Genomic DNA, 56972 nt, shown 5'->3' on the forward strand with positions numbered 1-56972 from the left:
GCCATTCCGGTCAACTCACGGCGTTGATGTCGTCCCGCCACGGGCCGGGGCGGCCCCGTGCTTTTTGGCGGTGATCGTGTCCAGCGTTAGGCTCGGCCGTGATGATCGTTTGACGCCGCCGAGTGGCTGTCCGGTTTCAAGTCGATGCGATCGCGCCAGCACCGTCTCAATCAAGTGTTCGGACGGCCAGCCTTCGGTGATCTCGGCGGGCAGGTCCTCGATGCCTGAGCGGACGTGCGTTGCGAGTTCGTCGAGCGCCTGCTCGGCTGCGCGAGCGGGGAGGCCCATGGCCTTCGCCTCGTCGAGAAGCGCCTGTCGATCCACCTTGGCAAGCGACTGCTGCGCACCGATCTTGGTGCCCATGGTTCCCGACAGCTCGGGGTATTCCAGCGTGGACAGCGAATCGTAAAGGGGCGCCGCTTTAACCACTCCGTCGTGGAGCATCAGTGAGTAGTTCTTGCCGTGGCCGTCCTCGTCGCCGACGATCGTGCGAAACGCGACCTGCTTGTAGATGTCCGCTATTTCCCGCTGCGGGGAGTCGGCGAATTCTCGAAGCACGCGGGCCATGCGCTCGGAGGGTCGACCGATCAGGTACTTGTCCTTCGGGCGAAGCCCGACGGCCTGGCACATGTCCTCCTGGTGTAAGCGGTGGATTGTTCCGTCGCTTGCGACGTTGCGGTCATAGCGCTCGGCGACGAGCGCGGTCGCATCGCCGATCCGCTCGATCCACACGGCGTTATCCGACAGGCCGCATTTCTGGGACAGGGCAAGCACCAGTGCCTCGTTCTCGGCGCTGTGGGGCCAGACGGTGGTGGGCTTGATGATATGCGTCGAGGGAAACCCATCGACCGGCATGCACCACCGCCCGTTCACGCGGGTCAGCAGCAGTTTGTCTTGAGCGCCCGCCAGTGACATCCGGATTCCCCTGGTGGGGTCGGCACCCAGAGGTCTCGCCGGCAGATTCTGAATGAGGTCGACAAGTTCCTGCTCGCTCAAGGGAGACGACAAACGCCCCTCGGTTGGCAACCCTTCGCCGGCAGGCACTACGACAACTGCCCCAGCGCATTCCCGCCCGTATTCGGCAAGGAGTGCCATGGCATCTGAAGGGGCTGCAGGAGCGCCGGCTAGATCGAGTTCCACGCCTCGCAGCCGTGCGGCGGCGTGTTGCAAAGCGCGACCTTCCGGAAGCAGGCCTTCCAGGAAGGAGCGTGAAACTGAGGGTGCGTTCGGTCCGGGAGCCGAGGGCAGGGAGCAGGACAGGATTGGTGCGCCACCGCCGTAGCCGAGGCGCCCCTCGTCGGTGTACTCCATCACGACTTTGCGTCCCCCGGATTTCGGGGTGGCTCGCGCGGTGAGTACTCCGTGCAGCCAAATATCCAGGCTCATCGGGCTTTCCAGCCTTGGCGAGGGCGGACCACCAGTTCGAGGTCAAGCGCGGCGAGCGTGTCGAACAGCTTCTCGATGGCCTTGGTGGCGTCGCCGGTTTCCAGTTGGGCGATGGAGAATCGGTTGGTTCGGGACCGCTCGGCAAGCTCGCTCTGGGTCAGTCCCCGGGCCTGGCGCGCAGCGCGTAGCGCACGCCCGAGCGCAGACGCTGAGCGCGCCACCATCTCGTGACCGCCAGATGTTGCCATTTGCTCACATTAGCCTGCCCGGAATTTTGATGACAAGAAATCATCACATTGCAGCCATCTGAGGTCGATGTTGATTTTTTCCAACATTATGTCGTCGTGCGATCTCATGTCACATCCAGTGCCGCCGCAACCGGCCCGGCGACGGCGAGCGCCGGTACGGCGCGCGAGTAGAGGAGCCGGGCAATTCCGCCCAAGTCGGCAGATCCCGAAGAGGTGGTGTATCCGGCGAGCGCGACCGAATCTGTCGTGGCGATCATTCGCCATGTCGAGGAACTGGTCGGCGACGTGGGAATGGCAGCGCTGGTGCGCGATCGCGAAGCCATCAGCACGTCGGGACAACCAGTCGATTTTGGGCAGCCGTGACCCAGCACTGGCGGGAGTTGTAGTCATTCGACTACACTATTGTAGTCGAATGACTACAATAGATCGTCGAAATGGAGGCAAAAACGGTGCTGAATAACAAGCTCCTCGAGGCGACCCCCAGGCCCCCTTCTATCGCCATCGAGGCCGCCCACCGCGCATACGTTCTGCCCAGCGATGACACGACGGACTTCGACAATGCCGATCGGGGATTCATCGCGGCATTGTCCCCGTGCGTCGTCAAGGCCGCGGATGGTCGCGTGGTTTGGGACAACGATGTGTATTCATTCCTCGGCGGACCCGCGCCGACATCGGTGCATCCGAGCCTGTGGCGGCAATCAATGCTGGCCGCCAAACAAGGCTTGTACGAGGTGGTGCCCGGCATCTACCAGGTCCGGGGACTAGACATCTCCAATATCAGCTTCATCGAGGGCGACACCGGCATCATTGTCATCGATCCGTTGGTCTGCACCGAGGTCGCCGCTGCGGCACTGGACCTGTATCGCGCCCACCGGGGTGGTGACCGTCGGGTCGTCGCGGTGATCTATACCCACAGTCACGTCGATCATTTCGGCGGCGTCCTGGGTGTCACCTCGCAGGCGGATGTCGATGCCGGCAAGGTCGCGGTGCTGGCACCGGAAGGCTTCACCGCGCATGCCGTGCAGGAGAACATCTACGCCGGCTCGGCAATGATGCGTCGCGCGGGCTACATGTATGGCTCGTACCTACCTCGTGGCCCGCAAAGTCAAGTGGGTTGCGGTCTTGGCCAAACCCTTTCGACCGGGAATGTCTCGATCATCGTACCGACGGTCGACATCAAGGAAACCGGCGAGAAGCACACGATCGACGGTGTGGAGATCGAATTCCAAATGGCCCCGGGCAGCGAAGCTCCCGCCGAGATGCACTTCTACTTCCCGCGCTTCCGCGCGCTGTGCATGGCCGAGAACGCCACGCACAACATGCACAACCTGCTGACCTTGCGCGGCGCGCTGGTACGCGACCCGCGCGCCTGGGCGAGCTATCTCACCGAGGCGATCGACACCTTCGCCGACCGCGCCGACGTCGTGTTCGCTTCACACCACTGGCCGACCTGGGAACGCGACAACATCGTCGAATACTTGTCGCAACAACGTGACATGTATTCCTACCTGCACGACCAGACGCTGCGGTTGCTGAACCGCGGGTACACGGGCGTGGAGATCGCCGAAATGTTCCAAATGCCACCCGCATTGGAGAAGGCTTGGCATACCCACGGCTACTACGGGTCGGTCAGCCACAACGTCAAAGCCATCTACCAGCGCTACATGGGCTGGTTCGACGGCAACCCTGGCCGGCTATGGCCCCACCCGCCCGAGGCGATCGCTCCGCGCTACGTTGAGGCAATGGGCGGGATTGACCGGGTCGTGGAGCTGGCTGGCAAAGCCTTTGCTGACGGTGATTTCCGTTGGACCGCAACACTTCTTGACCATGCAGTGTTCGCCGACGGCGAGCATGCCGCGGCCCGTCAACTCTATGCCGACACCCTGGAGCAACTCGCCTACGGCGCGGAGTGCGCGACCTGGCGCAACTACTTTCTGTCGGGTGCGGCCGAGTTGCGTGCCGGGAGCATTGGCACGTCGGGACAGAACCCGGCGCCAACGTTTTTCGATCAGCTGACCCTGGACCAGATTTTCAGCGCCCTCGCGATTAGCATCAACGGTCCGCGCGCGTGGGATCTGAACCTCGCCCTGGACTTCACCTTCACCGAGGTCGACGAAAACTATCGGCTCACGCTGCACAACGGCGTGCTGCTACATCGCAAGGTTCCCGCCGATTCCGTGACGGCGGACGCGACGGTGCGGGTGGGCAACAAGGTTCGGCTGGTTGCCGCGGCGCTGGGCGACATCAGTACGCCGGGTTTCGAGGTATCCGGCGACGAGACGGCGCTAGAGGCCTTCCTCGGTGTCCTCGATGGTCTTGACCCGACCTTCAACATTGTGACGCCATAGCGGCGATCGATCCGGATGCCCAACAGTCGTTCGTAGCGCGGCGGGCGAGTATTGACACACGGCGTAGGGGAGGATGGCACGCGGGTGTGACCTTGGGCTCGGATGTTTGGCACGTAGCCGGTATCCAAGCCCAAGGCCACACCTCACACAGCGGCGACAACGGTGACACGACGATCAATCCCGAGGTCACAGGCCACGTGCGGTCATCTTCGGCGAGCACAAATCACAGGTGCGTACCGGCCGAGCACAACCGCTGATGGCCACCTTCGGCAACCAGGCGATCAGCCAGCCTACGGATCGGCGGGGTGAAGACCACGTTGCCGCCGGCCTCCGCCTCCACGCCAGCCACCCAGATCACGCCCTCGCGCCGGTGCTGAACTCAGGAAACGCGACTAGTCCGCGACGCTGTCGTTTGATCGCTGCTCAGTGTAGGAGTCGATGAGGTCCTGGTTGACCTCATACTGGTCCGGCACCTGAAGGTCGGGTGCACTTTGCGCAGCCATTATTTCGGCCATGGTCTGGTCATCCATAGGCGACGGACTCGCACCTAAAGGCGGCGGACTCTCAATGTCTTCAATGCCCTCAATCCATTCCTCGCGGGGAATGTCCATTGCCGCGTCCGACAAAACTAGATCCAGGTCATCAAAATCTGGAGTTGACGGCCGCTCCGGCTCCTCCAGCGCCAACAGCTCCTGCAATTCCCGCTCATGTTCTGACAGAACCACCTGCTGCTGAAATTCATCCAGCCATTCATTGTCCGGGATGAAAATCTCTGTTTCAGGGTTCGGATCGGGCGTGATAGAAGCGGAAGCGATTGGAGCAAAAGCGACGAACGGCAGTGCGATCAGTGACCCGGCTACGGAGGCCCAGATGAAATTGTTTGGCCGGGCAGTTTTGGAGCGAAACACAACATTCCCTTTCTGTTGAACGGCGAGCCGCAACTAGTAACTCGCGCGAAAAATCGGCGACTCAGACAGGCCGGTCTGGTTCCGAAAACTATTGCTAAATAACAACGTTCAGAGCGGACATCCGCCCTGCAGCGAACTCAATAGTGATTGCAGAGATCGATGCGCTTAGCGCCGATAACACGACATGAATGGACCTAGGGGGCCCGTGTCCAATGCTGTCCGGTACACCACTGAGTGGTTCGGTTACTTTAGGGTGCTACCGCCTTGTGTCGGGAGTCTGAAATCGACTACCGAGTAAGGTAGGTGACTGCGCGTCAACGTTGACAGGTAGCACAAAATTCCTTCCACCGAAGCTCGCGGTGAACTTCTGATTACGGTGAACCGACGAGCACAGATATTAGACGCTTGTCCAATACACCTTCAAGCTCGGGGCGCCGCGAGTGATCAACCGCACAGGTGCCGTGTCGGGACGGCGGTTCGTAGGCGTGTGGATGTTAGGAAAGTGCCTTGCTTGCCGAACCGATCTGCACCGCAGCCAGGCACGGACCAGCCGCAAGCTCGTCGAGGGCCACAACCTCGAAATGGCGGTCGACTTGCGTGCTTCGCGGCGGGACGCAGATGAAACGGTTCGATCGAGCCAGGGCTGGCATCAACTCTTGCTGCGTTCCCAACCAGCGTTGCCGGCGCGATGCCTTACCGCATCCTCGCCGGTGTTCACGCGTCGCCACCGTGTTCCTGGGGTCAATCCAGTTGTGGCATTACTTCGGATGCGACGAGTTCGATGTGATCGAGGTCGTCGATGTCACGGATCATCAGGTAGGTGCGGCTGACCCCGGCTTCCGCGTAGCGGCTGATGCTGTCGACCAATTCGGACGGCGAGCCCGCGCCACCTCGTTCGCGAAGGTCCTCGACGCTGCGCTCGATCGCCGCGGCACGCGCGCCGACCTCGGCGTCGGTGCGCCCACAACACAAGGTCATGGTGTGCGAAAACCGCAGCTCGCTGGGTTCGCGGTTGATGGCCCGGCACGCTTGGCGGACTCGCTCGAATTGCGCGGCAGCCGCCTCAACGCCAGTCGGTGGGTTGGTGGTGAACGGATCGTCTATGTCTGTCCTGCCGGGTTGATGATTGAAGATGTCCGCGTAGCGGGCACTGAGGGCAGGCGTGCGCTTGGTCCCGGCGCCGCCGATGATGATCGGTGGACCTCCCGGTTGGCTGGGCTTGGGCAGCCCCGGGCAATCTTCAAGCCGATAGTGGGTGCCGTGGTAGCTGAACCGATCACCGATCGGAGTGCGCCATAGACCGGTGATCACCGCCAACGATTCCTCGAGCCGCTCAAAGCGTTGCTTCCACGGCGGGAAGGGAATGCCGTAGGCGCGGTGCTCGGGCTCATACCAGCCCGCGCCCAGCCCAAATTCAACTCGCCCCCCGCTCATCTGGTCGACCTGGGCAACCTGGATGGCCAGCGGACCCGGGTGGCGAAACGTCGCCGCAGTCACTAATACCCCGAGACGGATGGTGGAAGTCTCACGGGCAAGCCCCGCCAAGGTTATCCAGGCATCGGTAGAACCCGGCGGGACCTCGGCCCAATAGTGGTCACCTCGGACAAATCCGGCATAGCCGCACCTCTCGGCGGCCTGCGCCAGCCGCAGATGCTGAGGGTAGACGGACGACCCCGAGTGCGGCGCGGCGAAAACCATCAAATCCATGCAGCCAGCATGCCAGTGATAGCCCTGGATCGTTCCAGCTCCGTCGGCCGGACCTCGCAAGTTGCACACGGCCTGTGTGGTGCGCAAGGATCGCACATCCGAACGGAAGCCAACGAGGCCACGTCTTCGCCATTCGAGAGGGAACCCACTTGGAGCGATGTGAACGACCAGGAGGCCCCTTCCGTGGCCACAGCGCCTGATCTTCCCGGCGTGCGGCAGGGCAGACCGGCGCCCGACCTCCTCGGCGAAGACGTCGGATATCACAAGGGGCTCAAGCCTCGCCATCTTCAGATGATCGGCATTGGTGGGGCGATTGGAACCGGGCTTTTCCTCGGTGCTGGCGGCCGGCTCGCCAAGGCCGGGCCCGGGCTGTTCCTGATGTATGCCGTCGCCGGGCTGTTCGTCTTCTTGATCCTACGGGCGCTGGGTGAGTTGGTGCTGCACCGGCCATCGGCGGGTTCGTTTGTCTCGTATGCGCGTGAGTTCTTCGGTGAGAAGGCCGCCTATGTGGTGGGCTGGATGTACTTCCTGCACTGGGCGATGACGTCGATCGTCGATACCACCGCCGTCGCCACCTACTTGCACCGCTGGACTGTCTTTGGCGCCATACCGCAGTGGGTTTTGGCGTTCTTCGCCTTGGCGGTGGTTTTGGCGATGAACGTGATTTCTGTGGAGTGGTTCGGCGAACTGGAATTCTGGGCCGCGCTGATCAAAGTTGTTGCGTTGGTGGCATTTCTGGTTGTCGGAACCATTTTTCTGGCCCGGCGTTATGAGGTCGACGGCCAAAGCACCGGACTGAGCCTATGGACTAACCACGGTGGGTTGTTCCCGACCGGCCTGTTGCCGCTGTTGATGGTCAGCTCGGGAGTGGTGTTCGCCTACGCTTCAATCGAGTTGGTGGGTACCGCGGCGGGGGAGACGGCCGAGCCAGAGAAGATCATGCCGCGCGCGATCAACGCGGTGATCGCGCGCATAGCGATCTTCTACATTGGTTCGGTCGTGCTGCTGGCGCTGTTGCTGCCCTACACCGCATTCAGGCCCGGCGAGAGCCCGTTTGTTACGTTCTTCTCCAAAGTCGGTTTTCACGGTGCGGGCGACTTGATGAACGTGGTGGTTCTCACCGCCGCGCTTTCCAGCATGAATGCGGGGCTGTACTCCACCGGTCGCATCATGCACTCGATCGCGATGAGCGGCAGTGCCCCCGCGTTCACCGCGAGAATGTCGAAAAACGGTGTGCCGTACGGCGGAATCCTCTTGACCGGTGTCGTCGTTCTGTTCGGTGTCGCATTGAATGCGTTTAACCCCGGCGAGGCGTTCGAGATTGTGCTCAACATGTCTGCGTTGGGCATCATCGGCGGCTGGGCAACGATCGTGCTGTGTCAGCTTCGGTTTTTTCGACTTGCCAAAGCCAGGGTCGTGAATCGCCCAGCGTTCCGTATGCCCTTCAGCCCGTATAGCGGGTACCTCACCTTGCTATTTTTGGTCGCCGTGCTGGTGTTAATGGCGTTCGATGCACCGATCGGCACGTGGACCCTCGCAACGCTCGTGGTTGTTACCCCGGCGCTGGTTGCGGGCTGGTATGTGGTCCGTAAACGCGTGCGGGCGGTCGCCAACGAGCGACTCGGGTTTACCGGACCGTTTCCGGTGGTCGCCAACGTGCCCATGCGATCGCGAAGCCAATTCCCGTCGGAAGAAAGGTAAGGTCCCTCATCGGCAACCGCTATGCCAGCAAGCCACCACTGTATGGAATGGCACTGGTCTTGTTGGCGATCGCCGTCGTCGCTTTCACCGCGTACTTGCATGCGGGCTGGTGGTCGATCCTCGGCTACGCCGCGGCCGCCGTCATCGGAGTGGCCGGGTTCGCCCTCGCCTTTCGTGACCTTTCGTGACGCCCATGTCCGTCGGGACGGATTGTCCTCGAGGGCCCCTGACACGGGCTAGGTTGGCCCGGATAGGCGATTAAGACTTTGCGGCATTGACCCTCAAGCGACTCACCGAGGTCAGGCGTAGACTTCCCAGTTCATGGCCATCCGGCGCGCCTTTCTTCTCATCGCCGACATCGGCGGTTACACGCGCTACATGAATTGGAACCGACTGCACCTGGCCCACGCGCAACGGACGGTGGCCGAGCTGCTGGAGTCGGTCATCGACGCGGGCAAAGGACTGAAGCTGGCGAAGCTGGAGGGCGATGCGGCGTTTTTCTGGGCACCGGACGGCAACGCCAAAGTGGTGGTGTGTGAACGGCTATCGCAGATGCGGCAGGCGTTCTTCGCGCGGCGCGAGCGGATGAAAACGGACCATCCCTGCGAATGCGAGAGCTGCGCGCAGCGGGACGGCCTGACGCTCAAGTTCGTCGCTCACCAGGGGGAGGTGGCGGAGCAGAAGGTGAAGCGCCGCGTCGAGCTCGCTGGTGTCGACGTCATCCTGGTGCATCGCATGCTGAAAAACTCGGTTCCGGTGCCGGAATACGTGCTGATGACCGACCCGGTGGCACAGTGCCTCGACGTGTCGATGCGTCAACTTTCGATGCCGCTGACGCACGACTTCGAGGGCCTCGGACAAACGCCTACGTACTACATCGACCTCGCGAACTCCGAGTTGCCGCCGGCGGCACCGCAGCGCGGCTTCTTCGGCCGGCTGGCGGCGAAGCAGAAGTTCGAGATGAAGGCGCTACCGTTCGTGCTGGGTGTCAAGAAACCGGGTGCCGGTTTTCGAAGCCTGGGCCAGGACACCGTGGCCGAGCCGGGCCAAGGAACCACGCTTTAGGATCGCCGAGTGTCCATTGCGCTACTTCGAGAAATGTTCGAGCAGATGGTCGTTGCCAAGAATGCCGACCTGATCGAGCACTATTACGATCCCGACTTCCTGATGTTCTCCGACGGGCTGAGCCAGAGCTTCACCGAATTCCGCGACAGCCATCGCAAGCTGTATGCCACGACCATCAGCTATGCGGTCGAGTTCGACAACGACGCGTGGGTGCAGGCACCAGACAAGGTCGCCGGCCGGGTGTGGATCACCACGTCTCGACCTGGAGAAAAGCCGACCCGAATTGAGGTGGTTCTCATTGCCGCCTACCGCAACGACCGGATCCACCGGATCTGGGAGACCACGTGGCCGAGTTGGCGCAACGTGGCCGCGCTGGACGACTACTGATCAGCCGACCGCACAAATCGTGGTGTACAACGAACCGGGCGTGATCGCCGAGCAGTTCATCAGAGCGTTCTCGATGGCAGACCTCGGCGCGATGCGCCGGCTACTCGCCGCGGACCTAAGGGCCTACGTCACCAACGCCGACGGTGGAACTGACGAGGTTAGCGGGCGCGATGAATACCTGCGCCGGATCGAGGCGATGGATCTAGCGGCGGCGGACTTTTGTCTCAAGTTGACCCAATCACCGGTACCCGTCGACACCGATCAGGCGTTGGTCATGGTTGAGGTTCGCGCCCACCGGGGCGGCAAAGACCTACACAACTATGCGGCACATCTCATCCGGGTGGCTGACGGACAGATCACCGAATGGCGGATGGTCGATGCGAAACCCGCTGAGAGTGCGCGGTTCTGGGCTTAGGGGCGACGTCACCCCAATTGTTGCATCAGTTCTGTGGCTGCGTGTCGCCCGCTCAGCAGGGCTCCGTGCACCGTGGCGGGGTTGTCCACACCGACCGCCTCGCCCGCCAGGTAGAGCCGCTCGCTGATCGGTTCCTGTAGCCGGCGCCGGTCATCGAGACCGGAGCCGGGCGCGTGGAATGAATACGAGCCGAGCGCATAAGGGTCCACGGTCCAGCTCGACGACCGGACCTCAACGGGTGCGATGTCGTTGCCGAACAGTTGCCGGGCCACGGGCAGCGCACCGCCCATCAAATCGCCAGCCGATGCGGACTCCACGTACCGGGCGCGGTGACCGACGTTGAACGCCAGCACAATCGGCCCCGCAGCGACCGGCAAGGTAAACCATTGTGACCACACTCCCGGGTCGGGACCCAGGAATTGATAGAACGCGCTTTGCCCGCTCCACGTCCGTTGGTTGAAGCGAAAGTAGCTTTTGGACATCGCGCCGAATCCCAAGGCACGCAAGGCTTGTGAGTGTCCGTCGGGAAGAGGGGGGTCGAAGGTGACGGCGCCGGACTTCAGCACGCCGAGCGGAACGGTGACGATCGCGGCGGGTCCGTTGAACGATCGGTTGCCGGCCCGGACGGTGACCGAGCTGCTCCGGTGCAGCACGGCGGTGACCGCCGCATTGAAGACGATCTGCAGCCCATCGGCGAGCAGCCGCGGCAGGGCGTCGTAGCCGTTCGTGACTACGACCTGGTCGCCGGTTGTGTAGTTGCCCTGGTCGAACGTGGTAGCGGAGAGCTGGTCCGCGTCGGCCGCGTACTCCTCTTCGATCTCGGTGTTGACGTAGAAGGCCAACTCGGCGCGCTCCGCGGTGGACAGCTCCTCGCGTGTCGCCTCGGTGTTGACGGCGGCGGCGAGACTACCGCCATCGACCTGATCGCGAGCCTCCGCGACAAAACGGCGCCAGGCGTTTTGGTCGTAGTTGATCGACCGTAGCCGGGGATCGACCGCCAACTTCGCCGCCTCGTCATACTGAGTCGAAACGAGCTGCAAGCGCGCTTTCTCAGCCAGTTCCATCAGTGGGTTGTCCGTGGTGCCATGGATCCAGGACGCTCCCATTTCCAGCGGTACGCCCCACTCGCGGTCGGTGGATACTCGGCCGCCGATCCGATTGCGGGCTTCGATCAACCGCACCGGCCATCCCGCGTCGGACAGGCAGCGCGCGGCCGCCAAGCCGGCCATCCCGGCGCCGACGACCAGGACCGATTTGGTGTCCGGTGGTGCCGGACGATCCGATTCGCAGCCGGCCGTCAGCCCGGTGCCGACGGTGCCGATGAGGCATGCTGTTGACGTCAAGAACTCCCGACGCGATATCGGCGACACGGTGCCAGCGTCTCACATTCCATAGCGTCCTCATCTGCACTTTCTCCGAAGGGGAAGCGGATGGCCGGACGTTATTATTCTGTGACCCTTTGCTTTAGTGATTCCCAGCTACCCATCAGTAACACCGAGCTAGAGTGGGCAACATCCGGAAGGCGGCAACGGAGCCGCGTCGAAGGGGGAGCGGCGATGGGTGCTCGGAAGTCAACTCGAGGCAGCGGAACAACCCAGTTTCCTGATGCACTCCCGCCCAGCCGTACTTTGACCGTCCGTGCTGCGGACGGCACCCAGCTACACACCCAGGTATTCGGGCCGCCCGACGGTTATCCGATCGTGCTTACGCACGGCTTCGTCTGTGCCATCCGGGCCTGGGCGTACCAAATCGCTGACCTTGCCGGCGACTACCGGGTGATCGCCTTCGACCATCGCGGTCACGGACGCAGCGGTGTCCCACGGCGTGGCGCCTACAGCCTCAAGCACCTTGCGGCGGACCTCGATTCGGTGCTGGACGCGACGTTGGCCCCGCACGAGCGTGCGGTAATCGCCGGCCACTCGATGGGCGGCATTACCATCGCCGCCTGGTCGGAGCGCTACCGCCACAAAGTCCAACGACGTGCGGACGCCGTCGCGCTGATCAACACCACCACCGGAGACCTGCTGCGCAAGGTGAAACTGCTGCGGGTGCCGCGTGAGTTGTCCCCAGCTCGGGTCCTGGCCGGCCGGAGGTTGGTCAACACATTTGGCGGGTTTCCGCTCCCCGGTGCGGCCAGGATTCCAACCCGGTACTTGATCTCGATGCTGGCGGTTGCCACGGACGCCGACCCGAGTGCGGCGAGACTGGTCCACGAGCTGTTCACCCAGACCTCGGCAGTGGGGCGGGGCGGCTGCGCGAAGATGCTTGTCGAGGAGGTGGGGTCTGCCCACCTCAACCTCGATGGTCTGACGGTGCCAACCCTGGTCATCGGCAGCGAGCGGGATCGACTGACGCCGATCGGCCAGTCTCGCAAGATCGCGCGCACCGCACCCAAGGTTGTCGGCCTCGTCGAACTGCCCGGCGGCCACTGCTCGATGCTGGAACGCCACCAGGAGGTGAACCGCCACCTGCGTGCCCTCGCCGAATCGGTGACCCGGCACGCCCGGGACCGGCGCATCAGCTCATAGCAGCGCAGCGATCTCGGCGGCGGCGCGCTGACCGGATCTGACGGCCCCGTCGAAATATCCGGTCCATTCGTCTGCGGTCTCAGTGCCGGCCCAGTGAATCGGACCTACCGGCTCGCGCAACCATTGCCCGAATTTCGTCCACGACCCAGGCGGTACCGCCGCGGTCGGACCGCCCGGCGCGAATTCCTCTGTACCCCAACGATGATCAACATAGTCGAGCGGGTTGAGCGCTTCGTCGCCGAACAGCGACGCGAAGCAGCGCAACGCATCACGGCGGCGCTGCTCGATGGGTAGCGAGTCGAACGCGCGGGCATCGACGAACCCCATCAGAATGCCTGGCCCGTCGGCATTCGGACTGACATCAAAGGTAATGAACACCGGCGCTTCGTCGGACAGCGCCTGGCCGGAGAACCCGTTGGCGCGCCAGAACGGCGCCGAATAGGCCGCATAGGCCTTGCTCAGCCGGCCCTGCGGCCAGTGCTGGGCGAGCTGCCCGTACTCGGGCGGCAGCGGGGGATTGAACTCGATGACCGCGCGATGGGCGGGTGGAATCGCCACGATAACAAACCCGGCCTCGGCCCGACCCTGATCGGAAGTGACCGTCACACCCGCTCCGTGCCGGTCGATGCGACGCACCGCGGCGTTGAGCATGACACGCGCGCCGAGTTCGGCCGCGACCGCCTCGGCGATCTGCTGTGTCCCCCCCGGAACACGGTCCTGCTGGGCACCATTTTCGACGTCGAGCAGCCGGTCCAGGCCGCCGGCCGCACGTACGTAGCGGGCTGCGTGCAGCATCGAGACATCGTCGGGCTCACAACCCCACGTCACACGGGCCATGATGGTCATCAGGTCCCGTGAGGACGCCGTAGCGCGTACCAAGCGCAACCACGCCCCGAGCGACACGTCGTCGAGCTCGCGCGCGCGTTGCGCATTCCAGGGGGCGACCACCGGAACGCCGCGGGCAACTCGTTCGAATTGCCAACGCAACCGGCCAATGTCGATTAGCCCGGTCAGCGACAGCTTGGGAATGGTGCCACGATAGCTGCGCGCCGAGCCTCGCCACTGGATAACGTTCTTGCCGCCGTGGTGGGTCGGGGTTGTCGGGATCCCGAGTTCGGCCGCCAACGCCAGGACGGCATCCTGGGTCGGGCCGACGAACGAGCCGCCCATATCCGCGGGCACCCCTGCGACGCTGCCGGTGAACGAGCGGCCGCCCACCCGATCGCGGCCTTCGAATACCACCACGTCGTGACCCTGTCGCGTCAGCTCACGCGCTGCGGCCAGCCCGGCGAAGCCAGCGCCCACCACGACAACGTCGGCAGTCCGCGGTGGGTTTGTCACGGCTCTAGTCAACCGCATTTCGGCGGTTCCGTAGGCTCTTTCCGACTGCCGTTGTTTCCGGGCCGTTTCCCGGCCCGTAATCGTCGTCACGCGGCGGCCAGGTCTAGGCGACACGCGCCTTCTCTTGCCGTTGCGCCGAAGTTGTCCAACCCAACGGGTGGCCATGTCACCGCACCGACCAGTCGAGGGGGTCGTCATGATCGAGAGATTCGATCGTCGGATGATCGAACAGTTCCTACGCGAAAAGGACATTCGGTACCTCACCGACGAAGAAGGTGACTTCATCGTCGACTTCTACGGCGACGACATGCCCGATTACCGGCTCGAGTTGAGCGCTCTGGGCGGGGCCGAGGTCCTATCCATCCGCATCTTTCCGGTACCCACCTACCCCGAGGAGATGCGCGACCGCATCGAGGGATTCGTGGCCGGCTGGAACCGCCGGACGCGTTGGCCCAAGGCCTACATCACCGACGACCCCCGCGGCCGAGGAATCGACGTGTACGGCGAGTCGGCGTTTCCCCTGGGGCCCGGCGTCCATCAGGCGCTGTTGGAACACTTCATCGGGACCACCTGGTCGGCGGGCTACGACATGCTCACCGAACTCGCGCGCGCAGTGGACGCGCCGGGCGGTGGCACACCCGAAACCTGGGTTCCCGAAAGGGGATAGCGTCGCGAACCAGAGGTTGCTAGGGCGCCACCGTCAACCAGTCGGCGAACCCCGATGGGTCGTGGCGGCCCAACGCCCCGTGCTCAAACAGACCCCAGCCCTCCACCGGATCCCCGTCGCCGTCGCGGCACACCGCGCGACCCACGTGGTCGATGACGCCGAAGCCGGACCGCGCGATGATCGCCGGATCGGTCATGTCATAGGTCAGCCGTTCGACGAACTTCTCGCCCTTCCACATGCCGTGCGACCAGTCCGAATCACCGCCGTAGCCGCCACCGACATGGGTCGGTACCGCCAGCTTGGACTCCACATCGAAGTGGACCGGCGTGCCGTCGGCGGTGGTCGCCTCAATCGTCGCCCCGGTCGGGATTCGCGTGCCGGAACGGTAGTGGATGCGCACTCGCGGCCAGCCCAGCTGTTCGACGCGGCCATCGCGCCAGACCCGGGTGCAGTCGTTGAGCGAGCGGAACCCGCTGGACTCTTCCTGGATGATCAGCACGATGGCGAATTCGTCGAACGCCATCGGCAGGTATAGCCACCACATGCCCTCGAACGGCGGGTCGGCGGGCCGGCCCGCGGGTTCCGGCTCGCCCACCGGCCGGATGCCCCAGGACCGGTCCCGGCTGCCGAGCCAGGCTGCGGGGTTGACGGCGATCTCTTCGCCGTCGATGACGATGCGGCCGCTCCAGGTGCCGAGTTGGGCAAAGCGCTGCGCATCCAGTGTTACCCGGTTTCCGGAGCGCAGGATGTGTGGTTGTTCCTGGACGACGTCGAACAGGCCCTCCCAGGTGAGATCGGCGGCGATGCCCTCGGTCTCGTCCAGGGTGATCTGCAGTTTATGCAGCGGCTCGATGACCTCGACCCGGTAGCCGTTGACGTGCTGGTGCAGCCGGTCGGAGTCGATTGTGTCCGAAAGGTGCACCGCGGTCTGCGTGTCCGCGCGCCTGATGAGCACGAAGGCGTCCTTCACGCCCAGGTTGGGGTAGTAGCCGATACCGGTGATCAGGAAGATGTTCCCGGTGCGGTCGTGGGCGTTGAAGTAGGACCGGTCGTAGAAGTTGCGGTCGGAGGAACCCGGCCAGGCGATCGGCTGGGGAAGCTGATGTACCGGATACTCGTCGAGCGGGCCTAGGATTTGCGGCATTACTGATCCTCTCCGATAAGCCGTTTCATCAATCCTGCGTGGTAGAACAGCGATTCCACATCGTCGGGCTTCTCGACCTCGCCGAAGTGCACTCGTCGCGCACCGGTGCGCATGAACACGCATGCCCACATGACACTGGAATAGACGTAGAACCAGTGCAGGTCACCGAGTTCCACGCCGGTGAGCCGCTGATAGGTGGCGCGCACATCGTCCTCGCGCAACACCTCCGGCAGGCCCGGCAGCGTCGCCATGCCGGCAAGTTCTTGAAATACCATGTGCGCGAATATCATCCACGCGACGTCGAGTTCACGTGGACCCAGCGTCACCATCTCCCAGTCCAGCACCGCTACCGGCTGAAAGTCCCGGTACAGGACATTTCCCAGCCTCGCGTCGCCCCAGAGCAACACCGGCTCGCCCGAGGCGACCTCATCCGGCCAGTGGGTTTGGAGCCAGTCGAAGGTTCGTTCCAGCAGTGGCGATTGACCGATGTCTGGCACTGCGAAGTCATACCAGGACCGTACCCAGCCGAAATGCCGGTGCAGCGCGGTGGCGCCCGACCGACCCTCGGATAGGAAGCCAAAAGTATTCTGGGCGTTCGGGATTGAGTGCAGTTTCGCCAATACCCCGACGGTGGCTTCCTGCAATCCGCGCTGACGGTGTGCGGGCGCGTCGGCGAACCAGTTGTTGCCGAATGTGTACGGCATGACGTCTGGCGGCACCCCGCCTTCGACGTAATCCATCAGAAAGAATGGCTTTCCCAGGACGTCGCCGGTGGTCTCGATCCAGCGCACCCGGGGGACGGGGACGTCGGTCAGCTCACCGACGAGTTGTATCACTTGGAACTGGTGATCAAGCCGATAGGTGGGGAACACCGGTACATCGTCGGCGGACGGCGCCACCCGAGCCACCAGCCTCTGCGCCACCGTCCGCCCGTCCTGTTGCCACCGCGCGGTCAAGATGAGGGTTTCCGACGACATGCCCGTCGAGTCCACGCCGCTCTCCACGGTCACCTCGGGTGCGCTCCCGCCGGGCAAGACGCTTGCCAGCCAGCGCGACATCACCGTCGGCAGGCTGGTGACGTCGCGACTCGAGCGCTGGAGTCGGTCGACGTCTCCGATCGCCGGTTCATTGGCCACGAGCGCTCCCCTGGTGAGGCAATTACGATACGTTAGGTAGCGTTATGAAAGCAGACCTGTCCTCCCTTGACAAGGCTTCAGGCGCCGGACGACCGCGGGATCCGCGCATTGACTCAGCGATTCTGTCGGCGACGGCGGAACTGCTTGTGCAGATCGGCTATTCGAACCTCAGTCTGGCCGCTGTCGCCGAACGCGCCGGTACCACAAAATCGGCGTTGTACCGGCGGTGGTCGAGCAAGGCCGAACTGGTGCACGAGGCCGCATTTCCGGTGGCGCCCACCGCGCTTCAGGCTCCGGCCGGCGATATCGCCGCCGACATCCGGATGATGATCGGAGCCACCCGCGATGTGTTCACCACCCCGGTGGTGCGGGCTGCGTTGCCCGGCCTGGTGGCCGACATGACCGCAGATGCCGAGCTCAACGCCCGGGTGCTGGCGCGTTTCGCCGACCTGTTCACCGCGGTGCGCATGCGGTTGCGCGAGGCCGTCGACCGGGGCGAGGCGCATCGCGACGTCGACCCGGACCGGATGATCGAGCTGATCGGGGGAGCCACGATGCTGCGAATGCTGCTGTACCCGGACGAAATGCTTGACGACGCATGGGTGGACCAGACCACCGCCATCGTCGTACACGGGGTGACCCGGTAATGCCTGTCAGCCTGGCAGGTACCGACTGGACCGGGGCGGGTCAACGCCGCTAGCCTTCGGCTATGGGGCGCACCACTGCCTCGGTGCGGCGTCGGCGCGACTGGAAGCCACCGGCGCGCTGCGCGCGATTCTCGCGCACGACACCCGGGCGAGCCGGGGACAGGTCAACGTCGCGATGGTCCTCCGCTGATGTCTGACAATCCAACGCGGCGCGTTGTCATCGTGATCGTGCTCGTGATGCTTGCCGCGGCTGGCCTGCGCGGCTATCTTCCCGCTGACGATGGTGCACCGCTCGCGGAGGCGGGGGGCAGTCGGGCAGTGCTGATGTTCATTGTCGCCGCACTTTCCGCGACGCTCGCACTGGTCGCGGTCGCGATCATCACGCGGCTGCGGGATCCGCGGACGGTGGCGCCCAGCGCGGGTGATCTGTCGCCAATGCTTGGCGGTGAAAGAGGGCGACCGAACTGGCGCGTCGTGTTGATCGGCCTCGGAGTGATCCTGGCCTGGTTGCTTATCGCGACACTGTTAGCCCGATTGTTCGTGCCGCACGATGTCAATCCTGCTGTCCTCACACCGGATTCGAGTGCACCGTCAGATGCAGACGCCACCGCCGAGCCGCGCCCGCAACCCCCGCAAAGTGACACCGGAGACGTGTTCGGAATTCTTTTTGCGAGCACCATTCTGTTCCTGGCGATCGTCGTGGGAGCGATGATAGTGTCGCGAATGCGGCGCAGGTCTGCGCCGGCTGCATTCAGTGACGATCTCATCGAATCCGTTTCTCCCCCTGCAGGTTCGGAATCCCTGGCGCGGGCAGCCGAGATCGGACTGGCCGAGATGGCCGATCCGTCCCGCGATCCACGGGAGGCGATAATCGCGTGCTACGCGGCGATGGAACGTGAACTGGCCAATGTTCCCGGAGCCGTCCCGCAGGCCTGCGACACCCCGACCGAGGTGCTAGCGCGAGCAGTCGAACACCGCGCGCTGCATGCCGACAACGCCGCCGCGCTGGTGAACCTGTTCGCCGAGGCGCGGTTCAGTCCGCACGTGATGAACGAGGAACACCGTGAGTCGGCGGCGCGCCTGCTTCGACTGGTTCTCGACGAACTGAGCTCCAGGACCGCTATATGAAAAGGCTTATTGCCCTGGGAATTTTCCTCATCGTCGGCATAGAGATGCTGGCGCTGATACTGCAAGACCGCCGATTCGTGCTCGGCGGGGCGGGGTTGGCCCTGGCTCTGGTCGTGCTCAATATCCGCCGGGTGCTGGGAAACTGGAACGAACCCCCGGCCGAGCCGGACTCCGACGATCTGGGAGAGGGGTTGCGCCGCTGGCTGTCCAACACCGAGACGACGATCCGGTGGTCGGAGTCCACTCGAACCGACTGGGACCGGCATTTGCGTCCGATGCTCGCGCGACGTTTCGAAATTGCCACCGGCCACAGGCAGGCCAAAGATCCGGTGGCCTTCTCCGCCACGGGCCGAATGCTCTTCGGCGACGAATTGTGGCAGTGGGTCAATCCGAACAACGTCACACACACCAGGGACCGCCAGCCAGGTCCCGGTCGCGCGGCGTTCGAACAGATTCTGCAAAGGTTGGAGCAGGTATGACGATGCCGGCCGCGACGACCACCGCCCACAGCGAGGCGGTGCTCGACGAGATCGAACGTGTGGTGGTGGGGAAGCGTTCCGCCCTGACGCTCATCCTCACCGCCGTTCTCGCCCGCGGCCATGTACTCATCGAAGATCTGCCCGGCCTCGGCAAGACGCTCATCGCACGATCCTTCGCCGCCGCTCTGGGGCTCGATTTCACCCGAGTGCAGTTCACGCCCGATCTACTGCCGGCCGACCTGCTCGGCTCGACTATCTACGATATGCCGTCGGGTCGCTTCGAGTTCCGGGCCGGGCCCATTTTCACCAACCTGCTGCTTGCCGACGAGATAAACCGGACGCCACCGAAGACCCAGGCGGCACTGCTGGAGGCGATGGCCGAGGGCCAGGTGAGCATCGACGGCCAAACCCACAAACTGCCAATGCCATTCATCGTTCTGGCTACCGATAACCCGATCGAGTACGAGGGCACCTATCCGCTACCGGAGGCGCAGCTGGATCGGTTCGCGATGCGGCTGGAACTGCGCTACCTTTCCGAGCGCGACGAGACCTTGATGCTGCGCCGTCGTCTCGAGCGCGGTTCGGCCGAGCCGACGGTGAATCAGGTGGTGGACTCGCATGATCTGCTGGCCATGCGGGAATCGGTCGAGCAGGTCACCGTGCACGAGGACGTTTTGCATTATGTGGTGTCATTGGCCACCGCTACCCGGCACCATCCGCAGGTCGCCGTCGGCGCCAGCCCGCGAGCCGAACTCGACCTGGTCCAACTCTCCCGTGCCCGCGCCCTGCTGCTTGGCCGGGACTACGTGATCCCCGAAGACGTCAAGGCACTTGCCACTGCGGCGGTCGCACACCGGATCACTTTGCGCCCGGAAATGTGGGTGCGAAAAATTCAGGGCGCTGATGTCGTCGGAGAACTGTTGCGGCGCTTACCGGTGCCTCGAACTAATCGGGCCAAGGAGGGGACCGGATGAACTGCGGCTCGAAGTGATCGAAACTAGTGAAGTCGAATTGCGCTGGCGTGCATCCCAACTGACGCTGACGATCGCCACCTGTGCCGGAGTCGCGTTGGCCGCCGCGGTCATCGGTGGTCGCTGGCAGCTGATCGCGTTCGCGGCGCCGCTGCTCGGCGTGTTGTGCTCGATCAGCTGGCAGAGCCCCGTCCCGACTATCCAGGTGCACGGTGAGCCGGATTCGCAGCGATGCTTCGAGAATGAGCAGCAGCAGGTGACCGTTTGGGTCACAACGGAGTCCGTCGACGCGGCGGTCGAACTCACGGTATCGGCGTTGGCGGCTATGCAGCTGGAGGTTCTCGAATCCGGGTCGCGCCGAAAGACCACGGTTGCACTGGTGGCGCAACGTTGGGGGCGGTATCCCATCCGAGCTCGGGTCGACGTCGTCGCACGCGGTGGGTTGTTGACTGGAACGGGAACGGTCGACGCCGCCGAGATCATCGTGTTTCCGCTGACGCCGCCGCAGTCGACGCCGATTCCGCAGACCGAATTGCTCGACCGCCTTGGTGCTCACCTCACCCGGCACGTCGGTCCCGGTGTCGAATACGCCGATATTCGCCCGTATGTCCCGGGCGACCAGCTACGCGCCGTGAACTGGGCGGTGAGTGCGCGTCGCGGCCGACTGCACGTAACGCAGCGCTTGACCGACCGCGCCGCGGACGTGGTGGTGTTGATCGACACGTATCGACAGCCGGCGGGTCCGGCGACCGAGGCCACCGAACGAGTCGTGCGGGGTGCTGCTCAGGTGGTGCAGACCGCGCTGCGACACGGTGACCGCGCCGGGATCGTCGCGCTTGGTGGCAACCGCCCACGATGGCTTGGCGCCGACATCGGCCAGCGCCAGTTTTTCCGGGTGCTCGATACCGTGCTGGGCGCCGGGAAAGGGTTCGAAAACACAACCGGGACGCTGGCCCCGCGCGCCGCTGTTCCGGCCGGGTCGATTGTCATCGCGTTCTCCACGCTGCTCGATACCGAATTCGCACTAGCGCTGATCGACCTGCGCAAACGTGGCCACGTTGTGGTTGCAGTCGACGTTCTGGACAGCTCTCCGTTCCAGGACGAGCTGGACCCGCTGGTGATCCGGATGTGGGCGCTGCAGCGCTCCGCGATGTATCGCGACATGGCCACCATCGGGGTCGACGTGCTGTCCTGGCCAACGGATCGCTCGCTGGAGCAGTCGATGGGTGCGCTGCCCGATCGCCGTCGCCGGGTACGGCGCAGGACTACGGGGGCGACGGTGCAGTGACGTCGATTACGCAACCGGGTGCTCGGGTGTTCGCCACGGTGTTCGGACTGATGATGGTGGGGTCCACCGCTGTTGGCTCGCACGGGTTCGGCGTTGTCGCGGGGGTCGCGGCGGCGATTGCGGTCGGTGTGGGGACAGTGTTTCGCGTGGCGGCAACACTGGCCGTGCTGTTGTCGGTGTTGACGATCGTGGTGTCCGGCCCGACGCACGTGCTCGCTGCATCGTCGGGGCTTTGCGCCGCCGCCTACCTGGTATGTCGGTACGCGCCCGGAACTGCAAGCGGCATCGTCGTAGGGAGCTGGCCGACGACCGTTGCCGCCGTCGGCTTTGCCTTCGCTGGGTTGGCCGCGACATCGTTCCCGCTGCAGGTGCCGTGGCTGCCGTTGGCGGCACCACTGGCGGTATTGGCGATTTACGTGTTGGTCACCCGCCCGTTTTCGGGCTGAACAGCCGGTCGACCGGTGCGCGAGTGCAGGCCCTTGACAGCCGGTTATCGATCGATAACATGGGGGTATGTTATCGACTGATAACCAAGCTGAGCTCGGTCACGTTCTCGCCGACATGCGGGAATACCTCGACGACAATCCACCGGCGCTGAGTCTGCCGCCACGCGCTTACACCTCCCCGGAGCTCTGGCAGCTGGAGCGGGAACGGATTTTCCACCGGTCCTGGATGCTGGTGGCCCATGTCGACCAACTCTCCCAAACTGGTGACTACGTCGCAGTTTCCATCGCGGGTGAACGGGTCATGGTGGTGCGGGGTGGCGACGACGAACTGCGTGCCATGTCGCCGATCTGCCGGCACCGGTTGATGCCCCTGGTGGAAACCGGCGCGGGACGCACCGACACGTTGACCTGTCAGTACCACATGTGGCGATACGGTCTGGATGGCCGACTGCGTGGGGCACCCCACATGGTTGGCAACAAAGACTTCAGCCCCAGGGATTGCCGGCTGCCGCAGTTCGCGGTTGCCACCTGGAACGGACTGGTGTGGGTCAACCTCGATGCCGACGCCGAACCGATCGGGGCACATCTTGACCTGGCTAACGACGAGTTTGCCAACTACCGGCTCGCTGAGATGGTGCAGGTTCAGTCGTGGTCGGATGAGTGGCGGGCAAACTGGAAGTTGGCGTCGGAGAATGGTCACGAGAACTACCATGTGCTCGGGCTGCATCGGCGCACTCTGGAGCCGTTTGTGCCCGGCGCGGGCGATCTGGACGTTAGGCAGTATTCGCCATGGGCGCTGCGTATCAGAGTTCCGTTCGCCTTTCCGGCGGAAGAGAAATCGTTGCAGCTCAACGAGATTCAAAAGAACAACCTGTCGGTGTTATGGACGTTTCCGAGCAGCGCACTCGCCGCGGCGGCCGAGCGGGTCGTGTGGTTCGGCTTCATCCCGCACAGCATCGACCGGGTGCAGGTGCTCGGCGGAGTGCTCACCACCCCCGAGCTGGCCGCCGACCCGGCAGCAACAGACCAGACGGCGCAGTTCGTGACGGCGATGATCAATGACGAGGACCGGCTCGGGCTGGAGGCCGTGCAGGTTGGGACCGGCTCTAGATTCGCCGAGCGCGGTCACCTCAGCCCGAAGGAACGACCCGGCATGCTCGCGTTCTACCGGAACCTGGCAGCGGCGCTGGTTGGCGACCGGGCAGGTGGTGGCTAGCCTTGCCGGCATGCCGACACAGAGCGGACGGTGGAGCCCAACGGCGCTTCGCATCCTCGGGGCCGCCGCTGAGCTCATCGCCCTGCGGGGCTACACCTCCACCTCGACTCGGGACATCGCCGCGGCCGTGGGGGTGGAGCAGCCGGCCATCTACAAGCACTTCTCGGCCAAACGCGACATCCTCGCGGCGCTGGTCCGGCTCGCCGTGGACTGGCCGCTCGAGCTATTCGGCCACCTGAGCGCAATGCCGGTTCCCGCGGTCGTCAAGCTGCACCGTTGGCTGACGGAATCCCTGGAACATCTCCATGCCTCCCCCTATGTGCTGGTTTCCATCCTGATCACCCCGGACCTGCAGCAGGAGGCTTTTGTCAGGGAACGAGAGCTGGTCGCGGAAATGGAGCGCGCACTCGTTGGCCTGATCGAAACGGGGCAGGGCGAAGGTGATGTACGCGCAATGCATCCGTTGTCGGCTGCCAGGCTGGTGCAGGCATTATTCGATGCCCTGGCGCTGCCGGAGTTCGCGGTCAGCCCGGACGAGATTGTCGAGTTCGCGATGACCGCGTTGTTGTCGGATCCCAGTCGGCTGGCCGAGATCCGTGCTGCAGCAGATGCTTTGGAGATCCAGACGGCACGGCCCAACACCGGGCACTAGGCCTTCGCAAACGTGGGGGGCATCGCCCAGGTTAGCCCGCAGTCACTTTGGGCCGGTGGGCCGAGTATGGCCTGACCTTTACGGAATACAGAATTTTGACGGAACCGCCGGTATTCGCCGCGCGATTTCCCTACAGTTTGTTCCTACCGGTGCAGGGTCGTGCGCGGTGGCTTGAGTCTTTGGCCGAGCGCGGCCGCCCGGGGAGGAAGGTCGCGGGGCGACCCTGGGAAAGGGGACAGGCTGATGAACTACTCGGTGTTGCCGCCGGAGATCAACTCGTTGCGGATGTTTTCGGGTGCGGGGTCGGGGCCGATGTTGGCGGCGTCGGTGGCTTGGGATGGGTTGGCGGCCGAGTTGGGGGTGGCGGCGGAGTCGTTTGGGTCGGTGACTTCGGGGCTGGCGGGTCAGGCGTGGCAGGGGGCGGCGGCGGCGGCGATGGCTGCGGCGGCGGCGCCGTATGCGGGGTGGTTGAGTGCGGCGGCGGCGCGGGCCGCGGGGGCTTCGGCGCAGGCTAAGACGGTGGCCAATATGTTTGAGGCGGCGCGGGCGGCCATGGTGCATCCGTTGGCGGTGGCGGCCAATCGCAGTGCGTTTGTGCAGCTGGTGATGTCGAACATATTTGGGCAGAATGCGCCGTTGATTGCGGCGGCTGAGGGCGTGTACGAGCAGATGTGGGCCGCCGATGTGGCCGCGATGGTGGGTTATCACGGTGGGGCATCAGCGGCGGCGTCGGCGTTGCCGTCCTGGCAGCAGGCATTGAAGGGCCTGCCGGGTCTGGGTCAGGTGGTCAGCGCGGTTTCGGGTGGTGCGGGCGGCCTGTTTGCGGCCCCGGCGGCGGCGCCGGCGGCTAGCCTGGTGCCGCCGCTGAACACCGGCCTGGGGAATATGGGTAACTGGAACCTGGGTGGCGGCAACAACGGCATCTTGAATTTGGGCAGCGGGAACTTCGGCAACGTGAACCTGGGTGGCGGCAATATCGGTAACGCCAACCTGGGTAGTGGCAACTTCGGGTTCGCCAACCCGGGCAGCGGCAACATCGGCAACACGAACTTTGGCTGGGGGAACCGCGGCAATCTCAACTTTGGTGGCGGAAACCTCTTCGGCAACGGCAATTTCGGTTTCGGAAACGCCTTCGGCAGCTCGAATTTCGGGAGTGGGAACATCGGCAGCTCGAACTTCGGCAGCGGTAACGACGGCTCGTTCAATCTGGGTAGCGGCAACACCGGCGGCAGCAACATCGGGTTCGGCAACCTCGGGAGCAACAACCTGGGCTTCGGGAACAACGGCAACAACAACATCGGCTTTGGGCTCACCGGCAACAACCAGATTGGCATCAACTTGGCCGGCCTGCTGAACTCTGGCACCGGGAATATGGGTTTTGGGAACGCGGGTGATAACAACATCGGTTTCTTCAACTCCGGTGACGGCAATGTGGGGTTCTTCAACTCCGGTAACGGCAACACCGGCTTCGGCAACGCGGGCGATGTCAACACCGGCTTCTGGAACGGCGGAAACACCAACACCGGCTTCGGCAACGGCGGCACCCAAAACTTCGGTATCAGCAATGCGGGATCCCAGAACATGGGCTTCGGGAACTCGGGCTTCGCCAACATGGGCCATGGAAATGCTGGCTCATTCAATACCGGCGACTTCAACTCGGGTGGCGCGGCCGGGGGGGACGGCGCAAACACGGGTTCGTTCAACTCGGGCAGCCTGAACACCGGCTTCGGAAATGCGGGCGATCTGAACACGGGCCTGTTCAACTCGGGCGACGTGAACACCGGTATCGGCAGCGCAGTCGACCAACCTGGTTCGGTCTCTGGCTTCGGCAACACCGGCAACAACGCGTCGGGTTTCAACAACTCGGGTGACCTGACCTCTGGTTTCCAGAACATGAACACGAACTTGTTCGGCCCCAACTCTGGCTTCCAGAACATGGGCTCCGGGCTCGTCGGTTTCAGTAACACCGGCATGGCCAACGTGGGTTACGGCAACTCGGGGCTCAACGCTGCTGGCGTTAACAACTCGGGTTCGTTCAGCTCCGGCATCGGAATCGCGGGCGATGATAGCTCCGGTATCGGCAACTCGGGCAATAACTCCTCAGGAGCCTTCAACCAGGGCGACAACCAGGCCGGGTTCTTCGGTCAGCCGTAACGTATTGGTTGCCCGACTGGCCTGGGTGCGGCAGGCAACCAACTCCCGATTGGCTACAACGTTGGGCTGTTCAGGTCACGGTGCCGGCTGCAGCGATCGACATGCCGGCTGGAATGTATGTCCGGCTCGGACCAAAGCAGTTTCGGAATGTACCCAGATTTGACGGAATCGTCGATATTGCTGGCGCGATTTTTCTAGAGTCTGTTCTGCTGACTCAGTGCAACAACTGGGCGGCGTCCTCGGCCAGCTCGAGCAGTGGCTGCGGGACAATCCCCAGCAGCACGGTGACCGCCGCGCACACCGCAATGGCGGCCTTGCTCAGCACGCCGGGCGCCACCACCTGTGGGGTGTCGTCGGATTCTTCGGTGAAGAACATCAGCACGATCACCCGCACGTAGAAGTAGGCGGCGACCCCGCTGGAGATCACCCCGATGACCACGAGCGGTACCGCACCGCCCGACGCGGCGGCCTTGAACACCGCGAACTTGCTGACGAACCCGCTGGTCAGCGGGATGCCGGCGAACGCGAGCAGAAACATCGACAGCATCACGCCCACGATGGGTGAGCGCTGCCCGAGGCCGGCCCAGTGGGACAGGTCGGCGTCCTCTGAGCCGTCGGCGCTGCGGATCAGACCCACGATGGCGAATGCACCCACCGTGCTGAAGCTGTAGGCGACGAGATAGAACAACGTCGCCGAAAGGCCCACCGGGTTGTCGGCGATCACGCCGGTGAGGATGAAACCGACGTGCGCTACCGATGAATAGGCCAGCATCCGCTTGACATTGGCCTGGTTGACCGCGGTGACGGTGCCCACCACCATGGTGAGAATGGCGATCGCCCATAACACGGGTCGCCACTGATCGTGCAGCGGCGGCAGCGCGACATAGACCACCCGGAGCAGCGCACCGAACGCCGCGACTTTGGTGGCCGCCGCCATGAACCCGGTGATCGGGGTGGGTGCGCCCTGGTACACATCGGGGATCCAGGAGTGGAATGGGACCGCGCCGACCTTGAACAGCAGGCCGACTGCCAGTAGCGCCACGCCGACCAACGCCATCGACTCGTCGCTGTGCGTTGCCAGCGCCGCCCTGATCCCGGGCAGGGTCAGCGTGCCGGTCGCACCGTACAGCAACGCGACACCGTAGAGGAAGAACGCAGATGAGAAGGCGCCCAGCAAGAAGTACTTCATCGCCGCTTCCTGCGACAGCAGGCGCCGGTGTCGCGCCAGCCCGCACATCAAGTACAGCGGCAGCGACAGGACTTCCAGTGCGACGAACATCGTCAACAGATCGTCGGACGCGGGGAACACCATCATGCCGCCGACGGACAGCATCGCCAACGGGAAAAGCTCGGTCTGGGTGGCGCCCGCCCGTTCCGCTTCGCGCTCAGCGTCGCTACCGGGCACCGCCGAGGCTTGCGGGGTGAAGGAATCCAGTCCCGCAGCCACCGCGACCTTGCTCTCGGCGGCAACGTGGGCGCGTTCGGCCATAAAGATGACCGCCATGATCGTGACCAGGAGCACGGTGCCTTGCAGGAACAGCGTCGGTCGATCGACCGCTATCGCCCCCAGGACCGCGCTGTGCCCCGACGCGGGGAGCGACCTCGCCACCACGATGACCGCGATGAGTGCTGTAACCGACCCGCCGAGGGCGAGCGTCACCTGGGTGCCATAGCGCCACCGCCGCGGCAGGAACGCCTCGGCCAGCACACCTGCCACCGCGACTGCAAAGACGATGAGCATCGGACATAGCAGGAAGTACTCGACGTGCGGTGTGGGCAGGATCATGGGTGTGGTCCTTCGGCGGTCCGGGGGATGCCCGTACCCACTGGCACAATGGGCGCGGGATCATGCTGGCCGATGGTGGTCATGGTGTTCTCGACCGCGGGGTTGATCATGTCGAGCACCGGTTTGGGGTAGACGCCAAGAACGATCAGCAGCGCGATCAGCGGTGCCACGACGACCATTTCGCGCGGTACCAGGTCACTGATTCGTTCGTTGCCTTTGGCCACCGGCCCCGCCATCACCCGCTGGTACAGCCACAGCATGTAGATGGCCGAGAGGACTAGCGCGGTAACGCCGAACGCTGCCGCCAGCCAATAGCGGCTGAAAGTGCCCAGCAGGACCAGGAATTCACTGATAAACGGGGCCAGCCCGGGCAGCGACAGGGTGGCCATGGCCGAAACCATGAAAGTGCCGGCCAGGATGGGGGCCACCTTCTGCACGCCACCGTAGTCGGCGATCGACCGGCTGCCGTGCCGTGTTACCAGGAAACCGGCGATCAGGAACACCGCCGCCGTGGAAATGCCATGGTTGAGCATGTACAGCGTCGACCCGCTTTGCCCCTGGCTGGTCATCACGAAGATGCCCGCGATGATGAATCCGAAGTGTGAGATCGAGGTGTAGGCGATCAGGCGCATTATGTCGGTTTGGCCGATAGCCACGATCGCGCCGTAGATCACTCCGGTGATGGCCAGCGCCACGATCAGCGGACGGAAATACGTTGAGGCGTCAGGAAACAGCTGCAGGCAGTAGCGCAGCATGCCGAAGGTGCCGACTTTGTCCATCACCGCCATCATCAGCACGGCGGTCGCGGGTGTGGACTCGACCGCGGCGTCGGGCAGCCAGCGGTGGAATGGCCACAGCGGGGCCTTGATCGCGAACGCGAACATGAAGCCCAAAAACAGCGCCTTGAACACCGCGGGGTCCACGCCGTAGCGACCGGACGACACGGCGGCCACGATCTCCCGGAAGTCGAAAGTGCCGGAACCATGCTGCGCGGTGACCACATAGAGCCCGATCACTGCGGCCAGCATGATCAACCCGCCGAACAAGTTGTACAGCAAGAACTTCACCGCCGCGCGCGACCGCCCGGACCCCTGGCCGAAGCCGCCGATAAGGAAGTACATCGGGATGAGCATGGCTTCGAAGAACACGTAGAACAGCAACACGTCCAGTGAAATTAACGAGATCAGCACCATTGACTCGATGGCCAGCGTCAAGGCGACATATGCGTGCACGCCGCGGGTGCGTTCGCCACCGTCGTTCCAGCCGGCGACCAGCAGCAGCGGGATCAGTACCGTGGTCAACAGCACCAGCACCACCGCGATGCCGTCCACCCCCAGGGTGTAACCGGCGCCGAACGCCGGTATCCAGGAATGGCTTTCGACGAATTGATAAGGGTCGCCGCTGGGCTTGAATCCGGCTGCGATGACGATCGACACCGCCAGCGTCAGGACGCTGACCACCAGGCCGGTCCACTTGGCGAGCTGGCGTAGCCCGGGCGGCAGCAGGATGATCAGCACGGCACCCGCCAATGGCACCAGCCATAGCAGGGACAACAAAGGAAGGTTGCTCACCACAGCTGCACCGCCAGGAGCGCCGCGACCACCAGAACCGCGCCTACCAGCATCGACAACGCGTAGTTGCGGGCGAAGCCAGTTTGTATTCGCCGCAGGCGATTCGAAGTCTGGCTCACCAGTGCCGCCAGCGCGTTGACCGAGCCGTCCACACCCGCGTCGTCCACCGCGACCACTGTGTTGGTCAATTGCGCGCCGGGGCGCATGAACACCTCCTCGTTGAAGGCATCGCCATACAGGTCGACGCGTGCGGCCGTCGTCAGCGTCGAGACCTGGACTGGAGCCACCCTGGGGATGGGGGCGGTGCCGTACATCCGGTAGGCCACCGCGATACCGACGGCGACGACCCCCAGCGCCAGGGTGGTGCTGGCCCAGGCTGGGAGGGCATGCGTGGCTTCTTCATGGACCCCGACGACCGGCTCTAGCCAATGCTGCAGGGTGCCGCCCACCGCGAACAAGCCGCCAGAGAACACCGAGCCGATGGCGAGCAGGATCATCGGCCACGTCATCACCCGCGGCGCCTCGTGCGGATGAGAGCCGGGCGCCCAGCGCTTTTCGCCGAAGAAGGTCATCAGCATCACCCGCGTCATGTAGAACGCGGTGACGCCCGCACCCAGCAGCGCCGCGCCGCCCAGCAGAAAACCCCGGGGGCCGCCCGCGCTCAGCGCCGCCTCGATGATGGCGTCCTTGGAGAAGAAGCCCGCGAATGGCGGCACACCGATGATCGCCAGATACGCCAGCCCGAACGTGACGAAGGTGACCGGCAGGGCAGTACGCAGGCCACCGTAGCGGCGCATGTCCTGCTCCTCGTCCATGGCGTGGATGACCGCCCCGGAACCCAGGAACAAGCCGGCCTTGAAGAAACCGTGCGTGAGCAGATGCATGATCGCAAACGCGTAGCCGGCCGGGCCCAGGCCCGCGGCCAGCACCATGTAGCCGATCTGACTCATCGTCGAGGCCGCCAGCGCGCGTTTGATGTCGTCCTTGGCGCAGCCGATGAACGCCCCGAGCAGCAAGGTGAGGGCGCCGACAACGACCACGGCCAACTGTGCGTCTGGCGCCAGGTTGTACAGGGGGTTGGAGCGCACGATGAGATACACGCCGGCGGTGACCATCGTGGCGGCGTGGATCAACGCGGACACCGGGGTGGGGCCCTCCATCGCGTCACCCAACCAGGCCTGCAGCGGAACCTGCGCGGACTTTGCGCACGCGCCCAGCAGCAGCAGAAACCCCATGGCGGTCAGAGCGGTGTGACTGGCTGCGGGCGCGCCGGCGAACACACCGGCAAAGGACAGGGTGCCGAAAGTGCTGAACATCGCGAACATGCCCAGCGCCAGACCGGCGTCGCCCACCCGGTTCATCACGAACGCCTTCTTGGCCGCGGTGGCCGCCGACGGTTTGTGGTACCAGAAACCGATCAGCAGGTAGGACGCCAGGCCGACGCCTTCCCAGCCGACGTAGAGCAGCACGTAGTTGTCGGCGACGACCAGCAGCAGCATCGAGGCCAGAAACAGGTTGAGATAGCCGAAGAACCTGCGGCGGTCCGGGTCGTCTGCCATGTAGGCAATCGAATAGATGTGGATCAGTGACCCGACCCCGGTGATCAACAGCACGAAGCATATCGACAACTGGTCGATCTGCAGTCCGAAGTCGACCTGGAGCCCGCCGACGGGTATCCAGGTGAAAAGCGACTGGTGGATCGCGCGGTCGGCCCCATCGCGACCGAGCATGTCTGCGAGCAGCGTGGCGCCCACCCCGAATGCCGCGAGCGCTGCGCCACAGCCCAGCAGGTGCCCCCACGCGTCGGTGCGTCTGCCGCCGAACAGCAGGATCGCGGCGCCCGCCAGTGGTAGGGCCACGAGCAGCCAGGTGTAGTGAGTCCCCAAAGAAGTTGTCACGGTGGCGATCTTTAGCCTTTGAGTAGATTCGCGTCGTCGACCGACGCCGATTTGCGGGCACGGAAAATCGTCATGATGATGGCCAGGCCGATGACGACTTCGCAGGCGGCCACGACCATAGTGAAGAACGCGATCATCTGCCCGTCGAGATGGCCATGCATTCGCGCGAAGGTGACGAACGCCAGGTTCACGGCATTGAGCATCAGCTCGACGCACATGAACATCACGATCGCGTTGCGTCGCAACAGCACACCCGCGGCCCCGATGGTGAACAGCAGTACCGAGAGATATAGGTAATTCGCCGGGTTCATGACGCACCACCTTCGACAACGCCAGAGACGGCTTCGGGCGAGGGCGTCGCAAGGCCGTCCGCCCCTCGGGTCCGCAGCATTCGGGAGACCGACAACTCTGAGTAGGAGCCATCGGGCAGCATGGCGGCCACGTCGACCGCGTTGTGGCGCGCGTAGACACCCGGGTTGGGCAGCGGGGTGGGGTATCCGCCGGGACGGAACCGCTCCTCGGAGAGTTCGCGCTGAGTCTTGCGGCGCTCGAACCGCTCCCGGTGTGCCAGCACCATCGCCCCGACGGCTGCCGTGATCAACAGCGCGCTGGTCAACTCGAACGCCCACAGGTAGCGGGAGAAGATCAGCGCCGCCAGGCCCTCGACGTTTCCATAGGCGTTGGCGGCGCTCAGTCCGGCGAAGCCCCGGGTCGCCGCATGGCCGATGGCGCCCATCAGCAGCACACCGAACCCGACACCGGCCACCACCCCGACGACCCGCTGCCCGCGCAGCGTCTCCTGCAGTGATTCCGCGGAGTCGACACCGATCAGCATCAGCACGAACAGGAACAGCATCATCACCGCGCCGGTGTACACCACGACCTGAACGACGCCCAAAAACAGCGCGTCCTGGGCCATGTAGAACACCGCCAGGATGATCATCGTCATCGCCAGAAACATTGCCGAGTACACGGCGTTGACGGCCAGCACCACCCCGAGCGCGCCGATCAGCGCAAGCGCGCCGAGCACCCAGAACATCACCGCTTCGCCGGTGGAGGTGCGGACGATGACGTTCGCGGCCAAGTCAGCGGCCAAGCCGTGGGCCAGGATTGCGGTCACCGAGAATCTCCGAGATGTTGGGTCTCCCGCAAACCCGCCGCGGTCACGTTGCCCAGGTAGTAGTCCTTATCGGTGGCACCGGGCGCTCGGGGATGTGGCGGCGCGGCCATCTCGGGCAGCAGCGGGGCCAGCAGCCGGTCCTTCTCGTAGATCAGGTCGGCGCGGTTGTCGTCGGCCATCTCGTAGTCGTTGGTCATCGTCAGCGCCCGCGTCGGGCACGCCTCGACGCACAAACCGCAACCGATGCAACGCAAATAGTTGATCTGGTACACGCGGCCGTAGCGTTCCCCCGGCGAAAACCGCTCTTCTTCGGTGTTGTCCGCGCCCTCGACATAGATCGCGTCGGCCGGGCAGGCCCAGGCGCACAACTCGCAGCCGATGCACTTCTCTAGGCCGTCGGGATACCGGTTGAGTTGATGGCGGCCGTGATAGCGCGGTGCTACCGGTCCCGGTTTCTCCGGATACTCCTCGGTGACCGTCTTTTTGAACATCGAACCGAACGTCACGCCGAATCCGGCTATTGCGTCAAAGAATTTAGCCACTCGCATTCTCCTTACTTGCACCCACGGGCTGGGCGTGGGTCTGAGCCGGCGGCTGCGTTGGCAGCGGCGGCGTCGGGAATAGCGATGGGGTGCCGGTACTTTCGTCGCGACGCTGGCGAAGTTGGCGTGCTAATGCGCGAGCACCGGGCGCGCTCAACGGCCTTCGCAGCGACGCCACCAGCGCCGCGGCAACCACGATGCTGCTGATCACCAGCGCCAGGGTCCAATGCGGATAACCCTGGTTGCGCATCGAGCGGATGACCGCAGCGATCATCACCCATACCAGCGAGACCGGGATCAGCAACTTCCAGCCTAGTGCCATGAACTGGTCGTAGCGCAGCCGCGGCAGCGAGGCCCGCAGCCAGAAATAGATGAACAAGAACGTCCACACCTTGGCCGTGAACCAGATCAGTGGCCACCACCCCGTGTTCGCCGCCGCCCACATGTTCACCGGCCAGGGGGCATGCCAGCCGCCCAGAAACATGGTTGCGGCCAGCGCCGAAACCGTCGTCATGTTGACGTACTCGGCCAGCATGAACATCGCGAACTTCAGCGACGAGTATTCGGTGTGAAAACCAGCGACCAGCTCGCCCTCGGCTTCAGGCAAATCGAATGGCGCCCGGTTGGTCTCGCCCACCATGGAGATGAGGTATACGACGAACGATGGCAGCAGCAGAAAGATGTACCAGACCCGGTCTTGTGCCGCCACGATCTGGGAGGTGGACATGCTGCCGGCGTAGAGGAACACCGCCGCGAAGGACAACCCCATCGCGACCTCGTAGGAAATGACCTGCGCGGTCGAGCGCACCCCGCCCAGCAGCGGGTAGGTGGACCCGGACGCCCAACCGCCCAACACGATGCCGTACACCCCGATCGCCGACAGTCCCAGGATGAACAGCACAGCGACCGGAAGGTCGGTTATCTGCAACGGCGTCCGGTGGCCGAACACCGACACCTCGGGACCGAACGGGATGAACGCGAAAGCGGTGAAGGCGGGAATCACCGAAATGATCGGCGCCACAAAGTATACGAATCGATCGATACCACCGGGCGTGATGCTTTCCTTGAGTGCCAGCTTGATTCCATCAGCCAGACTCTGCAGGGCCCCTTTTGGGCCCACCCGGTTGGGGCCGGGCCGCAACTGCATCCTGCCCAGCAGCTTGCGTTCGGCCAGGATCGCCACCAGCACCGTCAGCATGAGAAACACGAAAACGGCGATCGCCTTGGCCGCCACCAGCCACCAGGTGTCGTGGCCGAAGGTCGTGAGGGTCATGCGCCCACTCCGATCCGCACCAGGCCGCCGATTGTTACGCCCAGCTGCCTGTGCACTGCCGAGCCTGCTGAGTTCAGTGGCAGCCACACCACCCGGTCGGGCATGTCGGTGACGCTGCACGGCAAGGTGATTGAGCCGCGCGACGTGCTGACGGTGACCGCCTCGCCGTCGGTGGCGCCGATCTCGGCCGCCGTATCGGGCGACAGCCGTACCACGGGTGTGCGCGCGGTACCGGCCAGATAGGGTTCGCCGTCCTGCAGGCGGCCCTCGTCGAGTAGCATCCGCCAACCGGTCAACACCGCCTCACCCGCTTCGGGTTGGGTTCCCCCGGTGGCTGCGACGTGGGGATTGGCGGCGTGTTCGCCCTCCCAGACGCCGAGCCCGGCCAGCTCCTCGCGGGCCGCCTCGACGGTGGGCACGCCCAGATAGACACCCATTTCGTCGGCCAGCGTGTCCAGCACCCGATGATCCGATTGTCCGGCTCGCTGCAGCGCGGGTTCGAACGGGCGGTAGCGGCCCTCCCAGTTGACGAAGGCGCCGGACTTCTGGGTCGTCGGTGCGACGGGGAATACCACGTCGGCCCGTTCGGTGATGGCGCTGTGCCGCAGCTCCAGGCTGACCACGAAGCCGGTGGCGTCAACCGCGGCCAACACGGCATCCGGATCAGCGAAGTCTGCGGCTTCGATGCCGCCGACCAGCAGCGCGCCCAGTGTCCCGTCGGCCGCGGCGGCCAGGATGCCATCGGCGTCACGCCCAGCCGCAGCGGGCAATTCAGCAACGTGCCACGCCGCACAGACCTGCGAGCGGGCGACGTCGTCGTCCAGCGGGCGCCCGCCTGGCAGCAGTGCGGGCAACGCGCCGGCCTCCAGCGCGCCGCGTTCCCCGGCCCGGCGCGGCACCCAGGCCAGCTGCGCCCCGGTGGCGTCGGCCAGCCGGGCTGCGGCGGAGAATCCGCCGGGCACCGTGGCCAAGCGTTCCCCGACCATGATCACCGCACCGGGCGTGGCCAACAGGTCTTTCAGGGCAGCCGAGCCTTCGCCGGTGGCCAGCTCGTCTAGCGCCGAAGGTTCTGCTCCGGGAGGGGTTTTGAGCAACCGACCGGACATTTTCTGCAGCGCGCGGGTGGCGAACGGGGCGATCGCGTAAATAGGTAGACCGTGTTTGCGTGCCGCCTTGCGCAACCGCAGGAACACGATGGGTGACTCCTCTTCGGGCTCGAGCCCGACCAGGACGACCACCGGCGCCGATTCCAGATCGGAATAGCTGACGGTTACCGGCCGGCCGGCGATGCGGGCAGCCAGGAAGTCGGCTTCCTCGGCCGAATGCGGTCGGGCGCGGAAGTCGATATCGTTGGTGTCCAACGCAATTCGCGCGAACTTGGCATAGGCGTAGGCGTCCTCCCACGACACCCGACCGCCGACCAGGACGCCCGTGCGGCCACGGGCTGCCGCCAATCCCTCGGCGGCCGCCACTATCGCATGCGACCACGACGTGGGTACCAGCGATCCGTGCGCATCACGGATCAGGGGAGTGGTGAGCAGGTCCGGCTGGGTCGCGTAGGTGAAGGCCCACCGCCCTTTGTCGCAGTTCCACTCCTCGTTGACTTCGGGGTCGTCGCCGGCAAGTCGGCGCAAGACCTTGCCGCGGCGGTGGTCGGTTCGCTGCGCGCACCCTGACGCGCAGTGCTCGCAGACGCTGGGGCTGGAGACCAGATCGAACGGGCGCGCCCGAAACCGGTAGGCGGTCCCGGTCAGCGCGCCCACCGGGCAGATCTGCACCGTGTTGCCGGAGTAGTAGGACTCGAACGGTTCACGCGTGTAGATGCCGACCTGTTGCAGGGCGCCGCGCTCCTGCATGTCGATGAACGGATCTCCGGCGATCTGTTCGGAGAACCGTGTGCAGCGGGCACACAAGATGCAGCGCTCGCGATCCAGCAGTACCTGCGAGGAGATGTTGATCGGTTTGGCGAAGGTGCGCTTGACGTCGACGAAGCGAGAATCGGCGCGGCCGTTGGACATTGCCTGGTTCTGCAGCGGGCATTCGCCGCCCTTATCGCACATCGGGCAGTCCAGCGGGTGGTTGATCAGCAGCAGTTCCATCACGCCGTGCTGGGCCTTGTCGGCGGCCGCTGAGGTGAGCTGGGTGCGCACCACCATGTCGTCGGTGGCCACGGTGGTGCATGATGCCAGTGGCTTGCGTTGGCCCTCGACTTCGACCAGGCATTGCCGGCATGCGCCGACCGGATCCAGTAGCGGGTGGTCGCAAAACCGTGGGATCTGGATGCCTATCAGCTCTGCCGCGCGGATCACCAAAGTCCCCTTGGGGACGCTGATTTCGACGCCATCGATGGTCAGCGTCACCATCTCCGGTTGGGCCACCCGGTTTTCGGTGTCGGCCGTCTGGGTCATGAACTCACTCCGTTCGGCGTCAGCATCGAGTCTTTGGGGTCGAACGGGCAACCGCCGCCCTCGACGTGGGCGACATATTCGTCGCGGAAGTGTTCGATCGACGACATCACCGGGCTGGCGGCGCCATCGCCCAAGGCGCAGAACGACTTTCCCAAGATCGAATCCGAGATGTCCAACAGTTTGTCAAGGTCTTCTCGGGTGCCTCCGCCGGTTTCCAGCCGCTGGTAGATCTTGTCAAGCCAGAAGGTGCCCTCCCGGCACGGTGTGCACTTGCCGCATGACTCATGCTTGTAGAACTCGGTCCAGCGTCGCACCGCGCGCACCACGCAGGTGGTCTCGTCGAAGATCTCCAGTGCCTTGGTTCCTAGCATCGAGCCCGCCGCACCCACACCCTCGTAGTCCAGCGGCACATCGAGGTGCTCGGCGGTGAGTAGTGGTGTTGAAGACCCGCCGGGTGTCCAGAACTTGAGCCGGTGCCCGGCGCGCACCCCGCCGGCATAGTCGAGCAACTCCCGCAGCGTGATACCGAGCGGGGCCTCGTACTGTCCGGGACGGGTGACGTGACCGGACAGCGAATACAGCGTGAAGCCAGGCGATTTCTCGCTACCCATCGACCGGAACCAATCGATCCCGTTGAGAATGATCGACGGGACACTGGCGATCGTTTCGACGTTGTTGATCACCGTGGGGCAGCCGTACAGCCCGGCGACGGCGGGAAACGGCGGCCGTAGTCGGGGCTGGCCGCGCCGACCCTCGAGCGAATCGAGCAGCGCGGTCTCCTCGCCGCAGATGTAGGCGCCGGCCCCGGCGTGCACCACCAGCTCCAGGTCGAAGCCGGAACCGGCGATATTGCGCCCCAAGTAGCCGGCGGCGTAGGCCTCGGTCACCGCGTTCTGCAGGCGGCGCAACACCGGGAGCACTTCACCGCGGACGTAGATGAATGCATGGTGGGCCCGGATCGCGTAGGCGGCGATGATGACGCCTTCGATGAGTACATGCGGCGTCGCCAGCATCAGCGGAATGTCTTTGCATGTACCGGGTTCGGACTCGTCGGCATTGACCACCAGGTAGTGCGGCTTGGCGGCCGCACCGGTGTCGCCTTGCGGGATGAACGACCATTTCGTCCCGGTGGAGAAGCCCGCGCCGCCGCGCCCCCGCAGCCCGGAGTCCTTGACCGCTCCGATCACCGCGTCGGGTGCCATGGTCAGGGCCTTCTGCATTGCCCGATAGCCGTCGTTGCGTTGATACGTGGCCAAGGTCCACGACTCCGGGTCGTCCCAGTAGCGGCTGATCACCGGCGTCAACGGCGTGGCCTGTGCGGTCATGACTGGCCCCCCGGCCTGGATTCCGGCCCGGCTTCTGGCGGAGCGGGTGCCCGCATACCGTTTTCCTGTGCCACCCTCAACCCAGCCAGGGTGGCCGCACCGGCACCACCCTGACCTTCGTCGGGACGTTGGTCGGGTAAGCCCGCCAGGATGCGCGACGTCTCGCGGAACGCGCACAACGGCGCGCCGCGGGTCGGCGCCTTCGGCTCGCCGAAGCGCAGCGAGTCGACGAGTTCGCGCGCCGATACCGGCGTCTGGTTGTCGAAGAATTCCCAGTTGACCATCACCACCGGTGCGTAGTCGCAGGCGGCATTGCATTCAATGTGCGCCAGGGTGACCGCACCGTCGGAGGTGGTTTCGTCGTTGCCAACGCCCAGATGGTCCTTGAGGGCGTCGAATATGGCATCGCCGCCCATGACGGCACACAGTGTGTTGGTGCAGACGCCGACCAGGTAGTCACCGGTGGGGCGCCGGCGGTACATCGTGTAGAAGCTCGCCACCGCCGACACCTCGGCCCCGGTCAATCCCAGCTGGTCGGCGCAGAACTCCAAACCCGCCGGGGTCAGGTAGGAGTCCTCGGATTGCACGAGATGCAGTAGCGGCAACAGGGCGGAGCGCGGGTTGGGGTAGCGACCGATGATGTCCTTGGCGTCGACCTCCAGCCGCGCCTGCACGTCAGCTGGATACGACTGGGGAGCGCCGTCGACCAGGAACTGGTTGGGCTCCTCGGGTGGCGGCCCGAGCCGGATGAACACCGGCTGGCCCTGCGGGCCGGTCATCGGTCCACCCCACCCATGACTGGGTCGATGCTGGCGACGGCCGTGATCAAGTCGGCTACCATCCCGCCTTCGCTCATCGCAGCGACGGACTGCAGGTTGGTGAATGAGGGATCCCGGTAGTGCACCCGGTACGGGCGGGTACCGCCGTCGCTGACCATGTGCACGCCGAGTTCTCCGCGTGGTGACTCCACGGCCACATAGACCTGACCCGCCGGAACGCGGATGCCCTCGGTGACCAGTTTGAAGTGGTGGATCAGCGCTTCCATCGAGGTGCCCATGATTTTGGCGATGTGCTCGGGTGAGTTACCCAGGCCGTCGGGCCCTACCTTTAGGTCGGCCGGCCACGCGAGTTTGCGGTCCTCGATCATGGTTGGGCCAGGCCGCAATTTGTCCAGACATTGCTCCACGATCTTCACCGACTCCCACATCTCTTTGACGCGAATGATGTAGCGCCCATAGGCATCACACCCGTCATCGGTGATCACGTCGAATTCGTAGTTCTCGTATCCGCAGTAGGGTTCGCTTTTCCGCAGGTCGTGCGGCAACCCGGTGGAGCGCAAAATCGGGCCGGTGATCCCCAGCGCCATGCACCCGGTCAGGTCCAGGTAGCCGACGCCCTCGGTGCGGGCCTTCCAAATTGCGTTTTCGTTGAGCAGATCGCCCATTTCGCGCAGCGGTTGGCGCAACTGCTTGACGGCTTCCGCGATTTCGGTGGTCGCATTCGGCGGCAAATCCTGCGCCACGCCGCCGGGTCGAATATAGGCGCTGTTCATCCGAAGACCGGTGATCGTTTCGAACACGCGCAGGATGATCTCGCGTGCTCGGAAGCCGACGAACATCGGAGTCATGGCGCCCAATTCCATGCCGCCGGTCGCCAAAGCGACCAGATGCGACGAGATGCGGTTGAGCTCCATCATCATGACCCGGATCACGTTGACCCGCTCGGGTATCTCATCGGTGATGCCGAGCAGCTTCTCCACGCCCAGGCAGTAGGCCGTCTCGTTGAAAAACGGTGACAGGTAATCCATTCGGGTCACGAAGGTGACGCCCTGGGTCCAATAGCGGTATTCGAGGTTCTTCTCAATCCCGGTGTGCAGGTAGCCGATTCCGCAACGGGCTTCGGTCACTGTTTCGCCCTCGATCTCGAGGATCAGCCGCAACACCCCGTGGGTGGACGGGTGCTGGGGCCCCATGTTGACGATGATGCGTTCACCGGGATCCGCGCCGCGGGCTGCGTCGACGATCTGTTGCCAGTCCTGGCCGCCCGCGACCAAGATGGTCTCGCCGGCGCCGCCAGCAGAGTCAGTAGTCGCGGTCATCAGTGATACCCCCTCCGCTCATCCGGCGGGGGTATCTGCGCGCCCTTGTATTCGACTGGGATCCCCCCCAATGGGTAGTCCTTGCGTTGCGGATGCCCCTGCCAGTCATCAGGCATTTCAATCCGGGTCAGGGACGGATGGCCGTCGAAGATGATCCCGAAGAAGTCGTAGGTTTCGCGCTCGTGCCAGTCGTTGGTCGGGTATACCGGGAACAACGAAGGAATATGCGGATCACTGTCCGGCGCAGACACTTCTAGCCGGAGGCGACGGTTGTGGGTGATTGACTGCAGCGGGTAGACGGCGTGCAGTTCTCGACCCGTCTCGTGCGGGTAGTGCACCCCGTTCACGCCGAGGCACAGCTCGAAGCGCAGTTCGGGTTCGTCGCGAAGTCGTTGGGCGACCTGCGCAAGCAGTTCCCGGCGGACGTGCAGGGTCAGTTCGTCGCGGTAGACGACGACTTTCTCGATGGCATCGTCGAATTCGACACCGGTGCGCTGCAGCGCCTCGGCCAGCCGGTCGGCGACGTCGTCGAAGTAGCCTCCGTAGGGCCGGGGGCTGCTGCCCGGCAGCGTGACTTCGCGAACCAGCCTCCCGTATCCGGAGGTGTCGCCGGTGCCGGACACCCCGAACATGCCGCGGCGAACTTCGACCACTTCCGCATCGCTGGTTGTTTCCGGTGGGGTTGGGTCGGCAGGGTTCATCGCAGCAGTCCGCGCATCTCGATCGTGGGCCGGGCCAACAAGGCCGCCTCTTCGGCCTCGGCGATGGCACGCTCCCGGTTGACTCCCAACGGCATTTCCTGAATCTTTTCGTGCAGCTTCAGGATTGCGTACAGCAGCATCTCCGGGCGCGGCGGGCAGCCGGGCAGGTAGATGTCGACCGGAACGACATGGTCGACGCCCTGCACGATCGCGTAGTTGTTGAACATCCCGCCCGAAGAGGCGCACACGCCCATGGCCAGAACCCATTTCGGCTCGGCCATCTGATCGTAGATCTGCCGTAGTACCGGCGCCATCTTCTGGCTGACCCGGCCCGCCACGATCATCAGATCGGCCTGTCGCGGTGTGGCCGAGAACCGTTCCATCCCGAACCGCGCTATGTCGAACCGCGGTCCCGCGGTGGCCATCATCTCGATTGCGCAGCATGCCAACCCGAACGTCGCCGGCCACAGTGAGTTCTTGCGGACATAGCCCGCCACCTTCTCGACCGTGGACAGCAGGATTCCGCCGGGCAACTGTTCTTCCAGTCCCACGTCCTACCTCAATCCCACGTCAGGCCCCCGCGGCGCCACACATACGCGTAGGCCACGAACACCGTGAGCATGAATATCACCATTTCGACCAGTGCGAACGTGCCCAACGAGTCGTAGCTGACCGCCCACGGGTAAAGGAACACGATCTCGATGTCGAAAACGATGAACAACATTGCGGTCAGGTAATACTTGATCGGAAAGCGCTGCCCGCTCGCCGCATGCGGGCCGTTGGCCGAGCCGGCCTGGGTGTCGGCGGGTTCGATGCCGCATTCGTAGGCGGCTTGTTTTGACCGGTTGAACCGCGATGGGCCGACCAGGCTCGCGATCACAACCGACACCACGGCAAAGGCAGCGGCCAGCGCCGCCAGCACCAGGATGGGTATGTAGACGTTCAACTCGCTCCATGATCCGTCGTACGGGGCCGCCAGCGTAGCGGCCGGGCGGTGACCGGGCTGCTGTGACGAACCGGGGCTTCGGGCCATCACAGTGACCTTCAACATAGTCTCGCAACGGCCGAAGCACTTGCCCGGGGGTCGGCGCAGAACTCCTGGCCGGGTCCGGCGTCGGTCGCCGCCGTTCGGCGGAACAAGCTGACGATTGCGCGTCTCGGCGAATTATGTGAATGTTGGTTTAACCCGCCGATAAGCGCAGCATTTGTTGTTAATCTCAGCATTCGCCGGTTAGTCGCAGGGCTGCATTGAGGTCGGCGTGAAACCGCGGGCGATGCGGAAGGACGGAAGCTGTGAGTTTCGTTGTGCTGCCGCCGGAGATAAATTCCTTGCGAATGTTCATCGGTGCGGGCACAGCGCCAATGTTGACCGCAGCGGCGGCCTGGCAGGGGCTTGCCGAGGAGTTGGGGATTGCGGCGCAATCGTTTGCGTCCGTGACGGCCGGGTTGGCGGGCCAGGCGTGGCAGGGTCCCGCGGCGCGGGCGATGGCGGCCGCGGCGGCCCCCTACGCCGGGTGGCTGGCCGCGGCGGCCGCTCAGTCTGCTGGGGCGGCCGGCCAGGCGCGGGCCGTGGCCAGCATGTTTGAGGCGGCGCAAGCGGCGACGGTGCTTCCGGCGGCGGTGGCCGCCAACCGCGATGCGTTCGTGCAGCTGGTGATGACGAACTTGTTCGGGCAGAACGCGCCGTTGATAGCGGCCGCTGAGGGCGTGTACGAGGAGATGTGGGCCGCGGATGTGGCCGCTATGTCCGGGTACTACTCCGGGGCGTCGGCGGTGGCCGCGCAGGTGGTGCCATGGGGGAGCGTGCTGCAGAGATTTCCGGGTTTGGGCGGCGGCGCTGTCGGCGAAAACGTCGGCAGTAGCGACACCAGCGTCGGTAGTGGCAGCGGCGGCGGTGCGAGCGTCGGCAGTGGTAGCGGCGGCGGTGAGAGCGTTGGCAGTGGCAGCGCAGCCGTTGGCGGCGGGGGCGCCGACCACGTCGGAAGCGGCATCGCCGGCGGTGGGGTCGCGCAGGGCGATCCGGCGTATGCCACCGGCGGCCAGACAAACATCGGCGGTGGCGAGGTTGGCACCGGGGACGCCGTCGGTGCCAGCGCTAGCAGCGCCAATGCCGGCGTCGTGGGCTCCGGATTCATGGCCGCCCCGATCGCGTTGGCCGCTCTGGGCCAGGCGGCACGTGCCGGCACGAACTCTGCCGGCCGAAATGCCACCGGTCCAGCTCGGGCGCCGGAACCAGCGGCTGCCGCGCCGCCGGCGGCCGAACCAGCGGCTGCCGCGCCCCCGGAGGCCGAACCAACGGTTCCAGAAATGGGGGCGCTGTCCACAGTGGATCCCGAAATTGCAGCCAAGGCCGCTGCGGTCTCGGCCACGCGGGTGACCCAATCCACCGGTTCTGGCATTCCGGAGTCGACACTTCGTACAGCGCAGGGTCAGCAGGCTTCGGAGACCGCGGCGGAGGAGGAAGAAACAGCGCCGTCCTTGCGGCCGGAAGCGGCAACGGGGCAGTTGCGACCTCGGGTAAAGCAGGACCCGAGGATTCAAATGCGGGGTGGCTGACCACTCGCCCCGAGATTGCCGTGAGCGCCGCTGGTCAGTGCGCGGGCGCGCGGAGCAGTCCGAGCACCGTGCGGCCCAGCACGATGGGGTCGACGGGATGCGGAACCGCGGCCTCGGCCCGCGACCAGCTGGCCAGCCAGGCATCGTCGGGGCGGCCGGTGAGCACCAGGATCGGCGGGCAGGTGGCAAGTTCGTCTTTGAGCTGTTTGGCGATTCCCATGCCTCCGGTCGGTGTCGCCTCACCGTCGAGGATGGCCAAGTCGATGCCCCCCTGATCCATCTGTCGTAGCACCATCGGGCCGGTCGCCACCTCTAGGTAGGTCAACTCGGGTAGATCCGGATGCAACCGTTTGCCCAGGGCACGCATCACCCGTTCGCGGGTCTGGACGTTGTCGCTGTAGACGAGGATCCGCAGGTCGCTGCTGGAGTCGGGCACGGTGCGATGGTACTGGCCCCGGCTATTGGGCTCCGCGTCGTACCGACCGCGCCCGCGCAAACACGGCCTCCGCCGACGCCGTCGCGGTCGCACCCATCACACCGAACCTGTTCCAGCCCAGCCCGAACTGGGCCCGCTCGATCTCGGCTTCGGCGGATATCCGCACGGAGTCGTCACCCAGCCGGGTAACCGTGACGGGCAGGGGCACCGGGTCGGCGATGCCTTTGATGGTGAAGTTCGCCCGTAGGTCGGCGCTTTTGCCCTTGGTCGGGTGCAGTGCGGTGATGACGATACGGATCTGTGGGAAGTGTTCGGCATCGAAGAAGTCGGCCGAAAGTAGGTGCTTGTCGCGCAGGCCGATACCGGTGCGCAGCGACGCGACGTCGATTTCGAGGTGGCCGGAGACTGCGCCGTCGCTGGTCAGCTCACCGTATCCACTGAACTCGGTGAACTCGCCCGTGACGGTTAGCAGCCCCCACATGTTCTTGATCTTGAAGGTGATAGTCGAGTCGTCCCCGACGAGATTCCATGACCCGGCGGCGTCGGGATCGGTCAGCAGTGTTTCCAGGGTCGTCATCGTGGTGCCTCACTGTCTATCGACCTTCGTCGAGCTTCGCAGCAGGGGTGCCAGCTCGGCGGGGTCGAAGTACTCGTCGATACGGTTGATCAGACCACCTATGTCCAGCTTGATCACGATGCAAACCCGCATGGCGATCGACTGGCCGGCTTGGCTGTTCGCATGCAACATGTGCTGCTGAACGAAACCCCTGCTGGATCCATCGTCGAACACCTGACGGTCCAGGAGCTCGTAGCGACGCACGGTGGTGGCCGAGATGAACCAACCGATCACCCGCACTGCGCGGGCCTTGTCGTCATCACGGCGGGCGCCGGTCCGCCAGACGGCGATGTCGTCGCTGCAGAGACGATCAACCGCCGCCAGATCGCCGCTCTCGATCGCGGCGAACAGCCGGTCGGCCACCTCGATGATGGCCTCGGCAGTGCTACTGGGCATCAGGCGATTCCTATTCGCCCTCGTATCCAGGGTGGGCAACCGTCAACCGATGTCGAACCAGTGTCCGCAGGCAGGCGATCACCTCGGCGGCGCGCCCATCGCACTCGCCGGCCCGGATCGCGGCGGCGAGTGCGGCCTCGTCGACAAAGCCCAGATTTGCTAGTGCCGCGCGGACGTCGGCGTCGCCCGGGCCGAGCAATTCGCGTTCGACAATGCGCAACGCGTTGGCGGCCACCCGGGCCGCAAAATTGACCCGGACGTTGGCCTGCCCGCTGGTCGCCTCCCGCACATCGCTTTCCAGGAACTCGGCCACCGCCGCCACCAGCTCGGCGGCCGTCGGGCGGCCATGGGCGCCGGTCGGGTCCGATTGACCGGCCGCTGCTCGGGCTGGGGCGGCGCCCCCGTCGTCGCCCGCGGGCGGCGCCCCAGCCAGCAGGGTGAGCAGGTCCCACTCGTTCTCGCAGACCCGGCGCCCGATCGTCGCAAGTTCCACCGAGCGAACCTGCCCGCTCAAGTGGCGTTGTGCTTGGTAACGGCAAATGACTCCCCAGCGCAGCGTGGCCAGCAGCAGCCACCAGCGAAACACCGCTCGATCGACGGTCCTGCCGCTGGCTTCCCGGTAGGCCTGCAAAAAGTTCTCGATACTGCCCAGACCGCCGGCGCCGTGGCTGGCCGGCGCACCGAACCGCCACGCACGTACGCAGAACCAGGCCAGATCTTCGAATGCCGCACCGATGTGGACCAGCTCCCAGTCCAGGACCGCGGCAAGATCGGATCCGTCGACGATGAGGTTTCCCATCCGGTAGTCGCCGTGCACCAGAACTTCGGGGGTGGGCGATGGCCTCTGGGCGGCCAGCCAGCGGAATGCCCATTCGAAGGTGGCGGTGGTGTCACCCATGGCGTCCAGTCGTGTCCGCCACTGCACAAGTGGATCCTCGCGGGCCAAGCCGGGGTCGCCGGAATCGGCCCGGTGAATTGTGGCCAGCGCTTGTGCGCACTGGCGCAGCAGCCGCCCCCGGCCCGCCTCATCAAGTCCGCGCTGGATGCGCCGGACGATGGTTTCACCCTTGACTTCCTCGCATACCAGAAACGGATTGCCAAGTGCCGCAGGGGAATCGTCGGCAACCAATACGGGCGGAACCGGAGTCCCAGCGGCTGCGGCGGCGGCCTGGACCCGGGCTTCCAGCTCCATGCCGGCATGGACGTCGTCGGGCGGCCCGATGCGCAGGATCAGCGACCGGCGCCCGTCGCTGGTGATGGCGTCGAACGCCCACGTGCTGCGACTGGCCCCGCCGGTGAGTGCGCGCAGATTGCCGACCGTCACCCCGGCGCCCAGCACCGGGCCCAACACCGCGGGCAAGCTGTCCAGTAGCCGCTGCGCTTCGTTCACTTCTTGCCGAACTTGAACAGCCGCTGGGCTACCCGCCGAATCTGAATTTCCTCCGCGCCCTCGGTTATTCGGTAACGACGGTGGTGGCGGTAGATGTGCTCGAACGGCTCGTGGCGGCTGTAGCCGACACCGCCGAACACTTGCATGGCGCGGTCGGCAGCCTCACACACCAACCGATTGGCACGATAGTTGGCCATCGACACTTTGTCGGACACTTCCATGTGATGGTTGTGGTCCAGGTGCGAGGCCGCGTAGTACACGAGCAACCGCACCATCTGGGCCTCGGTCTGCAGTTCGACAAGCGGCCACTGGACGGCCTGGTTCACCGACAGCGGCTTGCCGAACACGGTGCGGTCGTTGGCGTAGGCCACCGCCCGGTCGATGCAGTATTGGGCCGCGCCCAGGCTGCTGGCGGCTTGGCGAATCCTGTTCTCGTGCAGGAAGGTTTGGCCGACATCGAGGCCGTGGTCGACCTCCCCGAGCACCGCGTCGACCGGCACTGCGACGTCGCTGAGCTCCACCTCGCCGTGATCGGTGGGCATGTTGAATGTCCACCAGTAGTAGGGCACGTTGAAGCCGGGGGCATCGGTCGGTACCAGGAACGCGGTGATACCGCGGGCCTGGCCCGGGTCGCCCGAGGTGCGGGCGAAAACCAGGTCGTGGGTGGCGCGATGGACACCGGTGTTGAACCGCTTGGCGCCGTTGATGACCCAGCCGTCGCCGTCCGGTTCCGCGTGGGTCTCCAGCCAGGTTGCGTCCGACCCGTGCCTCGGCTCGGTCAGTCCGAACGCCATCGAGCGCTCCCCGGTGATGAGGGCCTCGGTCCATTCCTTCCGCTGGGCGTCGGTGCCGAACCGGTCCATCATGATGACCTGTGGGAAGTTGCCGACGATCGACGACTCGTCCTGCAGGTCGTTATGCAGCCCGAGCCCTTTGTGCGCCAGGTGTTCCCGGATGACGGCCATGTCGATGTTGGTTCCGTCGCGGCCGCCGAACTGCGCCGGTAGGCCGTAGCGCAGCCAGCCCGCCTTGTCGGCGCGCCTGCGCATCTCGCCGAGCAGGTCCTCCCACTCCCGTCGTGGGATGCCGCCGTTGTCCCAGTCGGTGCGGGCATGTTCTCGACGATGATCGAAGTACTCGATGTTGTCCCGTTCCAGCGGCTTGATCTCGGTCTCGATGAACTCGTCCATCTCGGCGAGCAAACCCGGAAGATGTTCTGGCAAGTCGAAATCCATGGTCGTCTCCTTAAGTGCCGTACAGAGTCTTCTTCCAGATTGTCGACAATGTCTTGACGGCATCCGCATCGCTGATGTCCAGCCCCAAGCCGGATGGTCCGACGAACACGGTGGTGAAATTCTCGAACAGCAAGGCGATGGCGGCGGCGGTGTGCTCGGGATGAAGATCGGCGCCGTAGCCGTGGTCTTGGGCGCGTCGTACGGATGCGGCGACGATGTCCATGCCGAAACGCCGAAATTCGTTCTGCACGGCCGCGAAGCGCTGCTGGGTAGCGGCCAGCTGGGCGACGGCGATCATGATGCCGATGTTCTGTTTGAACATGTTCCAGTAGCCGGTGACCACCGCGGTGAAGAACGCCTCGTCGTCCGGCGACTCCGGCAGGTGCACACTCCACCCTGACGGCGTCACCACATCGTGCAGGAACGACTCTGCCAGTGCGGCCAGCAGGTCTTCCTTGTCGGTGAAATACCGGTAGAAGACCGCCGGCGATTTTCCCGCGGCCGAGGTGATGTCGGCCAGAGTGGTGCCGTGAAAACCGTGCTCGGCGAACAGTTTCCGTGCGGCCTGTTCGATGGCCTGTCGGGTCTGGCGGCCCTTGGTGCTGACGAGTTCGGCGGGCATCAGCTGCGGATACGGTCTCCGGCGCGCAGCAGCGCGCTTGGTAGGTCATGCCCGACGACCGATTTCGCCAGATCCGCCGCCGCGATGGCCGCCTGCAGGTCGATGTCGACATCGATACCGCTGTCGGTCAGCAGATACACCAGATCCTCGGTTGCGATATTGCCGGTGGCCCCCGGCGCGAACGGACAACCACCCAGCCCGCCGACCGAGGCGTCCAACCGGGTGACGCTGGAACTGACGGCGGCATAGGCACTGGCCAGCCCGGCGCCGCGGGTGTTGTGGAAGTGCGCGCCCAGCGGAAGGTCGCCAATCACCGGACGTAGTTGTGCGATCAGTGAGGTCACCCGTCCTGGGGTGGCGGTGCCGATGGTGTCGGCGATCGAGAAGCGATCGGCGCCCTGGTCGCGGGCGGCCGCCGCGATGTCGAGGACGCGCTGGGGCGGGGTAGGCCCTTCGAAGGGGGAATCCCACGCGGTGGCGACGATGACCTCGACGGTGACGTCTCCGCCGTGCGCTATGGTGACGATGTCGCCGATCTGGTCGGTGGCCTCAGCACTGGTCCGCCCGACGTTGGCGGTGCTGAATCCGTCGTCGGCTGCCACTACGTATTCGATTGCGCGCAGTCCCGCCGCGATCGCCCGCCTGGCGCCGCCCCGACTGGCCACCAGCGCGGAGAATTCGATGTCGGGGTAATTGTGCAATTCGGCGGCGAGCTCAGCGGCGTCCGCCATCGACGGCACCTTCGATGGGGACACGAACGCCGTGGCTTCTACCTCGCGCACACCGGTGGCGGCCACCGCGGCGAGTAGTTCCAGCTTGGCCGACAACGGAATTGGTGTCTCGATCTGCAAACCGTCGCGCAGTGACACTTCGCGAATATCTACATGCTGGGTCATGGCACCGCTCCTTTCCATCGCTTCGCCCTGCATCGTCGCCAGGCGGTCATACGATCTCCTTGGCGCGCAGTTCGGCGAGTTCTTCCGCGGTCTTGCCGAGCAGCCCCGCATAGACGTCGTCGTTGTGCTGTCCCGGCCGTGCGGGCCCGCCGTTGCGGACATGGCCCGGGGATTCGGAGAGCACCGGCACGATCCCCGGTCCGAGCACGTTGCGACCGAAGCGTTCGTCGTAGTGCTCGACCAGCATGCCGCGCGCCCGCAGCTGCGGGTCGTTGACCACCTCGGCCACCGTGTTGATCGGCCCGGCGATCACCCCTGCTGTGGAAAGGGTTTTCGATGATCTCACCGGGCTGCCGCTCGGCAGCCCACGCGCCGATGATGTTGTCGAGTTCGTCCTGGCTGCGGCCGCGAGCAACATGGGTGGCGAACCGGTCGTCGGTGGCCAGCTCGGGGCGTCCCATCGCTTGACACAGCCGCGCGAACACGGTGTTCTGGTTGGCCGCGATCACCACCCAGGAACCGTCTGCGCTGCGGTAGATGTTGGACGGCGCGATACCTTCCAACCGGGTGCCCGACGGGCCGCAAACTACCCCGCCGACGTCGTAATCCGGAATCGTGGATTCCTGCACCCCCGGGGAACTCTGCTATGAAACTAAAAGTGACACTACTTTTTCTTTTGATGGGGCACAAGGGCTGTCGCAGCGGCCAGGTGCTTAGTCGCGGACACGCAGGACGACCTTTCCTCTGGCGCTCCGATTTTCCAGCGATGCGATGGCGGCGGCGGCCTGCTCGAGCGGGTAGACCACTGGCTCGGGCGGGGACAACTTGCCCGACGCGAGCAGCTGCTCAAGTGCGGCCCACTGTTCGGTCAGCGCGCCGGGATGCGTCCCGGCCCAGGCGCCCCAGCCAACACCGACCACGTCAATGTTGTTGAGTAACAGGCGGTTTACCTTCACCGTGGGGATCTCACCGCCGGTGAAGCCGATGACCAGTAGCCGTCCCCCGGGGCAAGCGAGCGCAGCGAATCGGTGAACCGGTCACCGCCGACCGGGTCGACCACGATGTCGACGCCACGACCGTTGGTCAGCTCCTTGGCCGCGTTCTTGAAACCCTCGGCCAGCACCACGTCAGTTGCCCCGGCAGTCGTTGCGATGTGCGCTTTCTCCTCGGTGCTGACCACGGCGATGACGCGGGACGCTCCGAGCACCGACGCCAATCGCAGTGCGGACGTGCCGATCCCACCGGCGGCCCCGTGCACCAGCACCGTCTCGCCTGCCTGCAATCGGCCGCGCACGGTCAGCGCGAAATACACGGTCAGGTCGTTGAACAGTACGCCGGCACCCGATTCGAAGCTCACGTTGTCCGGGAGCTTGAACGCCCGGTCGGGTGCCAGCATCGCGACCTCGGCCATGCCGCCGGTGAGCATGGTCAGGCCGGCCACACGATCGCCGGGTTGCACATGGGCGTCAGTCGGCGCCGAACGAACCACCCCCGCGATCTCGGCGCCCAGTACGAACGGCGGCTCCGGCCGGTACTGGTAGAGGCCGCGGGTGAGCAGCGCGTCCGGGAAGGCCACCCCGGCGGCGTGCACCTCGACGACGACGCCGTCGCCGGCGGGTTCGTCGACGTCTGTCACCTCCACAGCGTCCGGACCATCCAGTCGAGTCACCCGTGCCGCGCGCATGCCACCTCCGTTGTCAACTCCTGCCGCCTCAATCTAGCGCTTGAAACGTCTCCATCGGCTCGACGCTAGCCTCGTTCTATGGACCCCTTTCCACTTGGCAGCTTTTCGGTCGCCCGCATCGGCTTCGGCGCGATGCAACTGCCCGGTCCCGGTGTCATGGGGCCACCGCGGGACCACGACGAGGCGCTGGCCGTGCTACGGCGGGCGGTCGAACTCGGCGTGAACCACATCGACACCGCCCAGTTCTACGGGCCGGACGTCGCCAACGAACTGATCCGGGAGGCGCTGTATCCGTACCCGGATAACCTGGCGTTGGTGAGCAAGGTCGGCGGGCGTCGCGATGACGCCGGCGCCTGGCTGCCGCTGTCCGATCCCGCCGACTTGCGCAAAGACCTCGAGGCGAACCTGCGTACCCTCGGCGTCGACCAATTGGCTGCGGTCAATCTGCGACTGTTTGAGAGTGCAGCGCCGGATCGACTGTTCGACGATCAGCTTTCGGTCATGATCGCCGCCCGAGACGAAGGGCTGATTGGCGGCATCGGCCTCAGCGAGATCACCCGCGAGCACCTGTTGCGCGCACTAGAAGTTACTGAAATCGTCTGTGTACAAAACGCTTTTAACCTAGTCCATCGGGCTTCGACCGCGGTGCTGGACGAATGCGGCGCGCGCGGCATTGCCTTTGTGCCATTTTTCCCGCTGGGAGCGGCGTTTACCGGACCGAACAATCCGGTGCTGGGCAATGTGTTGGTCCAGCGCGAGGCGGAGCGACTCGGCCGCACCCCGGCACAGGTCGCCTTGGCGTGGACGCTGAGTGTGGCGCCCAATGTGTTGCTGATCCCAGGTACCTCGTCGGTGCGGCACCTCGAGGAGAACCTGGCCGCCGCCGACATCGAACTCGACGACGAGACCCGCCAGCAGCTGAACGCAGTCGCTGGATAATGCCGCCGGTCGTCGGTCCCCGCGACGGCGCGACATGGTGACCTTCCAGACCTAGGCGCCGACGGTCGAGGACAAGGCAGGTGTCGAAGTAGAAACTCGAGAGTTCGTGGAGCGACTCCCCGCGGTCGCGACCCATGTCCGTCTGTGGCGCTTTGCCGAGCCGCGACCTAGCCCTAGCGAACATAAAGGCGTGCGCATGGTAGTGGCACAGCGAGTTTTGGGAAGTGGCACCTCGCGCTCGGCTGGGCACCGTTGGGAGCCAGCTTTTTTGGATCGAGATGAGCTCATGACGAAGGAAGTCAAGCAGACACCACACGCGGTCGCGGAGGCGACTGGGCGTATGCCTGCTACGTCCGGGTGTTGCGGCGCCTGGGGCACTACCGTTGGTTTGCGCTCTATGTGAAGCCACGGGGTCACCAGGTTGGACCGAGCGCTGATCCGCGCGAGCCGTGGCCGGTTGTCGTCAACGGGTCCGACCATGGCGACGATGCTTCTCACGACGACGGGCAGGGAAAACCGGTAAGCAGCTGGCCAAAGAATTTGCCCGAGCAGGACTGCCCCAAATCCCTTGCGGCGCATCGCTGTGGAGTTCGACAACGACGAACTACGCTGACCATTCTCAAGAGTGCGCGAATGGCTACTGCGTGCACACTAGTTTCCGGCTGCTTGTGAGCTCGGAGCGGGCACGGGCGTCGAATGAACCCGGCCGCTATTTGAGTTCCGACGACGACAGGCCCAGTAGTCGGCGGGCGACCACCAGCTGCTGGATCTGCTGGGTGCCCTCGAAGATGTCCAGGATCTTGGAGTCGCGTGCCCACTTCTCCAGCAGTGATTGCTCGGAATATCCTGTGGTTCCTGCTAATTCGACGGTCTTGCAGGTAACGTCGCTGGCCATCCGGCCGGCCTTGGCCTTGCTCATCGAGGCTTCTTTGGAGTTGGGGATGCTGTTGTCGGCCTGCCAAGCCGCGCGCAGGGAGAGCAGGTAGCTGGCCTCCCAGTCGGCCTCCATCCGCAGGAACTCGGCGGCCGCAGCGCTCTGGGCGTGCGCGGGTTTGTCGTAGCAGATCTCGACCCCGGCGTTGGTGAGGATGGTGCGGATTTCCTCCAGCGCGGCGCGGCCGATCCCGACGGCCATCGCGGCAACGATCGGCCGGGTGTTGTCGAAGGTCTCCATTACCCCGGCAAAGCCTTTGCCGACTTCAATTTCCGGGTTCCCCAGCAGGTTGTCCTTGGGGATCCGGGCGTTGTCCAAGCGGATGACCGCGGTATCAGAACCCTTGATGCCAAGTTTGTGCTCGAGTCGTTCGACTGTTACACCGGGATGTTCCCGCGGCACGATGAACGACTTGATCGCCGGACGGCCCAGGGACTTGTCCAGCGTGGCCCACACCACGATGTGGGAGGCGCGCGAACCGGCAGTGACAAAGATCTTCTCGCCGTTGAGTACGTACTCGTCGCCGTCCAGGGTGGCGGTCGTCGACACGGCCGCCGAGTCCGACCCGAATTCAGGTTCGGTGATGGCCATCGCCGCCCACACTTTGCCCAGGCGCTGCAGCTGCTCGTCGGTGGCGACCCCGGAGATGGCCGCGTTGCCCAGGCCCTGATAGGGCAGTGACAACATCATCGCGACATCGCCCCAGCTGGCTTCCATGGTCTGCACCAGCGCGGCCATGTTGGGGCCGTTGTGGTTTTCGTCCTTGCGTTCACTCTCGCCCCGGAATGCTTCGGTGCCAGCGAAATTGAACGATTCGGCAGCACCTTCGAACAGATTGATCAGGGTGTCGAGTTCTACCGGATAGGCGTGTTCCTTGAGGTCGTATTTGCGGGCGATCGGCCGCATCATCTCAGCGGCACCCTGATGTGTCTTGACGATCACCGCTTGTAGCTTGCGCGGTAGCTCCAGATTGATTGCCATGATTGATCTTTCGCTTGGAGAAGTGCTGACTAGATGACGACAACGCCCTCGGCGACGCCGATGACCCGCAGATCGCGGTACCAGCGCTCGACCGGGTGCTCCTTGGTGTAGCCGTGGCCGCCAAGCAGCTGCACGCCGTCCAGGCCGATTTGCATGCCCTTGTCGGAGCCGAGCCGCTTGGCCAGTGCTGCTTCACGTGCGAATGGAAGACCCTGTTCGGCGCGGGATGCGCCACGCCAGGTGATCAGCCGCAGCCCGTCCAACTCGATGGCGATGTTGGCGCACATGAACGCCACGGCTTGACGGCGGGCGATGGGCTCGCCAAAGGCCTCGCGTTGTTTGACATACGGCACGACGTAGTCGAGCACCGCGTGGGAGGTGCCGACCGCCAGCGCCGCCCAGCCCAGCCGGGACAGCGCGATGGCCTCCGAATAGGCGGTGTCGTAGTCGTTGTCGGGGGCATCCTCTTCCCCCAGCCGGGCATGTAGCGGCACCGACACATTGGAGAGCTCGACTTGGCCCAAGGCTGCGGCGCGAATCCCCATGCTCGGGTCGGCCCTGACGGTGAGGCCGGGGGCGGATGACTCGACAATGAACAGCGTCGGCTTGCCGGCGAGCTGCGCGCCGACGATGAACAGCTCGGCGTCGGCGGCCGCCGGGACCAGCGACTTCACGCCGTTAATCCGGTAACCCGACGGAGTACGCACCGCGGTGGTCTTCAGCCGGGTGGGGTCGAACAACGGCTGCGGCTCGGCGATGGCGACGCAGGCCTGCGGAACGTTGTCGCCGGCGAACTCCTTGAGATAGGCGGCCTGCTGGTCGGCGCTACCCCAATGGGTAAGCGCCGACGCCACCCCGCCGGGCGCCAGTATCGGCAGTGCCAGCCCCATGTCGCCGTAGGCCAGTGCCTCGGCCACCAGCACGTTGGTCACGCTGGAGCGGTGTTCGGCGATGCCGTCGAAGTCCTCGGGGATGTTGATCGCGGTAATGCCCAGTTCGGCGGCCTTGGCGATCAAATCGGACGGGTAGGCCGCGGCTTCGTCGGCGTCGTGTGCGGCGGGCCGCAGTATCTCTTCGGCGAACTCGTCAACGGTCTCGACGATCAGCTTCTGGTCGTCGTCGGGCGTCAGATCGAAGTAGTCCCGGCCGCTGGACTTGAGCCGGGTTGGTCCGCCACGCAGGCTCTGGACCCGTTTGAACTGACGAGTTGCGGCGCCGGCGGTGGAAAACATCGTCTTCGCCCCGTAGCGCAGGGACCGGTTCAGCGGATCGCGCAGGTGGTATTTGTCCAGGAACTCCTGGCCGACGATCGGGGTGAGCAGCGCCAGTGCGACGTCGATGCCGGTCCGCTTGTGCGGCTGCAGCCCGACCCCGGTCTTGCGGCCGCGTCGCTTGGTGCGCGGGCCGGAGGGTTCTGTGGCAGAGGTGGTGTTGGTCATGTCGGCAGCCTCGGTCGTTGGGGCGATGCGGGTGATCCTATCTTACTCCGGAGTAAGATAGGGCGCTTGTTAATTTGTTCACATCCGGGACAGGTTGGTCAACAAGGGCAGCCGTCGGCGTCCCCAGTGTCCGGCCGGTCCGTCGAAGACACCAGACAACCGACAGCCGCATGCCTGGCAGCGCCCGTCCCCGGTGAGGGCGTAGTAGCGCATCGCGTACCAGTCGCGAACGACCACCGTGGTCCCGCATCCTGGGCACAACGTGCTGCCGCCCTCGGCATCGTGAACGTTTCCGGTGTAGACGAAGTGCAGGCCTTCACCAATGCCGATATGGCGGGCGCGCGTCAGCGTCGCGGGCGGTGTAGGCGGCGTGTCCGTCATCTTGTAGTCGGGATGGAACGCGGTGAAATGCACCGGCACGTCGACGCCAAGGTTTTCGCGGATCCATCTGCATTCGGCGGCGACTTCCGCGTCGCTGTCATTGCGTCCGGGAATCAGCAGGGTGGTGATCTCCAACCACACATTCGTCTGGTGCCGCAGGTAGGTCAGGGTATCCAAGACGTTGCGCAGGTGACCAACGCAAACCTTGCGGTAAAAGTCTTCGGTGAATGCCTTCAGGTCGACGTTGGCGGCATCGACGTGTCGGTAGAACTCCGCGCGGGGCTCGGGACACATGTACCCGGCGGTCACCGCGACGGATTTGATGCCCCGGTCGTGGCAGACGTCGGCGACGTCGGCGGCGTACTCCCAGAAGATGGTCGGGTCGTTGTAGGTGAATGCCACGCTGCGACAACCCAATTCGTCAGCGGTTTGTGCGATGTCCGCGGGCGTGGCTCGGCGGGCAAGGGTGTCGATCTCGCGGGACTTCGAGATGTCCCAGTTCTGACAAAAGCGGCATGCCAGGTTGCACCCGGCGGTGCCGAAGGATAGCGTCGCCGAACCGGGCAAGAAGTGGTTGAGCGGCTTTTTCTCGATCGGATCGACACAGAACCCGCTAGAGCGTCCGTAACTGGTGAGCTTCACCTGACCGTCAAACCTGCCGCGGACAAAGCACAGGCCACGCTGGCCCTCGTGCAGCTTGCACGCGCGCGGACATACGTCGCACTGGATCCGGTCGTCTTCGAGTCGGTGCCAGTGTTTCGTCGCGATGGTGAATGGGTCGCTCATGGCGCGCTCTTGAGCGCCAGGTTACCCGGCATTGAGCCGGATCAGCACCTCTTCGTGCAGCAGGCCGTTGGTTGCTACGGCGTTGCCACCGTGCGGTCCGGTGGTGCCGTCCAGGCTGGTCATCCGCCCGCCCGCTTCACGCACCAGGATGTCCAGCGCCGCCAGATCCCATACCGACACCTCCGGCTCGGTGGCAACATCGACGGCGCCCTCGGCCACCAGGCAGTACGACAGGAAGTCGCCGTAGGCACGCACCCGCCAGACGGTATCGGTCAACTCGATGAAACGTTCGCGCAGACCGAGCTGCGCCCACCCCGACAGACTGGAGAACGACAAGCTCGCCGAATTCAGCTCTGCCACAGAGGAAACCGACAGCCGTCGGGGCCGCGCGCCGTCGACCGAGGCGAACGCGCCCCGTCCGCGCGCCGCCCACCACCGTCGTTGCAACGCCGGTGCACTCACCACACCGACCGAGGGGACACCATCTTCAAGCAGCGCGATCAAACTGGCCCATACCGGCACCCCGCGGACAAAGTTCTTGGTGCCGTCGATCGGGTCGACGATCCACTGCCGTCCAGTGAAGGTCGTCGATCCGCCGAACTCTTCCCCCACGACGCTGTCGCCGGGCCGGTCGCGCGCCAATGCCTCGCGCACGTCGGATTCGACCGCCCGATCGGCGTCGGTCACCGGGGTCAGATCCGGTTTGGTGTCGATGCGCAGGTCGAGCGCCCCGAACCGGGCCCGAGTCAGCACGTCCGCACGGTCGGCCAGCGCCAGCGCGAGGATCAGATCGTCGTCGTTCATATGCACCGCTGTTCCTCATCGCTTCGCTCTGCATCGTCGCCGGTGCGGCTCATGCCAGCAGTCCTACCATGGCCGGATGGGATGGGAATTTGGCGTGCTGCTCATACTGGTCGCGGTCCTGGCGGTACTTCTTGCTCAGCGGCTTATCCCGCGCGGTCCGCGCAAAGATCTGGCGAGCGGCACGCTATTGGTC

General features: G+C 64.8%; 55 protein-coding genes and 2 pseudogenes (1 of these 57 cut by a window edge). 20 read left to right on the plus strand and 37 right to left on the minus strand.

What is annotated here, in order from left to right:
- Window positions 1-15 precede the first annotated feature (15 nt).
- The 3 genes from AADZ55_RS06095 to AADZ55_RS06105 form a co-directional block, all read right to left on the minus strand.
- The gene (locus tag AADZ55_RS06095) at window positions 16-1386 is read right to left on the minus strand and encodes a HipA domain-containing protein (protein WP_085323301.1); all 1371 of its coding nucleotides are present in this window, start codon (window positions 1384-1386) and stop codon (window positions 16-18) included.
- Complete coding sequence (locus tag AADZ55_RS06100) at window positions 1383-1634, minus strand: helix-turn-helix domain-containing protein (protein WP_085323302.1); 252 nt, start codon at window positions 1632-1634, stop codon at window positions 1383-1385. The genes AADZ55_RS06095 and AADZ55_RS06100 overlap by 4 nt, the downstream gene beginning before the upstream one ends.
- A gap of 104 nt (window positions 1635-1738) precedes the next feature.
- Entirely contained in the window at window positions 1739-1891 is a 153-nt protein-coding gene (locus AADZ55_RS06105) for a hypothetical protein (protein ID WP_165759322.1), read from the minus strand.
- A 177-nt stretch (window positions 1892-2068) separates the two neighbouring features.
- Here AADZ55_RS06105 and AADZ55_RS06110 point away from each other — a divergent pair, with 177 nt between their 5' ends.
- Window positions 2069-3982 carry an alkyl/aryl-sulfatase gene (locus tag AADZ55_RS06110; RefSeq protein ID WP_085323303.1) on the plus strand — a complete coding sequence of 638 codons (1914 nt, stop codon included), beginning with the start codon at window positions 2069-2071 and terminating at the stop codon, window positions 3980-3982.
- A gap of 223 nt (window positions 3983-4205) precedes the next feature.
- Here AADZ55_RS06110 and AADZ55_RS06115 read toward each other — a convergent pair whose 3' ends face one another.
- From AADZ55_RS06115 to AADZ55_RS06125, 3 genes are all read right to left on the minus strand, one after another.
- Entirely contained in the window at window positions 4206-4331 is a 126-nt protein-coding gene (locus AADZ55_RS06115; protein WP_278248557.1) for a hypothetical protein, read from the minus strand.
- A 43-nt stretch (window positions 4332-4374) separates the two neighbouring features.
- Window positions 4375-4890, minus strand: a complete 516-nt coding sequence (locus tag AADZ55_RS06120) for a hypothetical protein (protein ID WP_085323304.1) — start codon at window positions 4888-4890, stop codon at window positions 4375-4377.
- Between the two features lie 741 nt (window positions 4891-5631).
- Window positions 5632-6597, minus strand: coding sequence for a TIGR03560 family F420-dependent LLM class oxidoreductase (locus AADZ55_RS06125; RefSeq protein ID WP_085323306.1), 966 nt, complete (start codon window positions 6595-6597; stop codon window positions 5632-5634).
- A gap of 210 nt (window positions 6598-6807) precedes the next feature.
- Here AADZ55_RS06125 and AADZ55_RS06130 point away from each other — a divergent pair, with 210 nt between their 5' ends.
- The 5 genes from AADZ55_RS06130 to AADZ55_RS06150 all read left to right on the plus strand — a co-directional run bounded on the left by AADZ55_RS06130 (window position 6808) and on the right by AADZ55_RS06150 (window position 10165).
- A complete protein-coding gene (locus AADZ55_RS06130; RefSeq protein ID WP_242669968.1) occupies window positions 6808-8298 on the plus strand; it encodes an amino acid permease in 1491 nt (496 codons plus the stop codon).
- Between the two features lie 47 nt (window positions 8299-8345).
- Entirely contained in the window at window positions 8346-8486 is a 141-nt protein-coding gene (locus AADZ55_RS06135; RefSeq protein WP_242669954.1) for a hypothetical protein, read from the plus strand.
- 133 nt (window positions 8487-8619) lie between these two features.
- Window positions 8620-9363 carry a DUF2652 domain-containing protein gene (locus AADZ55_RS06140; protein ID WP_085323308.1) on the plus strand — a complete coding sequence of 248 codons (744 nt, stop codon included), beginning with the start codon at window positions 8620-8622 and terminating at the stop codon, window positions 9361-9363.
- 9 nt (window positions 9364-9372) lie between these two features.
- The gene (locus AADZ55_RS06145) at window positions 9373-9750 is read left to right on the plus strand and encodes a nuclear transport factor 2 family protein (RefSeq protein ID WP_119184867.1); all 378 of its coding nucleotides are present in this window, start codon (window positions 9373-9375) and stop codon (window positions 9748-9750) included.
- 19 nt (window positions 9751-9769) lie between these two features.
- Window positions 9770-10165: a nuclear transport factor 2 family protein gene (locus AADZ55_RS06150; protein ID WP_242669955.1), complete on the plus strand. Its 396-nt coding sequence runs from the start codon at window positions 9770-9772 to the stop codon at window positions 10163-10165.
- A gap of 8 nt (window positions 10166-10173) precedes the next feature.
- Here AADZ55_RS06150 and AADZ55_RS06155 read toward each other — a convergent pair whose 3' ends face one another.
- Entirely contained in the window at window positions 10174-11535 is a 1362-nt protein-coding gene (locus AADZ55_RS06155; RefSeq protein ID WP_085323309.1) for a flavin monoamine oxidase family protein, read from the minus strand.
- A gap of 186 nt (window positions 11536-11721) precedes the next feature.
- On the opposite strand from AADZ55_RS06155, the gene AADZ55_RS06160 reads away from it, so the two are divergent.
- On the plus strand, window positions 11722-12693 hold the full coding sequence (locus AADZ55_RS06160) for an alpha/beta fold hydrolase (RefSeq protein ID WP_207569000.1): 972 nt from the start codon (window positions 11722-11724) through the stop codon (window positions 12691-12693).
- On the opposite strand, the gene AADZ55_RS06165 is transcribed toward AADZ55_RS06160, so the two are convergent.
- Entirely contained in the window at window positions 12688-14034 is a 1347-nt protein-coding gene (locus tag AADZ55_RS06165) for a flavin monoamine oxidase family protein (protein WP_085323311.1), read from the minus strand. The genes AADZ55_RS06160 and AADZ55_RS06165 overlap by 6 nt on opposite strands.
- 196 nt (window positions 14035-14230) lie before the next feature.
- On the opposite strand from AADZ55_RS06165, the gene AADZ55_RS06170 reads away from it, so the two are divergent.
- Window positions 14231-14701: a YbjN domain-containing protein gene (locus AADZ55_RS06170; protein WP_165759323.1), complete on the plus strand. Its 471-nt coding sequence runs from the start codon at window positions 14231-14233 to the stop codon at window positions 14699-14701.
- Window positions 14702-14720: 19 nt separating this feature from the next.
- On the opposite strand, the gene AADZ55_RS06175 is transcribed toward AADZ55_RS06170, so the two are convergent.
- Together AADZ55_RS06175 and AADZ55_RS06180 are read right to left on the minus strand one after the other, a co-directional pair.
- On the minus strand, window positions 14721-15845 hold the full coding sequence (locus AADZ55_RS06175; RefSeq protein ID WP_085323313.1) for a hypothetical protein: 1125 nt from the start codon (window positions 15843-15845) through the stop codon (window positions 14721-14723).
- Entirely contained in the window at window positions 15845-16981 is a 1137-nt protein-coding gene (locus tag AADZ55_RS06180) for a phosphotransferase family protein (RefSeq protein WP_085323314.1), read from the minus strand. Before AADZ55_RS06180 ends, AADZ55_RS06175 begins: the two co-directional genes overlap by 1 nt.
- A 44-nt stretch (window positions 16982-17025) precedes the next feature.
- On the opposite strand from AADZ55_RS06180, the gene AADZ55_RS06185 reads away from it, so the two are divergent.
- From AADZ55_RS06185 to AADZ55_RS06230, 9 genes are all read left to right on the plus strand, one after another.
- On the plus strand, window positions 17026-17628 hold the full coding sequence (locus AADZ55_RS06185) for a TetR/AcrR family transcriptional regulator (protein ID WP_085323315.1): 603 nt from the start codon (window positions 17026-17028) through the stop codon (window positions 17626-17628).
- A gap of 189 nt (window positions 17629-17817) precedes the next feature.
- Window positions 17818-18756, plus strand: a complete 939-nt coding sequence (locus tag AADZ55_RS06195) for a DUF4129 domain-containing protein (RefSeq protein ID WP_085323316.1) — start codon at window positions 17818-17820, stop codon at window positions 18754-18756.
- A complete protein-coding gene (locus tag AADZ55_RS06200; protein ID WP_085323317.1) occupies window positions 18753-19235 on the plus strand; it encodes a hypothetical protein in 483 nt (160 codons plus the stop codon). Before AADZ55_RS06195 ends, AADZ55_RS06200 begins: the two co-directional genes overlap by 4 nt.
- Complete coding sequence (locus tag AADZ55_RS06205) at window positions 19232-20209, plus strand: AAA family ATPase (RefSeq protein ID WP_085323318.1); 978 nt, start codon at window positions 19232-19234, stop codon at window positions 20207-20209. The genes AADZ55_RS06200 and AADZ55_RS06205 overlap by 4 nt, the downstream gene beginning before the upstream one ends.
- A 13-nt stretch (window positions 20210-20222) precedes the next feature.
- Window positions 20223-21494 carry a DUF58 domain-containing protein gene (locus AADZ55_RS06210; protein ID WP_085323319.1) on the plus strand — a complete coding sequence of 424 codons (1272 nt, stop codon included), beginning with the start codon at window positions 20223-20225 and terminating at the stop codon, window positions 21492-21494.
- Window positions 21491-21940, plus strand: a complete 450-nt coding sequence (locus tag AADZ55_RS06215; RefSeq protein ID WP_085323320.1) for a hypothetical protein — start codon at window positions 21491-21493, stop codon at window positions 21938-21940. The genes AADZ55_RS06210 and AADZ55_RS06215 overlap by 4 nt, the downstream gene beginning before the upstream one ends.
- A gap of 67 nt (window positions 21941-22007) precedes the next feature.
- The gene (locus AADZ55_RS06220) at window positions 22008-23156 is read left to right on the plus strand and encodes an aromatic ring-hydroxylating oxygenase subunit alpha (RefSeq protein ID WP_085323321.1); all 1149 of its coding nucleotides are present in this window, start codon (window positions 22008-22010) and stop codon (window positions 23154-23156) included.
- Window positions 23157-23166: 10 nt separating this feature from the next.
- A complete protein-coding gene (locus AADZ55_RS06225; RefSeq protein ID WP_085323322.1) occupies window positions 23167-23808 on the plus strand; it encodes a TetR/AcrR family transcriptional regulator in 642 nt (213 codons plus the stop codon).
- 243 nt (window positions 23809-24051) lie between these two features.
- Window positions 24052-25962 carry a PPE family protein gene (locus AADZ55_RS06230; protein WP_341286268.1) on the plus strand — a complete coding sequence of 637 codons (1911 nt, stop codon included), beginning with the start codon at window positions 24052-24054 and terminating at the stop codon, window positions 25960-25962.
- Window positions 25963-26176: 214 nt separating this feature from the next.
- On the opposite strand, the gene nuoN is transcribed toward AADZ55_RS06230, so the two are convergent.
- From nuoN to AADZ55_RS06300, 14 genes are read right to left on the minus strand one after another with little or no spacing between them, the layout of a single operon-like run.
- Window positions 26177-27748, minus strand: coding sequence for an NADH-quinone oxidoreductase subunit NuoN (gene nuoN / locus AADZ55_RS06235; RefSeq protein ID WP_085323324.1), 1572 nt, complete (start codon window positions 27746-27748; stop codon window positions 26177-26179).
- Entirely contained in the window at window positions 27745-29319 is a 1575-nt protein-coding gene (locus AADZ55_RS06240) for an NADH-quinone oxidoreductase subunit M (protein WP_085323467.1), read from the minus strand. Before AADZ55_RS06240 ends, nuoN begins: the two co-directional genes overlap by 4 nt.
- Window positions 29316-31217 (minus strand): NADH-quinone oxidoreductase subunit L, encoded by a 1902-nt coding sequence (nuoL, locus tag AADZ55_RS06245; protein WP_085323325.1) that lies wholly within the window; start codon window positions 31215-31217, stop codon window positions 29316-29318. Before nuoL ends, AADZ55_RS06240 begins: the two co-directional genes overlap by 4 nt.
- Window positions 31218-31228: 11 nt before the next feature.
- On the minus strand, window positions 31229-31528 hold the full coding sequence (gene nuoK / locus AADZ55_RS06250) for an NADH-quinone oxidoreductase subunit NuoK (protein WP_085323326.1): 300 nt from the start codon (window positions 31526-31528) through the stop codon (window positions 31229-31231).
- A complete protein-coding gene (locus AADZ55_RS06255; protein ID WP_085323468.1) occupies window positions 31525-32313 on the minus strand; it encodes an NADH-quinone oxidoreductase subunit J in 789 nt (262 codons plus the stop codon). Before AADZ55_RS06255 ends, nuoK begins: the two co-directional genes overlap by 4 nt.
- Before the next feature lie 20 nt (window positions 32314-32333).
- Window positions 32334-32879, minus strand: a complete 546-nt coding sequence (gene nuoI, locus AADZ55_RS06260; protein WP_119184876.1) for an NADH-quinone oxidoreductase subunit NuoI — start codon at window positions 32877-32879, stop codon at window positions 32334-32336.
- Window positions 32872-34152, minus strand: coding sequence for an NADH-quinone oxidoreductase subunit NuoH (gene nuoH, locus AADZ55_RS06265; RefSeq protein ID WP_085323328.1), 1281 nt, complete (start codon window positions 34150-34152; stop codon window positions 32872-32874). The genes nuoI and nuoH overlap by 8 nt, the downstream gene beginning before the upstream one ends.
- On the minus strand, window positions 34149-36560 hold the full coding sequence (locus AADZ55_RS06270; protein ID WP_085323329.1) for an NADH-quinone oxidoreductase subunit G: 2412 nt from the start codon (window positions 36558-36560) through the stop codon (window positions 34149-34151). The genes nuoH and AADZ55_RS06270 overlap by 4 nt, the downstream gene beginning before the upstream one ends.
- Window positions 36557-37885 (minus strand): NADH-quinone oxidoreductase subunit NuoF, encoded by a 1329-nt coding sequence (nuoF, locus tag AADZ55_RS06275; RefSeq protein ID WP_085323330.1) that lies wholly within the window; start codon window positions 37883-37885, stop codon window positions 36557-36559. The genes AADZ55_RS06270 and nuoF overlap by 4 nt, the downstream gene beginning before the upstream one ends.
- Window positions 37882-38664 carry an NADH-quinone oxidoreductase subunit NuoE gene (gene nuoE / locus AADZ55_RS06280; protein WP_085323331.1) on the minus strand — a complete coding sequence of 261 codons (783 nt, stop codon included), beginning with the start codon at window positions 38662-38664 and terminating at the stop codon, window positions 37882-37884. Before nuoE ends, nuoF begins: the two co-directional genes overlap by 4 nt.
- The gene (gene nuoD / locus AADZ55_RS06285) at window positions 38661-39983 is read right to left on the minus strand and encodes an NADH dehydrogenase (quinone) subunit D (protein ID WP_085323332.1); all 1323 of its coding nucleotides are present in this window, start codon (window positions 39981-39983) and stop codon (window positions 38661-38663) included. Before nuoD ends, nuoE begins: the two co-directional genes overlap by 4 nt.
- Window positions 39983-40684 carry an NADH-quinone oxidoreductase subunit C gene (locus AADZ55_RS06290; RefSeq protein WP_085323333.1) on the minus strand — a complete coding sequence of 234 codons (702 nt, stop codon included), beginning with the start codon at window positions 40682-40684 and terminating at the stop codon, window positions 39983-39985. Before AADZ55_RS06290 ends, nuoD begins: the two co-directional genes overlap by 1 nt.
- Entirely contained in the window at window positions 40681-41235 is a 555-nt protein-coding gene (locus AADZ55_RS06295; protein WP_085249769.1) for a NuoB/complex I 20 kDa subunit family protein, read from the minus strand. Before AADZ55_RS06295 ends, AADZ55_RS06290 begins: the two co-directional genes overlap by 4 nt.
- Window positions 41236-41243: 8 nt before the next feature.
- Window positions 41244-41630 (minus strand): NADH-quinone oxidoreductase subunit A, encoded by a 387-nt coding sequence (locus AADZ55_RS06300; protein ID WP_085323469.1) that lies wholly within the window; start codon window positions 41628-41630, stop codon window positions 41244-41246.
- Window positions 41631-41977: 347 nt separating this feature from the next.
- Between AADZ55_RS06300 and AADZ55_RS06305 the strand changes: the two genes are divergently transcribed.
- Complete coding sequence (locus AADZ55_RS06305) at window positions 41978-43240, plus strand: PPE family protein (RefSeq protein ID WP_085323334.1); 1263 nt, start codon at window positions 41978-41980, stop codon at window positions 43238-43240.
- A 34-nt stretch (window positions 43241-43274) separates the two neighbouring features.
- On the opposite strand, the gene AADZ55_RS06310 is transcribed toward AADZ55_RS06305, so the two are convergent.
- The 9 genes and pseudogenes from AADZ55_RS06310 to AADZ55_RS06350 all read right to left on the minus strand — a co-directional run bounded on the left by AADZ55_RS06310 (window position 43275) and on the right by AADZ55_RS06350 (window position 50515).
- Window positions 43275-43676 (minus strand): response regulator transcription factor, encoded by a 402-nt coding sequence (locus AADZ55_RS06310; RefSeq protein ID WP_085323335.1) that lies wholly within the window; start codon window positions 43674-43676, stop codon window positions 43275-43277.
- A gap of 22 nt (window positions 43677-43698) precedes the next feature.
- Entirely contained in the window at window positions 43699-44253 is a 555-nt protein-coding gene (locus tag AADZ55_RS06315) for a YceI family protein (RefSeq protein WP_085323336.1), read from the minus strand.
- A gap of 9 nt (window positions 44254-44262) precedes the next feature.
- Window positions 44263-44688: a nuclear transport factor 2 family protein gene (locus tag AADZ55_RS06320; protein WP_085323337.1), complete on the minus strand. Its 426-nt coding sequence runs from the start codon at window positions 44686-44688 to the stop codon at window positions 44263-44265.
- Window positions 44689-44698: 10 nt separating this feature from the next.
- Window positions 44699-46078 (minus strand): phosphotransferase family protein, encoded by a 1380-nt coding sequence (locus tag AADZ55_RS06325; protein ID WP_085323338.1) that lies wholly within the window; start codon window positions 46076-46078, stop codon window positions 44699-44701.
- Window positions 46075-47313: an acyl-CoA dehydrogenase family protein gene (locus AADZ55_RS06330; protein WP_085323339.1), complete on the minus strand. Its 1239-nt coding sequence runs from the start codon at window positions 47311-47313 to the stop codon at window positions 46075-46077. The genes AADZ55_RS06325 and AADZ55_RS06330 overlap by 4 nt, the downstream gene beginning before the upstream one ends.
- 10 nt (window positions 47314-47323) lie before the next feature.
- Window positions 47324-47935, minus strand: a complete 612-nt coding sequence (locus AADZ55_RS06335) for a TetR/AcrR family transcriptional regulator (RefSeq protein WP_085323340.1) — start codon at window positions 47933-47935, stop codon at window positions 47324-47326.
- Entirely contained in the window at window positions 47935-48831 is an 897-nt protein-coding gene (locus tag AADZ55_RS06340) for a hydroxymethylglutaryl-CoA lyase (protein WP_085323470.1), read from the minus strand. The genes AADZ55_RS06335 and AADZ55_RS06340 overlap by 1 nt, the downstream gene beginning before the upstream one ends.
- Before the next feature lie 46 nt (window positions 48832-48877).
- Window positions 48878-49475, minus strand: a pseudogene (locus AADZ55_RS06345) (CoA transferase); the annotation flags it as partial.
- 69 nt (window positions 49476-49544) lie between these two features.
- Window positions 49545-50515 (minus strand): annotated as a pseudogene (locus AADZ55_RS06350) (NADPH:quinone oxidoreductase family protein).
- 78 nt (window positions 50516-50593) lie between these two features.
- Between AADZ55_RS06350 and AADZ55_RS06355 the strand changes: the two are divergent.
- Entirely contained in the window at window positions 50594-51454 is an 861-nt protein-coding gene (locus AADZ55_RS06355) for an oxidoreductase (protein ID WP_085323342.1), read from the plus strand.
- 709 nt (window positions 51455-52163) lie between these two features.
- Here AADZ55_RS06355 and AADZ55_RS06360 read toward each other — a convergent pair.
- The 4 genes from AADZ55_RS06360 to hisN all read right to left on the minus strand — a co-directional run bounded on the left by AADZ55_RS06360 (window position 52164) and on the right by hisN (window position 56779).
- The gene (locus AADZ55_RS06360) at window positions 52164-53369 is read right to left on the minus strand and encodes an acyl-CoA dehydrogenase family protein (protein ID WP_085323343.1); all 1206 of its coding nucleotides are present in this window, start codon (window positions 53367-53369) and stop codon (window positions 52164-52166) included.
- A 29-nt stretch (window positions 53370-53398) separates the two neighbouring features.
- Entirely contained in the window at window positions 53399-54808 is a 1410-nt protein-coding gene (locus AADZ55_RS06365; RefSeq protein ID WP_085323344.1) for an acyl-CoA dehydrogenase family protein, read from the minus strand.
- A 78-nt stretch (window positions 54809-54886) separates the two neighbouring features.
- Window positions 54887-55975: an AmmeMemoRadiSam system radical SAM enzyme gene (gene amrS, locus AADZ55_RS06370; RefSeq protein WP_085323345.1), complete on the minus strand. Its 1089-nt coding sequence runs from the start codon at window positions 55973-55975 to the stop codon at window positions 54887-54889.
- A gap of 21 nt (window positions 55976-55996) precedes the next feature.
- A complete protein-coding gene (gene hisN / locus AADZ55_RS06375; protein ID WP_085323346.1) occupies window positions 55997-56779 on the minus strand; it encodes a histidinol-phosphatase in 783 nt (260 codons plus the stop codon).
- 76 nt (window positions 56780-56855) lie between these two features.
- Between hisN and AADZ55_RS06380 the strand changes: the two genes are divergently transcribed.
- A protein-coding gene (locus AADZ55_RS06380) for a hypothetical protein (protein ID WP_085323347.1) crosses the window boundary here: on the plus strand, window positions 56856-56972 show its 5' portion. It continues 213 nt past the right edge of the window; the window shows 117 of its 330 coding nt (coding positions 1-117); its start codon is at window positions 56856-56858; its stop codon lies beyond the right edge, outside the window.

Source organism: Mycobacterium decipiens (assembly GCF_963853665.1).
GTDB lineage: Bacteria > Actinomycetota > Actinomycetes > Mycobacteriales > Mycobacteriaceae > Mycobacterium > Mycobacterium decipiens.

Bases quoted from the DNA above. Each gene is read 5' to 3' on its own strand.
- AADZ55_RS06105 (WP_165759322.1), bottom strand. From the start codon at position 1,891: ATGATCGCCACGACAGATTCGGTCGCGCTCGCCGGATACACCACCTCT.
- AADZ55_RS06125 (WP_085323306.1), bottom strand. From the start codon at position 6,597: ATGGATTTGATGGTTTTCGCCGCGCCGCACTCGGGGTCGTCCGTCTAC.
- AADZ55_RS06170 (WP_165759323.1), top strand. From the start codon at position 14,231: ATGATCGAGAGATTCGATCGTCGGATGATCGAACAGTTCCTACGCGAA.
- AADZ55_RS06100 (WP_085323302.1), bottom strand. From the start codon at position 1,634: ATGGCAACATCTGGCGGTCACGAGATGGTGGCGCGCTCAGCGTCTGCG.
- hisN (WP_085323346.1), bottom strand. From the start codon at position 56,779: ATGAACGACGACGATCTGATCCTCGCGCTGGCGCTGGCCGACCGTGCG.
- AADZ55_RS06355 (WP_085323342.1), top strand. From the start codon at position 50,594: ATGGACCCCTTTCCACTTGGCAGCTTTTCGGTCGCCCGCATCGGCTTC.
- AADZ55_RS06330 (WP_085323339.1), bottom strand. From the start codon at position 47,313: ATGGATTTCGACTTGCCAGAACATCTTCCGGGTTTGCTCGCCGAGATG.
- AADZ55_RS06290 (WP_085323333.1), bottom strand. From the start codon at position 40,684: ATGAACCCTGCCGACCCAACCCCACCGGAAACAACCAGCGATGCGGAA.
- AADZ55_RS06185 (WP_085323315.1), top strand. From the start codon at position 17,026: ATGAAAGCAGACCTGTCCTCCCTTGACAAGGCTTCAGGCGCCGGACGA.
- nuoF (WP_085323330.1), bottom strand. From the start codon at position 37,885: ATGACCGCACAGGCCACGCCGTTGACGCCGGTGATCAGCCGCTACTGG.
- amrS (WP_085323345.1), bottom strand. From the start codon at position 55,975: ATGAGCGACCCATTCACCATCGCGACGAAACACTGGCACCGACTCGAA.
- nuoN (WP_085323324.1), bottom strand. From the start codon at position 27,748: ATGATCCTGCCCACACCGCACGTCGAGTACTTCCTGCTATGTCCGATG.
- AADZ55_RS06095 (WP_085323301.1), bottom strand. From the start codon at position 1,386: ATGAGCCTGGATATTTGGCTGCACGGAGTACTCACCGCGCGAGCCACC.
- AADZ55_RS06315 (WP_085323336.1), bottom strand. From the start codon at position 44,253: ATGACGACCCTGGAAACACTGCTGACCGATCCCGACGCCGCCGGGTCA.
- AADZ55_RS06110 (WP_085323303.1), top strand. From the start codon at position 2,069: ATGGAGGCAAAAACGGTGCTGAATAACAAGCTCCTCGAGGCGACCCCC.
- AADZ55_RS06195 (WP_085323316.1), top strand. From the start codon at position 17,818: ATGTCTGACAATCCAACGCGGCGCGTTGTCATCGTGATCGTGCTCGTG.
- AADZ55_RS06270 (WP_085323329.1), bottom strand. From the start codon at position 36,560: ATGACCCAGACGGCCGACACCGAAAACCGGGTGGCCCAACCGGAGATG.
- nuoE (WP_085323331.1), bottom strand. From the start codon at position 38,664: ATGACCGGCCCGCAGGGCCAGCCGGTGTTCATCCGGCTCGGGCCGCCA.
- AADZ55_RS06135 (WP_242669954.1), top strand. From the start codon at position 8,346: ATGGCACTGGTCTTGTTGGCGATCGCCGTCGTCGCTTTCACCGCGTAC.
- AADZ55_RS06220 (WP_085323321.1), top strand. From the start codon at position 22,008: ATGTTATCGACTGATAACCAAGCTGAGCTCGGTCACGTTCTCGCCGAC.
- AADZ55_RS06200 (WP_085323317.1), top strand. From the start codon at position 18,753: ATGAAAAGGCTTATTGCCCTGGGAATTTTCCTCATCGTCGGCATAGAG.
- AADZ55_RS06205 (WP_085323318.1), top strand. From the start codon at position 19,232: ATGACGATGCCGGCCGCGACGACCACCGCCCACAGCGAGGCGGTGCTC.
- AADZ55_RS06160 (WP_207569000.1), top strand. From the start codon at position 11,722: ATGGGTGCTCGGAAGTCAACTCGAGGCAGCGGAACAACCCAGTTTCCT.
- nuoH (WP_085323328.1), bottom strand. From the start codon at position 34,152: ATGACCCTCACGACCTTCGGCCACGACACCTGGTGGCTGGTGGCGGCC.
- AADZ55_RS06140 (WP_085323308.1), top strand. From the start codon at position 8,620: ATGGCCATCCGGCGCGCCTTTCTTCTCATCGCCGACATCGGCGGTTAC.
- AADZ55_RS06340 (WP_085323470.1), bottom strand. From the start codon at position 48,831: ATGACCCAGCATGTAGATATTCGCGAAGTGTCACTGCGCGACGGTTTG.
- AADZ55_RS06320 (WP_085323337.1), bottom strand. From the start codon at position 44,688: ATGCCCAGTAGCACTGCCGAGGCCATCATCGAGGTGGCCGACCGGCTG.
- AADZ55_RS06175 (WP_085323313.1), bottom strand. From the start codon at position 15,845: ATGCCGCAAATCCTAGGCCCGCTCGACGAGTATCCGGTACATCAGCTT.
- nuoK (WP_085323326.1), bottom strand. From the start codon at position 31,528: ATGAACCCGGCGAATTACCTATATCTCTCGGTACTGCTGTTCACCATC.
- AADZ55_RS06225 (WP_085323322.1), top strand. From the start codon at position 23,167: ATGCCGACACAGAGCGGACGGTGGAGCCCAACGGCGCTTCGCATCCTC.
- AADZ55_RS06230 (WP_341286268.1), top strand. From the start codon at position 24,052: ATGAACTACTCGGTGTTGCCGCCGGAGATCAACTCGTTGCGGATGTTT.
- AADZ55_RS06360 (WP_085323343.1), bottom strand. From the start codon at position 53,369: ATGGCAATCAATCTGGAGCTACCGCGCAAGCTACAAGCGGTGATCGTC.
- AADZ55_RS06365 (WP_085323344.1), bottom strand. From the start codon at position 54,808: ATGACCAACACCACCTCTGCCACAGAACCCTCCGGCCCGCGCACCAAG.
- AADZ55_RS06335 (WP_085323340.1), bottom strand. From the start codon at position 47,935: ATGCCCGCCGAACTCGTCAGCACCAAGGGCCGCCAGACCCGACAGGCC.
- nuoD (WP_085323332.1), bottom strand. From the start codon at position 39,983: ATGACCGCGACTACTGACTCTGCTGGCGGCGCCGGCGAGACCATCTTG.